The sequence below is a fragment of the Salinicola sp. RZ23 genome (genome assembly GCF_003206675.1).
GTDB classification, from domain to species: domain Bacteria; phylum Pseudomonadota; class Gammaproteobacteria; order Pseudomonadales; family Halomonadaceae; genus Salinicola; species Salinicola endophyticus.
Window position 1 is genome coordinate 56,727 of record NZ_PZJK01000010.1, and the last position, 56,369, is coordinate 113,095.

Consider the following 56,369-nt stretch of genomic DNA (forward strand, 5'->3'; position numbering starts at 1 on the left):
TCCTGGTGCGGCCCCTGCCAGTTGCCCCAGCAGACGTGCAGGCGCACCTTGTCCGCCGGAATGTTCTCCAGCGCCAGATTGATCGCCTCCACGTGCAGCTCGACACGCTCGAGGAAGGTGCCCAGATCGGCATCGCCGAACAGGATCACGCGCTCCATGGCCAGGTCCGGGGCGTCCAGCTGCAGCACGTGGCCAGCCGCCACGATCGCCTCGTACTCCTGCTTCAGCTCGCGGGCAACGGCAAGCACGTAGTCGCGGTCGGTCGGGTAATCAGGATTGTCCTGAGCGCGCAGCATGGTGGTGGTGACCACGCCGGGGGAGGCCGCGGTCATGAAAGTCTCCCGCGGCGCCGCACGTCCCGCCAGCGCAGCCTCGAACGAGGCCAGCTCCGCCTTGACCCCGGCCAGCGTCGGGTCGTAGCGCACCGCACGCTGGGCCAGCGGCGTGTTCCACACCTTGGCCAGATCCTCGGAGACGCCGATCTGACGCGCCATGTACTCGGCATAGCCGGGAAATTTCTGGATATCCAGCGTCGGCTTGCGTCGCCCCTCGCCGCCGAAACCGCTCATGCGTTCGGTGACATAGGTCGAGAAGCCCACCCGCGGCGCCTCGCCGTTGTTGATGCTGTCGAGCCCCGCCTCGAGCTGGGCGCCGATCACGCCATCCAGACAGCGCGCGACCTCGGCGTCGAACGCCGAACTCTCGACCGGCTTGCCCTGCTCGCGCAGGACCAGCATGCGCGACAGCGCCGGCGTGCGCGGCAGGCTGCCGGTGTGGGTGGTGATGATGCGGTCTCGGCTGGTCTGCATGGGGGCTCCTCGGCGGACATCGGGGCAATGGATCAGCCGCCAAGGATACGCAAGGCGTGGCGCGTAAACCGGCGTACACGCATGAAATTTACGCACCTTAGCCATGAGCCGGGCTCATGACTAAGGTGCGAAACAGCGTAGTCGTAGTGATACTGCCTCAGAAGGCGTAGATCACGCTGCCCTGGACACGGTTCACGCTGCCGCTGCGATGATCCACCGTCTCGCGCGTGGCGTGGGCCAGCTCGATGCCGTAGGTCACGTGCTCGATCGGGTGCCACTGATAATTGAGGTGGATCACCTGATGGACCTCATCGTAGGCATCGACAAAGCCGCCCGCGGTATCGGTCCTGATCAGCGTGACGCCATCGCGCTCGGCGGCGTCCCAGTCCGCTTCGACCCGGGAGTAGGAGAGATTGAGGGTGCCCGGCCCCACCGCCTGGCTCACGCCCAGGGTGCCGCCCCAGGCGGTGATCGTCTCCAAGCGGTCACCGACCCGATAGGCGGCCGGCGCCGGATTGACCTTCATGTAGGCGCCGATACCGTCACCGCCGGTCACCTGGGCCCGCAGCGTGGTCGAAGGCGTCAGCGCATAGCTGCCGGCGGCCAGCAGGCCCCAGCCGACGGCCGAATCGTGCTGCGCGCCATCGTCGAACGCGACCTCCCGCACCAGCGCAGCCAGTGCCCACTTGGCCGGCCCACGCCCCGACTCGTAGCGCAGGGTGAGATCCGGCAGGCTATCCTTGCGGTCCACATCGGTGCCGGCGATCGACTTGCCACCGGTGGCGGCGTCGTAGCCGCCATCGAACGAGCGCCCCGACATGGCCCCGCTGGGGTCCTCAAGCGCAATATGGACATCGCCGTACGAGTAGCGCAACTGGGCCTGGCGCAGAAAGGCGTCACGCCCCGCCGGACCAGTGAAATCCAGCGTCGGCGTGGTGCCGATGAAGGTGTGGAAGTTGCTCCAGGTCTGGCCAGCGAGCACCCCGTTCCAGGCGCCGTACGCCTGGCGCAGACGCAGGTCGCCAGTGAAGAAGTCGCCCTCGATGACGGTGACCAGATCGCCCTGAGAGGTTGGCGTCGCGGTCTTGAAACCGAGCCGCGACTCGCCCGCGGTGAGGTTGCTGTGGCCGCTGGTGTGGCGCTGGCCATCTACCGCGATCTTGCTGAAGTTGACACTGTCGCCCAGTCCGCGGCTGTCGGACTTGACGTCACCGGTGTCGTACATGATGTCGAGCTTGGCGTAGCCGTAGACCGATACCAGGGTCTTCTCGACCGTGAAGTCGACGGCCTGGGCCGAGAGTGGCAGCAGCGCTGCCGCGGCCAGCATCAGGGGCGAGCGCAAGCGTGAGAAACGCGCATGCATGGCGGGATCTCCATTGACTGTTATTGGAATTGGTGTCGAAACGTCGAGGTGACCGGCGTCGGCGAGAGGCGGTCAGCCGAACAGCTTGAACAGCAGGCGGCCGGAGATGGCCAGGATCGCTACCAGACCCAGCAGCGCGAACAGGGTCTGCCAGGGCCCATTCTTGAGATCGCCCATCACATCCTCGCGACGCGTGAGCAGGAACAGGATGATGCCGAGGAATGGCGCCACCAGTACGGTGAGGGCTTGGGCCACGATGATCAGTTCGATCGGCGAGCCCTTGGCCAGCAGCGTCATCAGAGCCCCCCACACCAGCACGCCATAGACCAGCACCTTGACCCGCGGCGACGACAGGCTGCCGCTCCAACCCAGGGCGTCGGCAAGCAGAGTGCCACCGGCCGAGGCGTTGGCGGCCATGGACGAGAACGCCGCAGCGAAGAAACCGAGTCCGAACAGCACCGCCCCCAGACGCCCCGCCAGCGGCTCGAGCACGCCGGCCAGCTGCGGGAAGGTGTTGGCCACGGTACCGGTCGCGTGGAGCACCGCCGCGGAGACGATGATGATGAGCATCGCCATGAGCGCGGTGGCGATATTGCCCGGCAGCGTGTCCATCAGGGTGATGGCACGATACTGCTCGCGCTTGAGCTGGCGCTCGTGGATCGCATAACCGGTATAGAACGCCGAGTTGATCGAGAAATTGGTGCCGATCATGGCGATCAGCAGCACGCCCGCCTCGGCGGGAAAGTGCGGCACCAGCCCCTTGGCGGCCGCGGCCCAGTCAGGATCGCTGAGCAGCGTGGAGGCGAGAAACCCCACCGACATCAGCCCCACCAGTGCCACCAGGAGCCGCTCCATCGCTTTATAGGCGTTGCGCATCGCCACCAGTGCGCCCACCGCCACGGTGCAGGCGAGCGTCCAACCCACCACCGAACCGCCCAGCAGCAGGCTCAAGGCCAGGCCCGAACCGACGGCGTTACCCACCGCAAACATCAGCGTGATCGCAAATACCCCACACCCCGCCAGCACGCCGACCGGCCGCCCGAGCTTGCGCTTGGTGGTGGCGACGATGGAGTCGGTACTGGCGAGGCCGAGCCTGACCGCCATGTCGTTGAACACGAACATCAGTACAGCGGAGATCAGAATCACCCACAGCAGCGTGTAGCCATAGCGGCTGCCCGCCTGCACCGCGGAGGTCAGCGCGCCGGGGCCGAAACGCCAGGCGCCCGCGACGAACGCCGGCCCCATCAGTGTCAGCATCTGCGGCAGCGTGGGTGACAGCCCGCGCGCAGCGGGCGGTGACATGGCGGAGGAAGATCGCTTCGTGCGAATAGTCATCACGTGCTCCAGTTCGTTTTTCTTGTAGGCGTGAACGTTCGCCGACAGTCATCCCGGGCGGCGGCTCACCGCCCGGTGCCGCCCGGCCGAACCCCGGGCGACGCCACACGCTCAGGCCAAGCCGGCCTGCTGCATGGCATTGGCGATCTCGCGATCGGCCCCCTCCACCAGCGGCCGCAGCGGCGCCCGAACGGTCGCGTGCTCGAGCACCCCGCGGGCCACCAGCGCCCACTTCAGCGCCACCGTTCCCTCCATGTGCGAGCCGCGGTGATAGACGCTCTTGGTGACCGGCAGCAGGCGATCGTGGAGCTCACGCGCCTTGGCATAATCCTTTGCCTTACCGGCCTGGATCAGTTCGATCAGCGGCTCGGGGGCGATACCGCCGTAGCCGACCAGCGCTCCATCGACATCGAACATGGTGTGCAGCAGGTACTCATCGTGGCAGGTCAGAATCTGCAGATCGGGGCGCTGCTCGCGGATCACCGGGATCTCGGTGTCCCAGCGCTTCATGTTGCGCACGCCGTTCTTCATCGCGAAGACCCCCGGCTGGGCGGCGATATCGAGCTGGGTCTGCAGGTTGTAGGTCGCCTTGGTGTTGTCCGGGTACTGGAACAGGATCAGCGGCAGGCCGCTCTCTGCGTGGATGCGCCGGTAGCGCTCCTGCGGTGCGCCCTCCTGGTAACCGAAGCGCAGCCAGCCGTGGGAGGGGTAGACCAGCCCGGCGGAGGCCCCCGCTGCCATCGCTCGCTTGGCCTCTTCGGCCGCCACGTAATCCCCCTCGCGGGTGATCCCGGCGATGATCGGAATCTCGCCCTTGACCGCTTCGACGAACGCCTCGATGACCTTGCACTGCTCGTCGGAGGTGAGGAAGGTGCCCTCGCCGGCATGCCCCAGCACCACCAGCCCGGTGATGCCGTCGATGCCGCCCAGCCAGGCGCCGAGACGGTGGATGGCGGCATAGTCGACCTCGCCATCACGGGTGAAGGGGGTGACCGGCGCCGGGGTGAGACCGCGGAGATTGAGCGTCATGGGAAAAGCCTCTTGGTAGTGATTGGTAACGTTAGCGGGAACGTTTGCACATGATGTCGACGAGACCCGCGTCTGCCTATGCCACCATGGTCTACCCCCACAGGCGGTCACCGCTGAGGCACCATGCCGAGGCGAGACGGCACCCCGCCACCCGCTGGCAGATATGCGATAGTGGGTAGGGCGACGGCCACGGCGGCCAGGGCCGTCAGTCGTGGACTCGCTTTTTCGAACCAGTCACAAGGGCGTTGATGAACGATAAACCGATCACCATGCATGACGTCGCCAGGGCGGCCGGCGTCAGTACATCGACCGTTTCCCGCGTGCTCGACGAGCGCCTGCCGCCCTCGCGCAGCCCCGCCGCACAGCGGGTTCGCGACGCCGCCAAGGCGCTCGGCTACAAGCGCGACATCATGGCGTCGAGCCTGCGCCGCGGGGGTAGCGGCACCATCGGTGTACTGGTACCCCGCCTGAGCGACACGGTGATGGCCCTGACCTACGAGGCCATCTCACGGGCCGCGCAGGAGCGCCACTATTTCGCCATCGTGGCCACCAGCGGCGATGACCCGGTCGACGAACAGCAGGCGGTGGAGTCGCTGCTCGATCGTCGCGTCGACGGCTTGATCCTGGCCACCAGCCGACTGGACGACGAGCTGCCCTCCCGCCTGCGCGAACGCGGCGTGCCCCACACCCTGATACTACGCACCGACGGCACCAGCCCCGCCTCGCTCGGCGATGACATCCAGGGCGGTTATCTGGCCACACGACATCTACTCGACCTCGGCCATCGCGACATCGGTCTGGTCGCGGGGCCGAGCTTCACCTCCAGTGCCCGCGATCGCCAGAGCGGCTTTCGCCAGGCGATGCAGGAGGCCGGGGTCGCGGTCAACGAGGCATGGGTGATCGAATCCGGCTTCGGTATCGAGTCGGGCGAGACGGCGGGCCTGGCGCTGCTCTCCGGCGCCGCCCGCCCATCGGCGCTGTTTGCGGTCAACGACAATCTGGCCATCGGTGTCATGGCCGCCGCACACCGCCTGGAGATCGAGATCGGGCGCGCGCTGTCGCTGGTCGGTTACAACGACATTCCACTGGCGAGCCGGCTGCCGGTGCCGCTCACCTCGGTGCATACGCCCTTCGACTATGTCGCCCGACAGGCCGTCGACCTGCTGCTGAGCGAAGAGGCGCTGACCACGCGCCCCACTCGACGCGCCATGCCGAGCCTGATCCCGCGCGCCTCCACACGGCAGTTCACGCCGCGCTGAGGCGCGCTGCTGGCCGCCTCAGTCGTCCAACACGTCGGGCAGGTCGGTCACCGCGCCGCGCGAGGCCGAGCTGACGGTCTTGGCGTACTTGGCCAGGGCGCCACGGGCGTAGCGCGGTGTCGGCCGACGCCACGCCTCGCGCCGGCGCTGCAGCTCGGCATCGTCGACGTGCAGGGTCATCACGTCGTTCTCGGCGTCGATGGTGATCTCATCGCCATCCTCGATCAGGCCAATCGGTCCGCCGACGAACGCCTCCGGGGTGATGTGGCCAACCACGAAGCCGTGGCTGCCGCCGGAGAAGCGGCCATCGGTGATCAGCGCCACCTGGTCGCCCAGGCCGCGACCCATGATCGCCGAGGTGGGCGTGAGCATCTCGCGCATGCCCGGCCCGCCCTTGGGCCCTTCGTAGCGGATGACGACGACGTCGCCGGCGACCACCGTCAAATCGTTGATGCGCGCCTGCGCCTCCTCTTCCGAATCGAACACCCGGGCGCGGCCGGTGAAGCGGGTACCCTCCTTGCCACTGATCTTGGCCACCGCCCCCTCCGGCGCCAGGTTGCCGTAGAGAATGCGCAGATGGCTGGTCGCCTTCACCGGCGCCTCCAGCGGCTTGATGATCTGCTGATCGAGCGGATAGGGCGCGACCTCGGCGAGGTTCTCCGCCAGCGTCTTGCCGGTGACAGTGACGCAGTCGCCATGGAGCAGTCCGGCGTCGAGCAGAATCTTCATCAGCGGCTGGATGCCGCCGATCGCCACCAGCTCGCTCATCATGTAGTGGCCGCTGGGACGCAGGTCGGCCAGCACCGGCACGCGCTTGCCGATGGCGGTGAAGTCATCCAGCGTGAGTTCGACCCCGACGGTATTGGCGATCGCCAGCAGGTGCAGCACCGCGTTGGTGGAGCCGCCGAGGGCGATGACCACGGTGATGGCGTTCTCGAATGCCTGGCGGGTCATGATGTCAGACGGTTTCAGATCCAGCGCCAGCAGATTGAGCACCGCGGCACCGGCGGCGTGGCTGTCGTCGCGCTTGGTCTGCGACACGGCTTCCTGGGCCGAGGAGTTGGGCAGGCTCATGCCCAGCGCCTCGATCGCCGAGGCCATGGTATTGGCGGTGTACATGCCGCCGCAGGAGCCCGGGCCGGGGATCGCCGTCTCCTCGATCTGCTTGACCTCGATCAGCGACTTGTTGCCCTGGGAGTAGGCGCCCATCGCCTCGAACACCGAGACGATATCGGTGTGCCCGGCGCCGGGCTGGATGGTCCCGCCGTAGACGAAGATACCCGGACGATCGAGACGCGCCAGGCCGATCATGCAGCCCGGCATGTTCTTGTCGCAGCCGCCGATGGCGACCACGCCGTCGAAGCCCTCGCAGCCCGCCACCGCTTCGATGGAGTCGGCGATGATCTCGCGCGAGACCATCGAGTACTTCATGCCCTCGGTGCCGTTGGCGATGCCGTCGGAGATGGTGATGGTGTTGAACACCACGCCCTTGCCGCCGGCGGCATCGGCGCCGTCGCTGGCCGCGTCGGCGAGCACGTCGATATGGCTGTTGCACGGCGTGACCCGGCTCCAGGTCGAGGCGACCCCGATCTGCGGCTTCTTGAAGTCGTCGTCGTTGAAACCGACGGCGCGCAGCATGGCGCGGCTGGCCGCCTTGCCAGGGCCATCGACCACCTTGGCCGAATGGCGCCGCCGCGGGTCGTTCTCGTGGGGGGTATCGTACTCGCTCATCGGGCGCTCCTCTTCTCGCTTGTGATGCTGGGTCTTGTGGTTTTGGCGTGTGATGCCGGCGTATGGTCTCGGCATCGTGTCCGACTGCCGCGCCGGGCTTTCGCCTGCGACCGATGGAACCGGCGGAGGTCGGGCGCCCCCCTGTCCATGTCATACTGGCGCGGCGCTACTGCCCTCATCCTCTCTCACTTCGCGGCGGCTCGTCATGTTCGACTTCAAGGAAATCGAAGCCTTCGTCTGGATTGTGCGCCTCGGCTCCTTCCGGCTGGCGGCCCAGCACCTGCATCTGACCCAGCCCTCGATCTCGGACCGTGTTGCGCGGCTGGAGGAGATCGTCGGTGGCGCGCTGCTGGATCGCGCCCAGCGTCCGATTCAGCCGACCCTCAAGGGGCGGCAGTTCTATCGCCATGCCGAGCTGCTGCTGGAGACGCGCCAGGAGGCGATGGCGATGCTCGAGGCCAGTAACCCGTTCCAGGGGGTGCTGCGTCTCGGCGTGGTCGAGACCATCGCCCACAGCTGGCTGCCGGCGTTCATTGCCGAACTCGCCAACCGCTTTCCCGACATGACGCTGCAGCTCGAGGTGGATGGTACGCCGGGGCTCGCCAACCGGCTGCTCAATCGCCAGGTCGACATGGCCTTCACGCTGGGGCCGGTGGACGCCAAGGACATCCTCAGCCGGCCGCTCTGCCACTATGCCACGGGTCTGATCGCCACCCCGCAGCTGGGCTTCTCGGCCCAGACGTTCACCCTGGAAGCGCTGGCGCGTACCGGGACGCCCCTGATCACCTTCGCCAGTGACAGCCGCCCCTATCGCGCGCTGCAGTCACTGCTCCATCAGGAGCGCCTCGAGCGGATCAAGCTGCACTGCTCCGGCTCGGTGTGGACCATCGTGCGCCTGGCGCTGGATGGTATCGGCGTCGGCGCCATCCCACCGCGCATCGTCGAGCAGGAGATCGCCCGCGGCGAGCTCATCACGCTGCCCTGCGACCTGCCCCGGCTCGACTTCGCGGCCTCCTGGCCGCAGCACATCGACAAGGCGCTGGCTGATGGCGTCATCGACCTGGCGATCGAACTCGGTCAACGGGACCAGCGCGAACATGCCTGACGCCGAACAAGGCGTTACCGACGGGGGGCTATGGCGCAAGGCGTTGCCGATGTGTCTGACATCGAAAGGTTTTGCCGAAAGCGCTGGGATTGAAAGGTTTTGTCGATGAAAGGGAATCATAAAAATCGATTGGATTGATGCGCTGTGAACCCATAGCGTTGGATTGCATAAGGTGGCGTCCGGCCCTGGCGGTCGCAACTGCCACGACAATGACAATCAGGATCGACGACATGACCTCTCTCGACGCCACCGTCTCTCCGGCCGAGGCGCGCACCGCCATCCGTCGCGGCGACTGGCCCACCACGACCACCGGTATCGCCAACGGCTACGCCCAGGCCAACCTGGTCATCATCCCCGAAAACCATGCCGCCGATTTCCTGCGCTTCTGCCTGGCCAATCGCGCCGCCTGCCCGGTGCTCGACGTCAGCGAGCCGGGCAGCTTTCATCCTCAGGTACTGGGAGAGGCGATCGACCTGCGCACCGACGTCCCGCGCTACCGCGTCTACGAGGATGGAGAACTGGTCGACGAGCCGGCCGACCTAGTCTCCCGCTGGCGCCAGGATCTGGTCACCTTCTCGCTCGGCTGCTCGTTCTCGTTCGAGGAGTCGCTGCTCGCCGAGGGCGTGCCGGTTCGCCACATGGCCGCACGCACCATCGTGCCGATGTACCGGACCACTATTCCGCTGATACCCGCCGGTCCGTTCCATGGCAGCTATGTCGTGTCGATGCGCGCCATGTCTCCGGCCGATGCCATCCGCGCCATCCAGATCACCACCGACATGCCCAGCGTTCACGGTGCGCCCCTGCACCTGGCGCGACCGGAACTGATCGGTATCGACGATATCCACCAGCCGGACTTCGGCGATGCCCCCGTGATGGAAGCCGGCGACATTCCCGTGTTCTGGGCCTGCGGGGTGACGCCGCAGATCGCGCTGATGAATGCGAGGCTGCCCTTCGCCATGGCCCACGCCCCGGGCCATATGCTGATCACCGACATTCCCAACCATCGTTTGAAGTATCGCTGACGACGTCGCGCGAAACGCGCTGGCATCAGGCGATGAGCCACCCTCGTACAACAACCTCAATACGCGAGAGAGCCCCATGAAAAAGATGCTGTTTGGTCTCACCCTGACCGCCCTGGCCGCCGGCCTCGCTCAACAGGCAAGTGCGGAAACCAGCCTCAACGTCGTCGGCACCTGGAGTGCCGTATCGCTCCACAAGAACTTCGAGAAGCCGTTCTGGACCGAGACGCTGCCCAAGGCGAGCGACGGTCGGATTCAGGTCCAGATGACCACCTTCGATCAGATGGGTATCTCCGGTGGCGATGTCTTCACCTATCTGAAGAACGGCCTGTTCAATGTCGGCATGACCTTCTCCGACTACGTCGGCGGCCAGGCGCCGGCACTCGAAGGGCTCGACCTGCCGATGATGACCACCGACCCCGCGAAGGCCCGCGAGGTCAGCGAGGCGTTCATGCCGATCGCCGAAAGGGCAATGCAGTCTCACTACGATGCGCACGTGCTGGCGATCGCGCCCAACACGCCGCAGGTGGTGTTCTGCAACACCCCGATCAAGGGCCTCGGCGATCTGCAGGGCAAGAAGATACGCGCCAGCGGCCGCACCACGGCGGAGTTCCTCTCGGCGCTCGGCGCCCAGAGCACGGTCATGGCATTCAACGAGGTGCCGGGGGCGCTGGAGCGCGGGGTGATCGACTGCGCGGTCACCGGCTCGCTCTCAGGCTACAACTCCGGCTGGCAGGATGTGGCGGACTATCTGCTGCCCCTCCCGGTGGGTGGCTGGGATACCGTCATCACCGCCATCAGCGATACCACCTGGCAGTTACTGGACGACGCCACCCGCCAGTTGATCGAGCGTGAGATCGTCACCGGCTTCATCGATCCGGTGTGGAACAATCTGCCCAAGGACGAGCAGCAGGGTATTGCCTGCCTGACTGGCCATGGCGAGTGCGAACACGGCAAGCCGGGGGACATGACGCTGGTCGCAGTGACCGATGCCGACCGCGAACGCGCCCATCAGGCGCTGGTCAGCGCGGTCCTGCCGAGCTGGGCCTCGCGGATCGATGACGAGACGATCTCGCTGTGGAACGAGGACGTCGCACCGCTCGTCGCCCTCCCCATCGTCAAGTAAACCGGTCGAAGGGCCGGGCACGCCACTGCTCGGTCCTTGCCCGTCGGCAGGTACTCAACATGCTCGCTCTCGTTTCTCTGATCGACGCCCTCGTGGGCGCCGTCCGTCTCGTCTCGCGCTGGGCCGCTCGACTCATCGGCCTGCTGCTGCTGGCCGTCGTGGTCATGGTCATCCTGGAAGTGATCGGCCGCAAGCTGCTGGACTACTCCTTCGAAGGCGTCCAGGAGTACGCCGGCTATGTCCTCGCCATTCTCTCGGCCTGGGGGCTCTCGCACACGCAGGTCGAACGTGCCCATATCCGTATCGATGTCGGCTACTCGAAGCTGCCGAGCGCCGCCCGTGCAGCGCTCGATCTGCTCTCGATACTCGCCGTCAATCTGGTCGGCTGGATGATCGTCATCCACTCCTGGCCGGTGTTCTCGGGGTCACTCTCCAACCACACCACCGCCAATACGCCGCTGTCGACGCCACTGTGGATACCGCAGCTGGTCTGGGTCGCGGGCTACACCTGGTTTGCCCTGGCGGCGGCGGTGCTCGCGCTTCGCGCTCTGCTGGCAGCGGTCGGCGGCGATAGCGCCACGATTCGCACACTGATCGGCATGGGCCACGACGCCGACCCGCTCGAGGCCCGCGCGCGCGACACCGCGACAGGAGGAACGTCCTGATGCTTGCCTATCTCGCTATCGGGATTCTGGCACTGCTGCTGACCGGTATCCCGGTCGCCATCGTGCTGTTCCTGCTCGCCTTCGGTGTCGATCAATTCTTCTCGTTCTTTCCGCTGATGCGGGCGCTCGGCCAGAACCTGTGGTCAGCGGCGGACTCCTTTCTGCTGATCGCGATTCCGCTGTTCGTGCTGATGGGCGAGATCATCGTGCGCGCGGGGATCGCCGAGCGCGCCTACCGCGCCATGGATCACTGGCTCTCCTGGCTGCCCGGCGGCCTGCTGCACGCTAACGTGATGACCTCGATGCTGTTCTCCGCGACCTCGGGGTCCTCCGTGGCCACCGCAGCCACGATCTCCACCGTGGCGCTGCCGCAGGGCGACAAACTCGGCTATCATCCGCGGCTCTTCTGCGGCAGCATCGCCGCTGGCGGTACCCTGGGCATCCTGATTCCGCCGTCGATCAACCTGATCGTCTACGGTTTCCTCACCGAGACCTCGATCCCCAAGCTGTTCGTGGCCGGACTTCTCCCGGGGCTGCTGCTGACCGGGCTGTTCATGCTGACGGCGATCCTGTTCTGTACTGTCAAGCCGTCGCTGGGAGGGCCACGCCGTCGCTCGAGCTGGCCGGAGCGGTTGCGTCATCTGAAGTTCCTGCTGCCGCTGCTGGTCCTGTTCATCGCCATCGTCGGTTCGATCTACACCGGCTGGGCGACGCCCACCGAAGCCGCCGCCATCGGCGTGCTGGTCGCGCTGATACTCGCCGCGTTCAACCGGCGTCTGGACTGGCGCATGTTGACCCAAGCGCTCGACAACACCGTGCGCACCACCTCGATGATCCTGTTCATCATGCTGGCGGCCTCGTTTCTCAACTTCGCGCTCGCCTCGGCGGGCCTCTCCGGCCAGCTGACGCAGCTGCTGACACAGCTGGAGCTGTCGCCGATGGCGCTGCTGCTCTGCGTACTGGCCCTGCTGGTGATCCTCGGCTTCTTCATCGAGACGCTGTCGATGATGGTGATCACGCTGCCGATCATCGCGCCCCTGCTGTTCGCCGCGGGCTTCGACAAGGTGTGGTTCGGCGTGGTGATGATCCTGTTCGTCGAGATGGCGCTGATCACCCCACCGGTCGGGCTCAATCTCTACATCGTGCAGGCAGCCCGGCGCGGCAAGCCGTTCTCCGACGTGGTGATCGGCACGCTGCCGTTCATCGCCGCCATGGTGGTGATGGCCGTACTGCTGATCCTGTTCCCCGGCATCGCCCTGTGGCTGCCGAACTCGCTCTGATCCGCCGCGTCATCGACAACGACAACTCAGGAACCGCCAATGCTGACTTTCGATACCCCCGGAGGCACGCTCACCGTCACACCGCAACGGCTGGCGATCGCCGGCTGGGCCGGCCGCGATCAGGCGGGCGTGCAACGCCATATCGACGAGCTGGCCGCCATCGGGGTCAAGCCGCCCTCCCGCGTGCCGCTGTTCTATCGCGCCAGTGCGCAGCTGCTGACCCAGGCGGAGCACGTCGAGATGCTCGGTGGCGAAGGCTCCGGCGAAGCCGAGGTCTGCCTTGTCAGCGACGAAAATGGCCGACTGTGGGTGACGCTCGCCTCCGACCATACCGACCGCAAGCTGGAAGCCGTGGGGGTTGCCGAGTCCAAGCAGATCTGCGCCAAGCCGGTCGCCCGACATGCCTGGCCACTAGAAGCCGTACGCGAGCATTGGGATGCGCTGGCACTGGCCAGTGAGATCGCAGAGAACGGCCAGGTCGTCTCCTATCAGCAGGGCACGCTGGCCGAGCTGCTGGATATCGAGACGCTGCTGGCCAAGCTGCCGGACGCACTCAAGCAGGGCGAATCGCTGGCCCCCAACACGCTGCTGCTGTGCGGCACGGTGCCGGCCATCGGCGGTATCCGGCCCAGCCCGCGCTTCTCGATGACGCTCACCGACCCCGTGCTGAACCGTCGCCTGAGCCACCGCTACACCATCATCGAGCTCGAGGTCGCGCAATGAGTTCGCCAGAGACGCCACAGGATGCCGCACGCGCATTCTGGGCGCGCCCTGCCGGGGGAGCTGCTGACAGGGCACATCAACATGAGCGAGTTCGCATTCTCGGGACTCGGCCTCAATCACGTCATCAACGTCCGGACCTACGACGAGCGAGACGGCCGATCTTGTCGATCAACCCGAGCGGCGGCATGGCGGGCAGATAGAAGCGTTGCAGCGGCGTGGCCGACTGGCTCGATACCGTCGTTTTCGACCCGACATCGGCCTGCTCGCCGCGGGCGGGCATGTAACCGATCAGCATCGTCACCAACGCGATCGAAGCAAAGGCGATGAAACAGAAGGCGTAGCCGTGGTGGCCGATCAGATAGCCCGCCAGTGGCGAACCGACGATCTGGCCTGCCGCGATCATCAAGAACGGTAAACCGAGCCCGATGGCGGGACGGTCACTGTAGAGGCGCACGCCCCAGACCAGATAGATACCCGTGAGCATGATATAGCTCGCCCCGAACAGAGCGCCTGAACCCAGGGCGGCTGACAGGCTCGAGGGCATCAGCGCGAGCAGCAGCAGTGCAAGTGCCAGCGCGGCCAGCGTTGCCCGATGCACCCCGTTGATGCCGAAGCGGTTGACGAGATCCCCGGCAAGGCCGCCGACCAGGCCGGCGATGCCAATCAGAATCCAGACGCTGTTGGCCAACGCCTGGGATAACTGCCCTTGCGTGAGTAGCGCCTCGCTCGAAAACGTCCAGTAGGCGGCGCTGGCAATGCCCATGCCCACCGAGGCCACCATCACTCGCCAGGCCGAAGCCCGCCACAGTCCTCCCAGGTTCCGCCGGCCGGCTGTCTCCGAGGCAGTGTCGCCACACGCTTCGCTCGTCCCGGCACGCGGTACGCTGACGAACAGCAGCACAGCGTTGAGCAGAGCGATCACCGCAAAAGCGGCATAGGCGATTCGCCACTGCCCCGTGGCGATGAACGCCACCGGACCGGAGATGGCGACGCCGAGACTGGTGCCGGCATTGACGACGGTATTGGCACGGCCCTGGCGCTCGGTTGCGATCGCCCTCGAGACGGCCTCGGCCATGGGGGGCGAGGCCAGCCCGGTGCTGGCCCCCGCCAGCAGGATGGCGCCGGCAAGCCACAGCGCGCTGGTGCTGGCGGAGATGATCGCCATACCCGTCGCGGCGACCAGGGCCGCGGCAACGGCCATGGATCGAGCACCGAGTCGCTCCACCAGTAGCGCACTGATCACGATAGCGAAGCAGTAGCCCACGTAGGCACCGCTGCCGATGGCCCCCGCCATCGTCGAACTCAACCCGACATCCTCGCGCATGCTGGGCAGGAACAGGCCGTAGGCAAAGCGTGCCAAGCCGTAGCTCACGCCGATCAATAGCGTTCCCGCGACGATGAGTCGACGTTCCTGGTGAGTCATGCTGCAATCCTCCCTGGCTACCGAATCGGGCTAGAGTGACGACCTCGAGACGACGCCCCTGATGTAAAGTGATCGTTTTCCTTACGTGCGTGACACATCCGCCGACATAGCGCCGGAGAGGGCAATCTCCTGCCGTCAGAGGAAAGCGTCCTCGACCACCCGCTAGGCAGTGATCGTTGGAGCCCTGGTCACTCTCTAGTTCAGCCCTGTTCACTCTCCAGGGAGTAATGCCTGGCTACAAAGCCCTGAACGAAAAGCCCTGAATGAAAAGTGCTGCCTGAGAATTCCCGCCCGAGAGGCACCTTCTGAAAAGTACTGGGCTCGGCAATACAGCGTGGCCAATCGGCTCATTGAACGGCGTTCGGAACAGCCCGATGTGCGAGCGGAACGAGTCACAGGCGCGTCGATACCGCGTCAATCCGTGCGCCAGTCCGGTCCGCTTCTGAATCGCGAGACCCTTGTCGCTCGCACTCCGTGCAGCATCGCTGTTCACATCGTCAATCCTGACGATCTGTCGCCGTTTTTTGGCCTAGCGACATGTCCCGATCCGGCCATCGCTCGTCGACGTGTCAGGCAACACCTAGCCGCGCGCGCCGTCGATCAACCGCCGCGCCGCGCGGAGGGCCACGTCGACGGTCGCGCTACCCCGGTAGGTCGCGGCGTGCGTCGCGCCTTCGACCAGCAGCAGAATCGAGTCGGCCAGCTCATCGTCGCGACGCCCGGTCTCCGCTTCGACGATCTCTTCGATGCGCTGCCGCAGTCGTGCCTTGTGACGCTCCATGGCCTCGACGACTTCCGGTACGTCGCCGCCGGTCTCGGCCCAGCTGCGCAGAAACAGACAGCCCCGCGCGCCCTGATCGGCGAACCACACGCCCAGCGCCCCGAACAGCTCATCCACGCTGACAGCGCTCGCCAGCGAGCGCATGAAACGGCGGTCGCGCTCGTCGAGGACGATCGCCAGCAGGCGGTTCTTGCTGCCGACATGCTTGTAGAGCGTGCGGCTGGAAATACCGGCACTGTGGGTCAGCCGATCCATTCCCGTGGCGGTGAAGCCATGGCGATCGAAAAGCTGCTCGGCGGTGTCGATCAGTCGTGTGCGAATATCCATGACCTCAATGTAAAACGATCACTTTACTTGTGCAAGCTCCTATTCCGCGGATGTCGTCCATCTCCGCTCTCCCTCATCGCGCCGTTGAGCTGCGCGTCGCGACTGGTAAAGGTGGCGGCAGAGCCAATGGCCCGTCCCCCGTCGAACAGAGCCCCAGACGCAAGACGGCGGGGCTCATCGAGCCCCGCCGTCGTGTCGCGCTTGCCTAAGGTGCCAGCCGACAACCGCCGTCGCTACCTCATCGCCGGCCGGTTTCGAAGTGCCAGGCGTGTGCCACCATCTCGTCCAAGGAGTAGTGTGGCCGCCACCCAAGCGCGCGCTCGACCTTCGCCACGTCGGCGACGAGATACCCCGGGTCGCCAGCACGGCGGTCAGCGGTCTTGACGGAAACCTCACACCCGGTCACGCGCCTGACCGATTCAATGACCTGCAGAACGCTGTAGCCGACACCGCTACCCAGATTGAAGACGTCGCCCTGCTCTCCCCGCAACAGCGCCTCCAGCCCCAGACGGTGCGCGCGACACAGATCGTCGACATGGATGAAGTCCCTGACGCAGGAGCCATCCGGCGTCAGGTAGTCTCGGCCGAACAGCGTAAAGTCCGCTCGACGGCCGGAAGCGGCCTGGAGCAGCAGGGGAATGAGGTGTGTCTCGGGATCGTGACGTTCGCCCAACCGCCCCCCGGGATCGGCACCGGCTGCATTGAAATAGCGAAAGATCATGGAGCGAAAAGCGTAGCTGTGAGCGTAGTCACGTAGAACCTGCTCGACGAAGCGCTTCGTCCATCCATACGGATTGATCGGCGAGGTATCGCTCGACTCCCCGATGGCGCTCTCTTGAGCATCACCGTAGACCGCAGCCGTCGACGAGAAAACGAACTTATCCACGCCCTGAGAACGCATCTCCGCCAGCAGCGACATGGTCTTGGCCACATTGTTCTGATAATAGGCCTCGGGCTGCGTCATGGAAGCACCGACTTCACTCAGAGCAGCGAAATGCATGACGGCATCGAAGGCACGCGACCGAAAGAGGCGCCCCAGCACCTCTCTATCGCCCAGGTCACCGACGACCAGCTCAGCGTTGACGACGGCATCGGCATGTCCCGTGGAGAGATTGTCCAGGACAGTCACCCGATATCCCGAGCGATGCAGATGCTCGACCATATGCGAGCCGATATAACCGGCGCCACCAACGACCAGAATCTCACCCTTCGACATTTACACCTCGCGCCTCGATCTGGGCTGACTTCTTCGATATTTCAGACCCAGCCTAGGAGGAGGCTCCGGTCAACGACCATTTTTCCAGCTTGCGGTAGATCGTGGAGGGACTGACGGCGAGATCACGTGCGGCACCGGGAACACTGCCGCCATTGTTGGCGATGGCCTTTTCGATGGCCATTTTTTCGATCTGCTCGAGCGTCAGCCCCTGGAAAGAGAGCCCCGGCAGAGCCTCGTCAGTGTCTAGCGAAAGATCTGTCCGGCTGGACTCTCTTTCCGTCGGCTCCGCGCTGGCTGTCGGGACCGTGGCGACAGCTCCCAGATGCGCCAGAGAGAGCGTGTTGCCGGCGCTCATCACCACGGCCCTGCGAATCTCGTTTTGCAGCTCTCGGACATTACCCGGCCAATTATAGCGATGCAGCGTTTGCTGCGTCTCATCATCGAGACCCTCGAACGCCTTGCCCTCCTCGGCAGAGAAACGCGCCATGAACGCCTGAGCCAGCAGCACCACATCGTCACCGCGCTGGCGTAGCGGTGGCAGATCGATGGGCAGCACCGAGAGCCGATAGAAGAGATCCTCGCGGAAACGCCCCTCGCTCATCTCTGTCAAGGGATCACGGTTGGTGGCACAGACCACGCGTACATCCACCGGCACGGCACGATTGCTCCCCACCGGCTGCACCATGCCGGTCTGCAGAAAGCGCAATAATTTGACCTGCAGCTTCAGCTCCATCTCGCAGATTTCATCCAGAAACAGCGTACCGCCACTGGCCTCTCTGGCAGCGCCCGTGCGGTTCTCCAAGGCACCGGTAAAGGCGCCTTTGACATGACCGAAGAGTTCGGACTCGAGCAGATTTTCCGGTATGGCACCGCAGTTGATCGCGACGAAACGTCCCGATCGCCGTTGACTGAGTTCATGAATGGCCTCGGCCGCCACTTCCTTGCCCGTCCCGCTCTCGCCAGTGATGAACACGGTGGCTTTGGAGTTGGCGACGTTCTCGATGGCGCGATACACGACCTGCATGACATCGGAGCCGCCAATGAACCCCTGGAACTGCTCACGTCGCTGCAGACTTCTCGCCACCTGCACTTCCTGCTCCAGGCGCAGTCGCTCGCCGGCGCGTTTCACGGTCGTGGTCAACCGTTCGACCGAGACCGGTTTGACCAGAAAGTCGTATGCGCCCAGACGCATGGCCTGAATGGCGCGGTTGATGGAGCCATCCGCGGTGATGACGACGACGCTGGCGCTCTTGGTCAGCTCCGGGGCAGCCTCCAGAAAGTCCAGACCGTCGACATCCGGCAATTTCAGGTCGAGCAGAATGACATCGAATGCCTGCTGCTCGCGCTGGCCAGCCTCGATGTAGTATCGGGCTTTCTCTCCATTGTCGGCGATTTCGACCTGGCACCCGGCGGCCTCCAGCTGACTGGCATAGGTAAGCGCAAGAGACACGATGTCTTCGACGATCAAGACCCGAGTGCTTTCCGTCATAGGGGATAGATACCTTTTCTGGGCCGGATGATGAAACACGCGTCATGCGCAGTGCTATCGGACTTCCAATAAACGTCGCTCTCTTCACTATAGAATGAGATGCACTGCGCGACCAGACCATAGGCAATATGGGCAAAGCCGCGATGTGAACGATAAGTCACGGTATAGCCCTCTATATCACTATGCGTTTCCACCTGCGGTGGCGAAGCATCAGGGTAAATGACCTTGACCTCCTCGTGGATATGCCCCTGCACGTGTTCGAGAAGCTCGCGCGCGCTGCGGTAACGCTCCAGCAGATGCGGAAATCGCTTCTCGAAACGTAGAAAGATAAAACGGCCGAAATCTTCGCACATCGTCGCGGCGTCGGAACCGGTCAGCCTGGCCGCTGCAGCGACGAGGGCCGAGGCATAGTGACTGGGGTAATTACCGACCGCCGTGAATGCAGCCTCGTTGGGTAGCGATGCCGCTGCCACTACCCTCTCGGTGATGTCCTCTCCCAACTGTTCGTCGAGAAAGTTCATCAGCTCGACAAAGATCAATCCCTTCATGATGGGCCCTCTTGCACGCTAAGTAGACTTTGAGCCGACGCTGTTATCAGAAGCATTGCAATATCGATGCCAACGTTCAGGCGCGAGAATAGCGACAAAAAACACCTTCTCTTTTGCAATTTGGGAGAGGGCCAGTGGCAAATGGCAGTGATGACTTTGCAACTTGCGAATATTCCGTTGGGTTATCGTCCCACACATAACAAAACATCGATTCCCTTACGCACCGACTTCTCTACAATGATTGATCATGTAGAGAGGTGCGCATGCAGAAAGCCCCTTACCGTACACGCACCACGGCGTGGATCATCACCGCCGCAATGGCACTGGGAGGCTGCGCCTCCGCCCCCACGCCCGAAAATCGGGATGGAGCCTTGTGGATGCCACAACAGTGGGACGCCGAGTCCTACCAGCGCCAATGTACGCCTGACATGACGCCGCCGCCTCCCGAGGGCAAAACGTATGTGCCGATGGCGCAAATGCGCGCCGAACCCGCCAGTCTCGCGCCCGGGGACCGCCTCAGTGTCGACGTGCTGGGTGACCCGGGCGACCTCTCCAGGATGTACGTCATCGATGAACTCGGTCGCCTGGCACTGCCAGGCCTCCCGGTGATCGACACGACGGGACGCTCCATCGCCGAGGTCGAGGCACGCTTGAGCGATGTGCTCGTCGCGGAGCAGCTGGTCAGGCCGCTACCGCGTGTCGCCGCCGTCTCGTTGGTGGAGCGCGCCGGTATCTCGATTTCGGTCAGGGGGGCGATTTTCAACGAGGGCACCGTTCGCATCGGGGAGCGCCCGGTCGAGAGTCGAATCGGCCAGCGCGACGGCCCGACAGCGGGGGATGCCAATCTGGGACGCAACCTGTCGTCGGCGATCATGGCTGCCGCCGGCGCGCGACCGGATGCCAACCTGGGCGACGTCCGAGTCATTCGTGGCGACCAATGGACGAGCGTCGATCTCTCCGGGCTGATCCAGGGCACGAGCGCCACTAACATGCGACTGGCGCCCGGAGATCGCGTCGAGGTGCCCAGCACACACTGCTTCGATGCAGCGCTCGTGCGCCCGACGCCGGTCACGCCCCCCGGGATACGCGTATTCATGTCCAACCTGTCGCGGCCCGCCCCCAGCAATGCCACCTCGGCGATCGGCAAGGAGTCGACCAGCCTGCCCTATGGCACTCGTCTGCTGCAGGGCTTGGTCACCGCGAACTGCGTCGGTGGCTCGGCGATGAATGCGCATCGCCAGGCCATTCTGATCTCCACCAATCCGTTCGATGACACCACCGTGGTCATCGACCGCGATATCGAGAACATGCTGGAGCGCCAGGACCGGGATCGTATCAATCCCTACCTGATGCCCGGTGACGCCCTCGCCTGTTACGACAGCCGCTGGATGAACGTCAGGGACGCCGTGTCGATGGTAGGCGAGGCCCTGGGGCCAGCAGCCACCGTTATCCTCATTCATGATGCCGCACCATGACCGATAACAACTCAACCCCACCACGCCGGTTACTGCGTCTCTGGTGGCTCGTCCGAGATGGGCTACCGTCGGCGGGTCGCTATCGCCGCTATATCTTTGCCATCGCCCCCTTCATGCTGATGATATGGGGATTGCTGGCAGCCTATCTGCTGCTGGCACCGGTCAGCTACAAGAGTTCGATGACCCTGATTCTGCCCGGCTCGGGTGTCGGCGGTTCGATCAACCTGGAGTCCATCGGCCAGGCGTCATCACAGACCAGCTCCGCCTTTGCCACGCCCTCGCTGAGCCCAACGGAGAATTACAAGCGTCTGCTGGGTTCGGACCTCGTGCTCCAACGCGGCGCCAAGCGCCTCGACGATGGCGGGGACAGGCTCCCCAACCCGAGTGTGAAACTGGTCGATCAGACCAACCTGATCATGGTCGCCATGGCCGGTCCGACGCCCGAGCAGGCACAGGCACGTCTCGAAGCACTGCGCCAGAGCTTCCTGGCCAGCCTGGAGCGCCTGCGACAGGACGAAGCGGAGAAGCGCGAGAACGCCGACCTCGGCAGGCTTCAGGAGCTGGAGCAGAAGTTGCAGCAAGCCCAGCGGCGGGTGCTCGAGTTCCAGGGGGAGGCGAGACTGGCCACGCTGGATCAGTTCAATCAGCGCCTGGGGGTCGTCGACGATCTGGAAGGACAGCAGCGCAGCGTTCAGCTCGACCTGGAGCGATACAAGGCAACGGCCAAGCGCCTGAGTCAATTATTGCAGGTGTCCCTGGCAGAGGCTCGCAGCGCACTGCTGTTGAAAGCCGATCCGATCTTTCAATCGCTGCTGTCGCGCTACGCCATTGCGCTGACCGACTGGAATCAGGATCGTGCCACCCTGGGCGACCGCCATCTGCGCTTGACCGAGCTCAAGGCCCAGAAAGACACCCTGCAACAGGCGATGCTGGCACGCGGCGCGACGCTCACGGGATTACCGCCCCGGACCCTGCAGCGCTTCATCGACCTCTCGGTGAGCGAAGGTCGCGCCCGACTGTTCGACGAGTTGTTGGGCGCGGAAGGCACGGTGGCCGGGCTAGACGCGGAACTGGCCGAGATTCGCCACCAGATTCGGCGCCAGAACCAGGAGCATGGTGAACTGGTGCAGATGGCCGCCGAACTGTCGGATCGACTCAGGGAGCAGCGTATCTCCGAAGCGGTGTTCTCCTCGGCTCTGGCGCGGCTGGATACCAACAAGTCGGACCCCTTCGCCTCCTACCCACTCGTCCAGACCTTCGAGTCGCCCTCGCTGCCCAACGCCCCGTCATCACCCTCGACGGTCCTCGCGGTGGCTGGCGGCGTGGTCGCCAGCATCTTCGTCATCATGGGCTTCCTGCTGCTATGGCTACGCCAGCCGATCATCAAACTACTACTGCCGAAAGGCTGATATCGGTCGCCATTCAGAGCACCTGGCTGCTCTGGCTGCTCGGCGGTTTATACATCGCCGGGCCAGCCATGGCCTGGATTCTGACGGCGATGGCGGCAGTCACGCTGTACCTGACGCCGGCAGACTCCGCGTCATGGCGCCCACCACCGCCCCATCCGGTGATCCTCATCTGGATGCTGGGGATGCTGGCGATGCTGGTGATTTTGATCGTCGGGCATCTGCTCAATGAACTGGGCATGGGCAAGACCATCAAGTCCTCGATCGGCTGGGCCAAGGGCTGGGCACTGCTGGCGCTGTTCCCACTGGCCGGCGCCTTGCTGCCCGTGCGCCCTGAAGTGATCTATCGAGCCGTCTGTCGCCTGGGGCTGCAGACGCTGATCTTGATCCCTCTCTTTCTGGTCGCGCCGTTCGTGGGGCTACCGAGCCAGCTGTATGTCTCGCCACTCAAGATCGTCGGCGGGTCGGGGCCGGAGTACTTTGCGGTGATTCTATATACGCTGGAACCGGGGACCGGCGTGCCGCGCTGGCAGTTCTTCGCACCCTGGTCGCCGGCGGCCGGGATGATCGCGGTCGTGCACATCCTCTGCGCGCTGGAGGAGAAGCAGCTTGGCTGGAAAGTCATCGGGGTGTCGGCGGGCCTGCTGATCGCGCTACTTTGCCAGTCGCGACTGGCGCTGGTGGCACTGGCGATCGTCTGGCCGGTGTCGTTCGGTGTCAGCCGCCTGCGCCAACCCTGGACCTGGTTCACCGCGGCCCCCGCCATCTTGCTCCTGGGACTGCTGTCGCCCCAGATACAGGGCTTGCTGGATCAAGCCGTGCAGCGCTTCACCAGCGCTCGCGCCGACTCCAGCCGGGTACGCGCCGCCCTGGGCCGCATCGCCGTCGAACGCTGGCACAACGAGGCGCCCTGGTTCGGCCATGGCATCGTGGAAAACGGCCCCCACCTGGTCGAGTACATGCCGATCGGGAGCCACCATAGCTGGTATGGTCTGCTGTTCGTCAAAGGCTTACTGGGGGCGATCGCCCTGGCCATTCCGCTGGCGGCGAGCTTCTGGATGGCGGGCCGGCTGGCACTCTACCAACCCATCGGTCGCGTCGCCCTGGCCATGTTGCTGCTGCTCACCCTCTACAGCTTCGGTGAAAACCTGGAGATCCTGAGCTATCTCTACTGGCCGGCCCTGGTCATCGTCGGTATCGCGGCCAGACAGGCTGCCTGGCGGAGCCAGCAAGGCACCGGTGTGGCGACGACTGGGGAGGAGCCGCCAGAAAAACGACGGCAACGCGATGTGCCCACGCCGGAGGGGGACTCAGTCGAGAGGCAGTAACTCACGCCAGCGCAGCAGTCGATCATCGACGAGACTCTGCGTGGAGGCCCGCGCAGACAACCCCATGGCCACCAGCCCCGGCGGCGTCAGATCGTGAAGACAGGTGCTCAGCCCCTGTTCGCTATCGAAATCCACTTCCCACCCGGCCTTGGCCGCCTGCTCGGGCAGGCCATCCACGCCCGCGACCAGGACCGGCCTGGCCGCCTGTCGAGCCTCGGTCGCCACCAGGCCGAAGGACTCCCAGCGCGACGGCACGGCGATGAGATCACACGCGGCCAGAAAATCGGCGCGGTCATCGACCTGACCAACGAAATGGATATGCGGGGCATCTCCCGCCAACGCGCGCAGCGCCTGCTCCTCCGGCCCGCTACCGCCCAGCCGCAGCTGATAGCGCTCGGGGTCCAGGGCCAGGAACCGGGCGATCAACCGATCGAATCCTTTCAGCCAGACGAATCGGCCATAGGCTCCCACCACCAGCGGGCGCTGCCCCTGCCAGTCCGAGGGCGGTATCTCCTGTAGCGCGGGCACATCGCTCCAGGGCGATACCACCTGCACTCGCTGCGGCGCGATCCCAACAGCTTCGGTCAACCACTGCGACTGCCCCTGCGACACCGAGACGATCTTGTCGAACAGGCGAGAGGCGATGTTCAACATCATCCGAAACCGGCCGGCGTGCGCGACGTGATGCGCCGCCCAGGCACGTGTATAGCTGTGTTCGATATGGATCAGACGGGCGTGACGATGGCGCAGTCGCAGTGACGCCAGGAAGGGCAGCGCCCGCCAGCGCGGCGGAAAATGCGTCATGATCACATCCGCATCCAGCCTCGGCGCCAGCTCATGATCCGGTTTCACCGTCACCACCCGGCAGCGCAGACGACCGACCCAGGCAGGATGCTCGAAGATGGCCAGAGCCTGCATGACGCCACCGGGTGACACATCGTCCACCAGATGAACGATCTTGAGCGTTTTCATGCGGCGACCTCGGTACCCAGACGACGACTCAACAGCATGGCAAAGCGTTCACGTGACAGCCAGCGTGCTGCCATCGCGCCGAGGCTGGTCTCGAGCGTCTTGAAGGGCTCCTGCAGCGCGATCCACGGGCTGGCCGCCAGCGCCTGACGCATCAGCGCCACGGCGAAGGAGCCATCCCCCAGTTGCACCGCCCGTCTGGCCAGATAGCGAAGTTGATAGGCCCGGGCACGCGCCCCGTGACGGGCCAGCAGCGCAGGCGCGTAATCCTGTGCCTTGGAGATCGCCCGCTCCCAGCTCTCGTACTGGCGGATCACATTGGAGGAGAGCCCGCCGATGACGATGCGATAGTCGGTGAGCAGGCCTTCGATGCCCTCGAAACGGCAGCCGTACCCCGCGATCATGCGCAACCACAGTTCGATGTCCTCTGACTGGCGGAAGCTCTCGTCGAACCAGCACAGGCGTCCGGGCTCCTGCGGATGTACGAAGGCGACGCGATCCAGGGCACGGCGCCGAATCACTGGCGCTGACCCATTGCCCACCGGGTTACGCGTGAGGACGTGACGGGCCTCGACACCGGTCAACCGGGGCTGCTGGCTGACGCCGAGCGGACGCCCCTGGGCGTCGATCAGGCGGGAGCCGGAATAACTGACGTCGACCGACTCATCGGCATTGAGATGGATGAAGTGCAGCGCGAGCTTGGTCGGGTCCCAACGATCATCGGAGTCCAGCAGCGCGATATAGCGCCCGCGTGCCACCGCGATGCCACTGTTACGGGCTCCCGCGAGCCCCCGATTGCGCTGGGTCACGATGCGAATGCGCTCATCCGAAAACGCTCGGCATACCTGCATGCTGTGATCGAGGGAGCCATCGTCGACGATGATGAGCTCGAAATCCTGGAACGTCTGATCGAGCACGGACTGGATCGCCTCACCGACGAAAGCTTCCACATTGTAGACGGGCATGATGACGGAGAAGATGGGCAGGGTCATGGCGGTTACTCCAAGCGTGGTCAGAAGATGGTGTCCTGCCCTTTGAGTATCAAAAACCATGCCAACTTTTATTTACAATACAAATCAAAGACTTGTAAAAAATCCGCTGTCATCATGTCGATGTTTTATGCCAATGACCGCAAATTGCAACGCGCGCCTTTTGCGGTTTCGCAATTTGCTCGGGAGCGACGGCGGCGAGAAGAACCAGCGACATACGGAACAGCGAGATAAAGAACAGCGGAACAAGAGCGTGCGGAGCGGCCAGACGACGACATGCTGTCGTGGAAACCGTCTCGAGAAAGGGATCGTGACAAGCACTTGACGAAGGAGTGTCTTGAAGGGGCTGTATTGCAGAGACTAGGCGAATAGCCGCATACGCAGGGTGCGAGGCAGCAGCGGGCTGACCATCGCTCCCGCCAGGGTCATCAGGCCCCGGCGTCGATCGCGGAAGAACGCCCGTGGCGAACTGGCCACCCCGACCAGCGCGAAGCGCGGTGCCAGCCATGGCGAACTGCCCGCGCGAAGCGCCCGGCGCGCCAGGTAACGGCAATACAGCGCCCGCGCGGAGGAGGCATCGAAATCCGCCGCGTAGTCCTGTGTCAGCGTCTGCCAGCCGTCATACATGGCGCGCAGATTGGCCGACAGCCCGTCGGCCGACAGTCGATATCCGACCAGCAGCACATCCATGCCGCGAATACGCCGCCCCTGGTTGACGGCGCGCGCCAGCCACTCCTGATCCTCGGCGTACTGCATGCCTCGACGAAATCCGCCACTGGCCTGCCAGCATTCGCGACTGACGACCAGATTGGAGCTGGTGCAGACCGGATTCTCCCCCAGCACATCCCCGAGCGTCAGCGCGTCCGGCGGAACGGTGGAGATTGTCTGCGCGCGTGCCAGGTCGTCCCCCTCGCCGAGCAGAAAGGCGATCTTGGCGAAACTCATGTCGAGCAGTGGATCCTGGCCATGATGCTGCCAATGTCGCTCGAGCTTGGTGGGATGCCATACGTCATCGGCGTCGAGAAACGCGATCCACTCTCCTTCGGCACGGTCCGCCCCAGCGTTGCGCGCTGCGGCGACACCGCCATTGGCCATGGAGACCACGCGAATACGTGCATCGCGCGCCTCCAGGGCGTGTAGACGCGCCAGAGAGTCATCGGTGGAGCCATCGTCGATGAGCCAGAGTTCGAAGTGAGGCTCCGTCTGTCGCAGCACGCTCGCGACCGTCTCCTCGATACTGTCCGCGGCGTTGTATACCGGAATCACGACGGAAAACCTCGGTCGAGTCATGCACAGGCCCTCTTGAACGGCATCCGTTGGACGATGCCAGCATCTTGCCTCAGGCACCAGATCGAGCCGGGAATCAGGATCAGCGCGAGCCCCGCCACGTAGGCCCCCGCAGCCACCAGCAGCCCCCAGCCGGCAAAGGCCGCCAGGCCACCCAGGGCCGCCGCCGTCGCCATGCTGCTCATCATGGCTTCGACGCCCGGCTGGTCGAGTGCTCGCAACCAGGCGCTGGCCACCGCGGCGAAGATCATCGGCATCGCCCCGAGCCCCAGAATCGAGACCAGCGGGGCCGACGGCGTCCACTGGGCACCGAAGATGAACGGTACGTACCAGGGCGCCAGGCAGACCTGCAGCAGCAACACCGGCATGAACACCACCAGCGCCAGCATCAGCCCCTTGCGACACCGGCGTCGGCGATCGGCCAAGCCGTCCGCGCGGCAGATGTAGGGGAACAGTATCTGACCCAGCGCCATCACGAAGGAGGTGGTGATACCAAGGCCTGCGTTGAACGCAAAATAGTAGATACCCAGCGCCTTGACACCAAAGACGGCCCCGACGATCAGCTTATCGAGTTGCGTGCGCGCGACATTGACCATTTCGGTGATCAGGACACCGACGGCGAAGCCCATGAAGGTACGCCAGGGCACATACCCCGCCTCGTGCTGCGGCACCCACCGCTTGGCCCGACGCACCAGTACCAGCCACACCGGCGCAGTGACCAGCTTGGGCAGCACGATGGCCCAGGCACTCGGCCACAGCAGCACGAAGAGCAGGGTCAGCAGATGATCGCTGACGTTCTGCACGGTCGCGATCCGCGCGATCGTACCGAAGCGCTCCTCGCGCATGAGCAGAAACACCTGCACCAGCCCCGCCGGCATGAACAGATAGACACCGGAGAGCAGGGCCAGCATCAGCGGAATCTCTTGCATGCCGAAGAGATGCAGCCCAGCGGCCAGGACGAGTTGAATCGCAGCCACGCCGAGGCACCAGCACCAGAACAGCCTGAGGGCTGTGTTGCAGGTCGCCGCCAATGCATCCACGTCGGCAGCGATGATCCGCTGGCCGATCCCGGCGTTGGCCAAGGCTCTGACCACTTCGAACAGGCTCAGGGCCAGCGCCGCCACGCCCATGATGTTGGGGGACACCTGCCGGGCGATCACCACGATCGCCACGATACGCACGACACGATTGATCATCTCGGCACTGCCGAAGGCGACCAGGCCACGCATCAGTGGGCTGACGTCCTGGCGGGCATGGCGAAAGCGAAAAGCGAATGGGTTCATGTCCGGCACCGGTCAATAGTATTTGCCCATATCATTCAATAATCGGGCCAACTCCAAAAACCTTTTACATGACAATCAATTAGCTAGATATCTCCACCGCCACAGGGCGCTTTCCAGCGACTCAGTCGCAAATTGACATGCCATTTGCATTCGACGATGCAGGCTGCAACCCGAGCGCCTTCCAAGCCTTGTCCCAACGCCATTCTCCTCCGCAAAAATAAACATAGATAATTGTTTATTAACAAAAAATAAAAGTTGGCACGATTTATGAAACACCTTCTCCAGACAGCTCATTCGATCGCCACTGGAGAGTCACCATGAACACTGCCCATCTCGACACCCACACCTCGACTGCCTTCGTCTCACCGGCACCTGAACAGGCGCTGGCCACGGCCCCCCTGTTCGGCCTTTCTCTGGTGTCGGCCACGCTTGAGGCGGCCGTTGACGCCATCACCGAACGCGCCGCTCAGCGCACGCCGACGACGATCAACTTCATCAACGCACACTGTGTGAATGTGACCCGCCGCGATGCGCAATATCGCCAGAGCCTGGCGCAAACCGACCTGCTGCTCCCGGATGGGTCGGGCATTCGCATCGCCTCCAAGCTGGCCGGCTCGCCGCTGGGCGACAATCTCAACGGCACCGATCTGTTCCCGGCTCTGTGCGACCGCGCCGCCACCCGAGGACTCTCGATCTACCTGCTGGGCGGCAGCCCGGGCACCGCGGCCAAAGCCGCCGACGCCATGCAGCAGCGCTATCCGACCCTGGACATCGCCGGTACCCAACACGGTTTCTTCGCCGCGGAGGAGACGGAGCTGCTGATCTCGCGCATCAACCGGGCAAAACCGGATCTGCTGTTCGTGGGCTTCGGCGTGCCGATTCAGGAGAACTGGATCGCCGAGAACCGTCATCGCCTGCAGGTGCCTGTGGTGCTGGGTGTCGGGGGCCTGTTCGACTACTACGCCGACAATGTCAGCCGCGCCCCGGCCTGGGTGCGACGCTGCGGCTGCGAGTGGATGTGGCGTCTGGCCCAGGAACCCCGGCGTCTGGCCCAGCGCTATCTCATCGGCAACGTGACCTTCCTGGCACACGCCACGCTGGCGGGACTGAAGGCACGCCTGGACCGAACCCCTTATCACGCGGCGCTCAAGCGCCTGGTGGATGTGACAATCGCCGGTTCCGCGCTGCTGGTCCTCGCCCCGCTGTTCGCGCTCATCTCACTGGCCATCCGCACCGAGGACCGGGGCCCGGCACTGTTTCGCCAACGCCGCATCGGCGCCAACGGCAAACCCTTCATGATGCTGAAGTTCCGCTCCATGGTGCGGGATGCCGAAGCCCGTCGCGCCGAGCTGCTCGCCAGCAGCGAGCGGGATGGCGTCTGTTTCAAGATGAAGCGTGACCCGCGCATCACCCGTGTGGGGGCCTGGCTGCGCAAGACGTCACTCGACGAGCTGCCCCAGCTGATCAACGTGCTGCGCGGTGACATGTCGATCGTCGGACCGCGCCCCGCCCTGCCGGACGAAGTCATCACCTACCGCGATGCCAGCTGGCAGCGTCTGGGTGGCAAACCCGGCATCACCTGCACCTGGCAGGTCTCGGGCCGCGCCGACATCCCCTTCGAACAGCAGGTCGTCATGGACATCGATTACCTGAACAGCCGCAGTATCCTCCGCGACTTCGCGCTGATGCTGCGCACGGTCCCCGCCGTCCTCAGCCGTCGCGGCGCCTACTGACGCGCCGACCGGAGTCGCAGGGGCTCACTTCGAATCCAGATCGGCAAACAGGTCGCGGGCGTGCTCGATCACGCCCGCGACCTGTTTACGCAGGGCCGGCAGGCGTGCCGCGGCCTCGTCTGTCGGCAGTGCCCGATAGGCCTCGACTGCCGCCATCAACGAGAAGGCGCCGAAGTTGCCCGATACCCCCTTGAGACTATGCGCAGCGCGCTCGATATCCTCGGCGCTATTGCGCGCGTGACCTGCCTCCAATTCCTGGATCAGCCTGTCGAGATCATCGATTGCCACTTTCAGCAGCAACTCCCGCCGCGACGCGGCCAACGGTTTGAAGAGCGTGCGGAAATAGTCAGGCTCGATGGGCATCGACGGTGAAAGGTCCGGCGCCAGTGTCGTCTCGTAGCTCAGCGCATCGTCGTCGGGTACGTCGAGAGTGGCATCGTCGAGGGCGCCTGCATCGAGTACCCGCCGCAGCACCGCCGAGAGCCGCTGATGATCGACCGGTTTGGTCATCGCCTCGGTGAAACCCTGTGCACTCAAGGCCGCCAACTCTTCCCGGCCGGCATGCGCCGTCACCGCGACAATGGGCAGGCGCTTCCATCTCGGATCCGCCGCTGCCCGAATGCACGCCACCGCCTCCTCCCCGGACATGCGCGGCATACGCAGATCCATCAGCACGACAGCGTACGCCTCGCCCCCGTGTAGCAGCTTCTCCACGGCTTCATCACCATCACAGGCGACATCGCTGGCGTAGCCCATGACCTGCAGCAGTTGCGTCAACACGACACGATTGGTCTCGATGTCGTCGACGACGAGTACGCGAAGCGTGTCGCCTTCGGGCCAGGGGTGTGGCGTCTCTTCCGGCGCAGAGAACTCGGGCTGGACCCCTGGGGACGCCTCGGCGGCCGCCAGCGAGAGCACGATGCCTACCCGCGCCTTCGCGTTCAGCGGCCGTATCTGCGCGCCGATCGTCGCCGCCAAGCGCTTCAGCAGTGCACGCTGACGCGGATCCGCCACCAGGCGGGCCTGTTCCTCACCGCGGCAGGAGAGGAGGATGTCGATCCCCTCCGGTTGCCGCTCGACGCGGAGCCGGATCGGCACGCCCCGTTCCGCCAACCGCTCGATACAGACATTGAGGATCTGTCGCAAGCGCACCGGATCGGTGACCAGCGTGCCCCCCAGTGACGGGTCGATGTCCAGATCGAGCGATGGCGTCGGCTCCTGGCGCCCGCCCCCCTGCCAGAAGCGGATGACCGCTTCGAGTTGCACACGGATGTCCACCGCCTGCGGCCAGTACTCCAGGGCACCTTCGTCGGTCTGCGCCATGTCGATGACATCTTCGATATAGCGATGCAACTGGTTGGCGGCATCCTGCGCAATCCCGAGCCGTTCGTGCTGATCGACACGCAAGGTATCCAGAGAGAGCAGGTGCAGCATGCCCATGATGCCGTTCAACGGCGTACGGATGTCATGACTGACGGCGGCGAGGAAATCGGCCTTGACCCGCAGCGCCGCTTCGGCGGCATGGCGGCTCTCGCGCAGCGCCTCGCTGAGCCGGGTCAACTGCTTCACCCGCCGCTCGGCGACCAGCGCCAGGGCCCGTGCCCTGCGCTCGGAGGCGCGCTGCTCTGTGATGTCCTGTATGGCACCGATGAACGAGACGAAACGGCCCTGCTCGTCAACCTCCTTGCGAATGATCCAGCGGATCCAGCGGATCTCGCCGTCACGCAGAATCCGGCAGTCGTACTCGTGGTCTATCCCCGCTTCCGCGGATTGATAGAACGCCGTTTCCGCGCGCTGTATCTTGTCGCGATCGAACGGATGGATGGACTCCCATAGCGCCTGCTCGCTGGCCTTGGCCTGCGTATCGATCCCCAGGAGACTGTTGAAGGCGGGCGACGCCGCCATCCGGCTGCCGCGATAGCGATGAAAGGTCGCCATTCTTGCCGTGCGCTGCGCGCGGATCAGATGCTGAGTCTCGCGCTCAAGCCTTGCGCGCAGCTCGGACTCGCGCTCCATCAGCTGTTCGTTGGCCTGCAGCAGCTCCCGGCTGCGTCGCTCGAGAATCGCCTCCGCCTCTTCTCGCGCCTTTTCGGAACGCTTCAGCCGGCGTGTCAGACGCGCGACCTGCTCCTTGGCGGATACTTCATCTGGGGGTGTCGCCAACGGGGACTCCTCGTATCGTTCGCACCTCGACTCTCAGCGTAGCGCAGGCCAGCGGATCGTTAAGCGATGTCTAAATCGTACCGTGCTTGCCCAGACATTGTGACCCTGGCCAGCGCTCCTCCTGGCCGCGCTTCCTCCTCGTTGGCTCGGCGGCGTGCGCCAACCCGGCCCCGCACCGGGATGCGATCGACACCAGCCGACGTCGAGGCGACATCTCGGCGCCAATCGTCCGTTGCCGCGCCAGGTCATCGCTCATCGATGTTAAGCTAGCGCCTCGATTTTCCCGGACTTTTGCCATGTCGACATCGCTCAACCGCGCTCCGCTGCCTGCCTGGCTGTGGCTCGTGGCCTTCGGCCTCGCCGCAATCAATCTGCGCGCGCCGATCGTGGTGGTGGGGCCGGTGCTCGAACCGATCATGTCGACGCTCTCCATCGGCGCCGGCACCGCAAGCCTGTTCACCACCGGCATGATCCTCTGCTTCGGGCTGCTGTCGCCGCTGGCACCGGGCTTCGCCGCACGCGTCGGGCTCGACCGTGCGATCGCCTGGGCGCTCAGCCTGATCGCCCTCGGTGGGCTGCTGCGGGGCATGGAGAGCGTGACCCTGATGCTGGCGGGCACGCTCTGCGCGGGCCTGGGCATCGCCTTCGGCAACGTCTTCATGCCGAGCCTGGTCAAGCGCGACCGCGGCGACCGTCTGGGCCGCACCATGGGTCTCTACACGGTGATGATGGGCGTGGGGGCGACGATCAGCGCCGGCAGCGCGGTCCCGCTGATGCGCGCCTCGGGCAGCTGGTCGACCCCGATCTGGCTGTGGGCGGGTGTCGGCGTGCTCTCGGCGCTACTGTGGTGGCGTCTGGCGCTGCGTCTGCCCGCGGGCGACGGCACCGCTGCCAAACGCCCGCCGATGTCGCGCCTGTTCCGCAGCCCGGTGGCCTGGACCCTGACCCTGTTCATGGGCGCCCAGTCGCTGGGCTTCTATACCCTGCAGACCTGGGTACCGGCGGTGGCGATCCAAGCCGGCGTATCCGAGGCCACCGCCGGGCTGATGCTGTCGATGATCAACCTCACCAGCATCCCCGCCAGCTACTTCATTGCCCGCCTCGCCTCGCGCCTGACCCACCACAGCCTGCTGGTACTCGGCCTGTGTGCGCTGATCGCCGTCGCCCTGCTGGGGCTGATACTGGCCCCCACCGCGGCGCCGATCGGCTGGGCGCTGCTGCTCGGCGCCGGCCAGGGCGGCTGCTTCAGCTTCGCCCTGACCATGATCGTGCTGCGCACGCGCCAACCGCAGCACGCCGCCATGCTCTCCGGCATGTCGCAGAGCCTGGGCTATCTGCTGGCCGCCTGTGGCCCGCTGCTGTTCGGCGCCCTGCACGGCCTGAGCGGCAGCTGGCAGCTCTCGCTGGGCTTCCTGCTGGTGCTGCTGGCCGGCCAGTGCGTGGCCGGGATGCTGTTGGGGCGGCCGAAGATGGTCAGACTCGGTGATGACTAGCCTGACCTGCGCGACCTCGATCATGGTCGAAGGCTTACACGAGGTGACGGCAATCGCTGATATCCAGCCGTCGTACCAACGGGCACACTAGGCACTTTCCGAAAAGTACTGCGCGCGTCGACTTTTCAGACAGCGCCCCCGGCGCCCCTCTTTCTTGTGACCCGATCGGTGGAGACACGATGGACTGGAACATGGCCTATGTCTGGCTGGTGGCGGCCCTGCTGCTGGGGCTGGCCGAGCTGCTCTCCGGCGCGCTGGTGCTACTGGGGCTGGCGGTGGCGACCCTGGCCGCGGTGCTGCTGGCCGCGCTCGGCGCCTCGTTCAGCTGGCAGCTGCTGGGGCTGGGCCTGGCCGCCGGGGTGATGCTGCCGCTGGTGATCAAGGTGATCCGCCCACGCTTCTCGCCACGCGGTGTCGCCTATGGCACCACCGGCACCGGCACCGAACGTGGCAAGCACTACCGCACGCTGAAGCGCGACTTCGATGGCGCCAGCGGCCTCAAGATCAACGGCGACTTCTATCGGCTACGCGTCGCCGACAGCGACACGACCGAGCTGCCCGCCAACAGCGAGGTCATCTTCCAGCGCTTCGATGGCACCGTCGCCATCGTCACGCTTCCCCACCACACGGAGTCATCATCATGAATTTCATCGGGCCCGGGCTGCTGATCAGCCTGATCATCGTCGCGCTGGGCGTGATCCTCATCATCAAGGGACTGGTCATCGTGCGCCAGTCGGAGGTGATGGTGGTCGAGCGTCTCGGCTCCTTCAATCGGCTGCTGGAAAGCGGCATCAACGTGATCATTCCGTTCATCGAGCAGCCGCGGGCGATCAGCATGATCCGCTACCGCAAGCAGGGCGAGGAGTACTATCCGATCGCCACCGAGGAGGTGCGCATCGACCGCCGCGAGACGGTGATGGACTTTCCGGGCCAGCCGGTGGTGACCACCGACAACGTCACCGTCACCATCAACGGCGCGCTCTACTACCAGATCATCGATCCCAAGCGGGCGGTGTATGAAGTCGCCAACATGAGCCAGGCGGTCGAGGTACTGGCCAAGACCACGCTGCGTTCGGTGGTGGGCAAGATGGAGCTGGACAAGCTGTTCGAATCCCGCGCCGAGGTCAACAACGCCATTCAGTCCGCCATGGAGGAGCCGGCCTCGAAGTGGGGGGTCAAGATCTCGCGCGTGGAGGTGCAGGACATCGCCATGCCGGAAGAGGTGGAGAGCGCCATGCGCCTGCAGATGGCCGCCGAGCGTAAACGCCGCGCCACGGTGACCGAAGCCGAGGGCGAGAAGTCCGCCGCCATCGCCATGGCCCAGGGTCAGCGAGAATCATCGATCCTCAATGCCGAAGGCGACAAACAGTCCGCCATTCTGCGTGCCCAGGGTGAGCAGGAGTCGATCAAACTGGTGCTCAACGCCATCGGCGAGACGGAAGAGAACAAGCGCACCGTGGTGGGTTATCTGCTCGGCCAGAGCTACATCAAGATCCTGCCGACCATGGCCAAGGATGGCGAGCGCGTGTTCGTGCCCTACGAGTCCTCCGCCCTGCTGGGCTCGATGGGCATGTTCCGCGAGATGGCCGGCTCTCCGGAAGATACCGTCGCCAAGCACCTGCGCGACAACGACCTGCAGCGCGGCATGGTCGGTGGCGCCGCCAGTCAGAGTTGAGAGACGGGCCCGGGCGGGCGCCCGGGCCGCTAATCAGACAGATGGAACCGGCCCATCTCAGCCGAGCTGGAACGGATAGACATTGCCGATGCCGAGCAGCCGCGTGAGCTCGTCGAGCGCACCGAGCGTCTCCTCCGCCAGCTGGGGATCGGCCAGATCGTCGGGCGTCAGCCGGTCACGGTAGTGACGCTCGACCCACCCCACCAGGTCGGCGTGCAGACGCTCATCGAGCAGCACACGCCCACCCAGCGCGCCGCGCTCCTGCGCGGAGAGCGCCACCCGCAGGCGCAGACACGCCGGCCCGCCGCCGTTGCGCATGCTCTGCTTGACGTCCTTGACCAGAATCTCGCCGATCGGGTTGTGCCCCGCCAGCAGCAGATCCTGGATCGCCCGCCACACGGTCTCGTTCTCCTGGCACTCGCCCGGTACCACCAGGGTCATGTCGCCGCCGGGATTGGTGAGCAGCTGGGAGTTGAACAGATAGGTCGAGACGGCCTCCGCCAGACTGATCGCCTCGCCGGGGACGCGTACCGGGATCAGCGGCGTGGCCATCCGGCTGCGCAGCGCATCCAGGGTCTGCTCTTCGTCGAGGAATGCCATCTCGTGATAGAGCAGCACCGGGCCGTTGCCCACCGCGATCACGTCGTTGTGGAACACCCCGGCATCGATCGCCTCGGGGTGCTGCTGGGCGAACACGGTCTGCGCCTCACCCAGGCCGTGCTGACGCGCCACCGCCTGACTGGCCTCGAGGGTCTGACGGGCGGGGTAACGCTGTGGGCCGCGCTCGCCGCCGAACGCCTGGCGCCCGTAGACGTAGAGATGCACCCCCGACTCGCCGTGCTCGCCGCAAAGTCGGGTGTGGTTGGCCGCGCCCTCGTCGGAGAACGCCGGGGTCGCCGGCAGCGCCGGATGGTGGGCGAAATGCGCCGGCTCGCGGAAGATCGCCGCCAGCACGCGGGCGGTGGTCTCCGGCTCCAGATAGCGGTGAAAGCTCGACTGCAGATTGGCCGGGGTGAAGTGCACCCGACCATCCGGCGCATCACGGCTGGGTGTCACCGTGGCGGCGTTGGCGGTCCACATGCTCGAGGCCGAACAGACCGCGCGCAGCAGCTGCGGTGCCTCACCGGCGGCCCGGGCCAGCACCTCGGCATTGCTGCCGGTGAAGCCCAGCGCACGCAGCGCACCGAGATCGGGGCGCTGCTGCGGCGGCAGTACGCCCTGGGCGTAGCCGGCGTCCATCAACGACTTCATCTTGGCCAGCCCCTGCAGCGCCGCCTCGCGCGGATTGGAGGCGAGACCGCCGTGGCGCATCGAGGCCACGTTGCCGTGGGCCAGACCGGCGTAGTTGTGGGTCGGCCCGACCAGGCCATCGAAATTGACCTCGCGCACGTCGCTCATAACGTGACCCCGGGCGGCAGTTCGCCGGGCAGCGTCAGAGTCTCGGACTCCATCGAGGCCACCGGGTAGGCGCAGTAGTCGGCGGCGTAGTAGGCACTGGGGCGATGATTGCCGCTATCGCCGATCCCCCCGAAGGGCGCATCACCGGAGGCACCGGTGGTCTGGCGGTTCCAGTTGACGATGCCAGCGCGAATGCGCAGCAGGAAGTCGTCCCACTCCGGCTGATCGCCGCCGATCAGCCCGGCGGCGAGGCCGTAGCGGGTATCGTTGGCCAGTTCGATAGCGTGGTCCCAGTCGCGGTAGCGGTAGACCTTGAGCAGCGGGCCGAAGTGCTCCTCGTCGGGTACCTCGCAGCCGGTGACGTCCACCAGCCCCGGCGAGAGCAGGCTGGTGCCGGCTTCGAGCGAGGCCATGCGCACGATCACCCGGCCGCCGCGCGCCTCGAGATCGGCCTGGGCGGCGAGCAGCCCCTCCGCCGCCGCAGGGCTGACGAGCCCTGAGTAGAACGGCGCCGGTTCGCTGAACGGCGCCGCCACGCGCAGCTGCTGCATCGCCTCGGCCAGCTGCTCGAGCAACTGATCGCCACGCTCGCCCTCGGGCACGATCAGGCGGCGGGCGCAGGTGCAGCGCTGGCCGCCGGAGAGGAACGCCGACTGCAGGATGGTCAGCACCACCGCCGCCGGGTCGCGCACGTCACGCACCACCAGCGGGTTGTTGCCGCCCAGTTCGAGCGCCAGGATCTTGCCGACCTGGCCACCGAACTGGCGGTGCAGCAGGCCGCCGATCTTGGCGCTGCCGGTGAACAGCAGGCCGTCGATATCGGCGTGGCCGGCCAGCGCCTGGCCCACTTCGGCGGCGCCCTGGACGAGATTGATCACCCCGGGGGGCAAGCCGGCCGCGACCCAGCACTGAAGGGTCAGATCGGCGCTCATCGGGGTCTGCTCGCTGGGCTTGAACACCACGCAGTTGCCCGCCAGCAGCGCCGGCACCATATGCCCGTTGGGCAGATGGCCGGGGAAGTTGTAGGGGCCGAACACCGCCAGCACGCCGTGGGGGCGATGGCGCAGCACCGCGCGGGTGCCGTTGGCATCGCGGGCGCGCTCGCCGGTGCGCTCATGGTAGGCGTTCACCGAGATGGCGATCTTGCCGATCATCGCCCCGACCTCGGTGCGGGCTTCCCACAGCGGCTTGCCGGTCTCACGGGCGATGCTCTCGGCCAGCGGCTCGCGCTGCGCCTCGAGCTGGTCGCGGAAGCGCTCGACCACCGCCTGACGCTCGGCCAGCGGCAGCCGCGCCCAGCCAGCAAAAGCGTGTCGCGCCGCGCTCACCGCCGCACCGACCTGGTCCGCGGAGGCGGCGTTGGCCTGCCATAGACGAGCGCCAGAGACCGGGTCGTGCTTGGTGAAGGCCGCCGCCTCGCCCGCTTGCCACTGGCCGTCGATCAGCAGTTGTTGTGTGGCGTCCATGCTTCCCTCCGATTGGGTTCTGAAAAGTCGGCCCGGCTCGCTGCAGCGCGGGCGCCTGAGGTGGCCGCCGCGCCGGCGCTCTGATTCGGGCCCGGCATCGAGCTCGGAGCCCCGAACTCGATGCCCTGGGCTCGGTGTTCAGGGCCCGGTGCTCAGAGCAGCTCAGGTCTGCAGCAGGCGCAGGGTGTCGCCGCTGGTCACGTTCAGGCGCCGCGCCTCCACCTCACTCAGGTGGACCACGCCGTCGGCGTCGGGACCGCGACCGATGAAGCAGCAGCGGAAATCCGCCATGCCGGTGGTCGCCGCCAGCCAGCTGGGGCGTTCGGCCTGGGCGAGCGCGTCGCCGCTCACCTCGACCTGTACCCGCTGGGAGTGGCGAATGGCGCCCACGTCATCGATATAGGCCTCCACGGTGGGGCCGCCATCGAAGATGTCGATATAGCCTTCCCAGCGCAGCCCCTCTTTCTTGAGCATCTCCAGCGCCGGACGAGTCTGCTCATGGACCTGGCCGATGCACGCCCGCGCCGCCTCGGGCAGAAACGGGGTGTAGATCGGATACTTGGGCATCAGTTCGCCGATGAAGCTCTTCTGGCCCAGCCCGGTGAGCTGATCCGCCTGCTTGAACTCCATGGGAAAGAAGTGGCTACCCAGACACTGCCAGAACGGGCTGATGCCGTCGGCATCGATCACCCCGCGCATCTCCGCCAGCACCTTGTCCGGGAAACCGTCGCGGAACTCCGCCATGAACAGCCAGCGCGCCTTGGAGAGCAGCGTACCGTTGCGGTCGCGACGATAGGCCGGGCGCAGGAACAGCGAGGCGACCTCGGCATCGCCGGTATGGTCGGAGCTCAAGAACAGCGTATCGATGGTGCGATGCAGATCGAGCTGGACCGAGGAGTGGGCGAGCTTGCCCACCCGGTAGTGATAGAAGGGCGTCTCGCGCCCGACCTCCGCTTCGATGGCGCAGCAGCCGGCCAACTCGCCGCTCTGCTCGTCTTCGAGCACGAAGAAGTAGAGCCGCTCGCAGGCGGGTACACGGCCCTCGAAGGCCGCTACCGCCTTGTCGATCTTGGCGACGAGGAAGTCGTGATCGTTGGGCAGCGAGGTGAACCCGACCCCGGTCTCCTGGGCCAGCGACTTGAGTTCGTCGATATCGTGATGGCTGATGGGTCTCAGACGCATTACAGGTCTCCCTCGTCCAATGCATCCTCGACGTCCGGCAGCGCCAGCGGCGCGACCAGAACCGCCCGCCCCTCCTCCACGCCGAGCAGCTCGGCCTGAGCCTCGGAGAGCAGTAGCTGACCGGTCGGGGTCAGCGCGTAGCGGGCCACGGTGCAGCGAAAATCGGCCAGACGCTGGTTGGCCACCATCGCCGGCTCGGCGTCCGGCAGCGAGGCCGCCGGGCGAATACGCACCGGATGCCAGCCGCAGTGGTTGAGCGTACGCAGGCGTGCGCGTTCACCACGTAGAACCGGCCCGGCATCGAAGATATCCACGTGACGCGAGCGCACGAAGCCCTCTGCCAGCATCTCGCCCAGCGCCGGCTCATGGGCGGGATGCTCACGCCCGATCGCCGAACGCGCCTGGGGCGTCAGCAGCGGCAGGTATAGCGGGAACTGCGGCATCACCTCGGCGATGAAGCTCTTCGAGCGCACCCCGGCGAGCTGATTGATCTCGTGGTAGCCGCGGTTGAAGAAGTGGCGCCCGACGCTATCCCAGAACGGCGACGCCCCGTTCTCGTCGAGATAGCCGGGGAAGGCCACCCCCAGGGTGTCGGCGAAGCGCTCCGGGTACTGGGCGATGAACATCAGCCGTGCGCGACGCAGCAGCGAGGCGGCGCTGGTGCCGCGATAGCGCGCGTCCAGCGATAGCGCACACAGCAGCGACACTTCGGACATCTCGTGGGAGAGCGACAGCGTCTGCACCTCGTGACGCAGGTTGAGCTGCTGCGAAGCGTGGATCAGGGTTTCCTGGCGATAGGTGTAGTAGACGTCCTGGGCCCCGGCCTGGGCACGAATGCTCGCGGTCCCCACGATCTCGCCGATCTCGCGGTCCTCGAGCACGAAGGTGTAGACCTCGTCACCGGGGAAGTCGACGTTGTGGGAGAGCGCCCGGCAGGAGCGCGCAATGCGCTCCTCGAGACGATCACGGTGGGCCGGCAGGTTGGTCAGCCGCGGCGTGGCACTGCTGGCCAGGCGCTCGATGGCGCCAATATCGGCAGCCTGGGCCGGACGCACCAGCAGCTGACCAGCTTCCCGCACACTCTCGGCCACGCGGGAAGAGGGGTCGATGCCACGCATGCCGGTCGACTCACTCACTGGCTGAGACGAGACGTTCGATGGCCAGTTCCAGGCGCGCCATGCCCTCCTGGATATCCGCCTCGGGAATCACCAGCGAGGGTGCCATGCGCAGCACGCCGGGCCCGGCGACCAGCGCCATCAGCCCCTGTTCGAGCGCCAGCGGCAGGATGTCCCGCGCCTTGCCCTCGTAGGCATCGCTCATCTCGGCGCCGATCAGCAGCCCCATGCCGCGGATCTCCTTGAACACGCCGTACTTGCGGTTGATCACTTCGAGATGCTCGCGGAACAGCGCATGCCGGCGCTCGACGCCTTCGAGCACCTCGGGGGTATCGATGGTGGTCAGTGCCGCCAGCCCCACCGCGCAGGCCAGCGCGTTGCCGCCATAGGTGGAACCGTGGGTGCCCACCGCCAGCGACGGTGCGACGCGGTCGGTGGTGAGCATGGCGCCGATGGGGAAGCCACCGCCCAGGGCCTTGGCCGAGGTCAGGATGTCCGGGGTCACACCGTAGTGCATGTAGGCGTAGAGCTTGCCGCTACGGCCGACGCCCGACTGCACCTCGTCGACCACCAGCAGCGCCTGGTGACGATCGCACAGCTCGCGCAGCCCCTGCAGGAACTCAGGCGTGGCCGGCGTCACGCCGCCCTCGCCCTGGATCGGCTCGACCACCACCGCGCAGGTGTCGTCGTCGATCAGCTCGCGCACGCTGTCGAGATCGTTGAAGCGGGCGTGCTGAATGCCACCGGGCACCGGGCCGAAGCCTTCGGAGTACTTGGGCTGACCGCCAACGCTGACGGTGAACAGAGTGCGCCCATGGAACGCCTGCTTGAACGAGATGATCTTGTGCTTGCGCTCGCCGAAGTTGTCGAACGCCCAGCGCCGCGCCAGCTTAAACGCCGCCTCATTGGCCTCGCCGCCGGAGGAGCAGAAGTAGACCTTGTCGGCGAAGGTCCGCGTGACCAGCTCGCGCGCCAGTGCCAGCGCCGGCTCGTTGGTATAGACGTTGGAGAGGTGCCACAGCTTGTTGCCCTGGGTGGTCAGGGCATCGACCAGCTTGGGGTGGCAGTGGCCCAGCGCGTTGACCGCAATGCCCCCGGCGAAGTCGATGTACTCCTTGCCCGCCTGATCCCACAGGCGGCTGCCCTCGCCACGCACCGGAATCGCCTGCTGCGGCGAGTAGTTGGGCGTCATGTAGCTGTCGAAATCGTCTCTCGTCGGGCTTGCGGCCATCGTGGTCTCCTCAAGGTTGGACACGGCATCCCTGGCGGCGGGCGGGCGTACATGCCGGGCCAGGCCGGACTCGGGCGCTTGGCGCCCGGCATCCGATAGGGTCTGGAATCGAGTATAAGCAGGCGCTTCGCCCGCGGCTTTCAGCGATGGGACGGCAAATTGCGAAAAGCGTCCTACGCTTGAGAGTCACGTGAAGCCACCGCGGCACGCGCCCCAAGGCGATGATCGGCGGCACCAGGGCGCGCCCCTGCCAGCCTTCAGTCTACCTGCGCGGCGCCCCCCAGGGCCATGTCAGAGCCGCCTCAGGCGCCTGTCTCAGGGCCACGCGTGCCGCCGGCTTCGATACCCGGACTCAAGGAGATTTGCATGCAGATCGATCTCACTGCCAAGCACGCCATCGTCACCGGCTCCACCGCCGGTATCGGCCTGGCCATCGCCAAGGGGCTGGCCCAGGCCGGCGCCAGCGTCACCGTGACCGGGCGTACCCAAGCGCGCGTCGACCAGGCGATCGCCACCCTCACCCGCGAGGTGCCCGGCGCCAGCATCGACGGCGTGGCCGCCGATCTGGGCAGCGCCGACGGCTGCCAGACGCTGATCACGGCGCGCCCCGAGTGCGACATCCTGATCAACAACGTCGGCATCTTCGGGCCCAAGGACTTTTTCGAGATCGAGGACGCCGAGTGGCAGCAGTTCTTCGACGTCAACGTGATGAGCGCGGTGCGCCTGTCGCGCCACTATGCCCAGGGCATGAAGCAGCGCGACTGGGGCCGCATCCAGTTCCTCTCCAGCGAATCGGCGCTCAATATTCCCGCCGAGATGGTCCACTACGGCATGACCAAGAGCGCGGTGCAGTCGATCTCGCGGGGGCTGGCCAAGGTGCTGGCAGGTACCCGGGTCACCGTCAACGCGGTGCTGCCGGGGCCGACCAAATCGGAAGGCGTGGGCAAGATGATCGCCAAGATGGCCGCTGAGCAGGGCGTGAGCGAGGCCGAAGCGGAAGCCAACTTCGTCAAGGACAACCGTCCCTCCTCGATCATCCAGCGGGTGGCCGAAGTCGAGGAGGTCGCCAACCTGAGTGTCTATCTGGCCTCCGAGCAGGCCAGCGCCACCACCGGTGCAGCGATGCGGGTCGAAGGCGGTATCGTCGATACCATGGCCTGACGCTCGGCGCCGGCTCTGGCGTTGCAGGCTTGGCGTCTTGAGCTGAGCACCTCGAACGACGCGTGCCAGCGGTATCACCGCTGGCACGCGTCTTTCGTCGAGCCCGCTGCCACACTGGCGAGCTCCGCCCGTTTCAGCCCTCGAAGCGCTTGAAGATCACGCTCGCATTCACCCCGCCGAAGCCGAAGGCGTTACAGATCGCGTGCTCCATCGCCATCGGGCGCGACTCGCCGTGGACCACGTCCATCTCCGCTGCCAGCGGATCGGGATCGAGATAGTTGCGCGTCACCGGCGCGACCTGATCGCGCAGTGCCAGCAGGGTGAAGATCGCCTCGACCCCGCCGGCGGCGCCGAGCAGGTGCCCGGTGGCGGCCTTGGTCGCGCTGATCGCCGGGCGGTGTTCGCCGAAGACGCGCTTGACCGCCGCCAGCTCGCCGCGATCACCCACCGGGGTCGAGGTCGCGTGGGCGTTGAGGTGAGCGATATCGCTGGGCGCCAGGCCGGCCTGACGCAGTGCGATCGCCATCGCCCGCGCGGCACCCTCGCCATCCTCCGGCCCGGCGGTCAGATGGTAGGCATCCGAGGTGGTGCCGTAGCCGACCAGCTCGGCGATCGGCGTGGCGCCGCGGGCCTGGGCATGCTCCAGGGTCTCGATCACGATCACCCCGGCGCCCTCACCCATGACGAAGCCATCACGCCCCTGGTCGAACGGCCGCGAGGCCGCTTCGGGGGTCTCGTTGTAGTGGCTGGAGAGCGCCTTGGCCGCGGCGAAGCCACCCAGGCTGACGCGGTCGATGCACGCTTCACTGCCGCCACACACGGCGATCTCTGCCTCACCGGCATGGATCATGCGCGCGGCGTCGCCGATCGCCTGCAGGCCGGCCGCACAGGCGGTCACCGGGGCGCCCAGCGGCCCCTTGAAGCCGTGGCGGATCGAGATATGGCCGCACGCCAGGTTGGCCAGGAACGACGGAATGGTGAACGGCGACAGCCGCCGCGGACCGCGGCTGTCGGTGGTGCGTACCGCATCGGCGATCGCCGGGAAGCCACCGATCCCGGAGCCGATCAAGGTCGCAGTGCGGGTCTTCTCGTCTTCGCTCTGGGGGTACCAGTTGGCCTGCCGGAGGGCATCGTCGGCCGCGACCACCGCCATCTGGATGAAGCGGTCCATCTTGCGCCGCTCCTTGGGGTCGATGGCACGGTCGAGATCGAACCCGGCGCTATCCTCTTCGATGCTGGGCACCGGCCCGCCGACGCCGACGGCGAGACCTTCGACGGTCTCCGCGGGCAAACGACGCAGCCCGGAAGCCCCGGACAGCAGGCGCTGCCAGACGGTCTCCAGCTGGCAGCCCAGCGGCGAAAGAATGCCCATACCTGTCACTACGATACGTCGCATGACGTTGTCCTTACTGTTCGTTGATCGAATGTCGCTAGCGCCGCCGCTGGCCGGTGATCTCGGCGGATGGGGCGGCGGCGGCCTCGGCGAGTGGATCCGCCGCGGCGGTGTCCTCCATGACAGAGGTCAACAGGATCTCCCCCTGGGCCCGGGCCCGTTCGGCGCGCTGACGCATCGCCGGCGTGGCGTCGGGACCGGCGACCATCACCACATCGCGCGGTACCAGCGGCGTACCCTGGTGGCGGTCGTAGATGACCGGCACGATCGGCTCGCCACTATCGCGATGCACCAGTTCGACACCACGGGCGGCAATCGGCAGGTGGTGTTCGCCCCAGGCGTAGAGCGTCAACAGCACCGGCGCCAGGCCCCGCCCCTTGTCGGTCAGGCGGTACTCGAAGCGCGGCGGGCGAGTCTGATAGCGGTGCTTTTCGAGCAGGCCATTGTCGACCATGCGCTCGAGACGCCGGGTGAGCATGTTGGAAGCAATGCCGAGACCGCGCTGGAACTGATCGAAGCGCGTCGCCCCCTGGAAGGCGTCGCGCAGGATCAGCAGCGTCCAGCTATCGCCCACGCAGGCCAGCGCGCGGGCAATGGGACAGAGGTCGGGCTCTTCGCTCACTTTCATAATGCAAGCGACTGTACCGGATTCCCTGCGACAGGGAAAGACGGGGCCGCGGCCCAGGATCGTCGCCGTGCAAGCCTTGGAGAGTGCGCGCGCCGCACCTGGCGACCACCGATACGGGGGTCAGAGCGCCTGTGAGCGGCTAAAGGCCAACCGCACACGGGGCAACGCTTCGCCAAAGCGCTCCACCGTCTCCTCGGCCAGACGGGTCCAGCCGCGCGCCTCCAGCGCCGGTGCCAGCATCAGGCTGGCGTCGATCAGCACACGGCTGTGCCCGGCGGCGAGCAGCGCCTCCAGCGACAGTTCGAGCAGACGCGAGCCGACACCCTGACGGGTGATCGCGGGCCACACATAGAGCGTCTCGATGCGCCCGTCGCTGGCGTCGCGCTCACAGAAACCGACACAGTGGCCGTCGCACTCGGCAACCAGGGTGGGATAGAGCGTCTGGCGGGCCATCCACGCTTCGGCGGTACGCGGCAGCGCCGCCGACCACGCCTCGCGCTGCGACAGGGTGTAACGGCTCGAAGCGCCCTCCATGACCGCATGATGGAAGACCTCGGCCTGGTCCGCCGCATCCCGCGGCAGCGCTTCTCGAAAGCGGGTACGTTCCAGCATCACGGTCTCTCCAGGGTCGGGATGGGTTGCGAGCCGCGCCATGGTCGGGTCGACGTCGGGCCTAGGCGACTTCGGCGTAGAGCGCCTCGAAGCGCGGAAAACGCAGCGCAATGTCGCTGGTGGTTTCCAGCAGATGATGCGCCGTCTCATCGCTCCAACTCAAGGCCACGAAGTCGGGGCTGGGCCCCATGTCGAACCAGTGCGGCACACCGGCCGGGATCATCAGCAGATCGCCACGCTCGCAGCCGATGACATAGACCCGGCCGTTGAGATGAAGATAGAACACCGCCTGCCCGTGGAGCAGCAGGTGCCAGTTATCGCTGTCGCTGCGCGACTCGCTGGAGAGACGCTCGCGCTCGAGCGCGCCGGCGCCGCCGTCATCCAGATAGCGCGGGCTCATCCCCCGCAGCTCTACCCGACGGCAGCCGCTGAGCTGACCGACCTCGTCGATGATCGGCGTGTAGCGCATCAGCAGCGCCTCGCTCGGCGCGCACTCCGGCATCGCCGGCAGTGGGTGATGGCGATAGAGGATCGCGTTGGCTTCCAGCTCGAGGCGCAGACGCTCGGGCTCGTGGGTCGTCAGCAGCGGCTGCTCGCCGTCGGCCTCATGATAGACGCGTAGGAAACTCATCGAACCTCTCCCTGGTATGGCACCGCTCTCGGCGCCGTCGATACGCGTGTGGCCCGTTCCGTCAGGCCAACTCGCGGAAGTACCCCACCACTCGGGGCCGGGCACGATGATGATCGCAGGCCCGGCCTATTCCGCTGACAGTATGGCACCGCCTGCGCATCCGGCCAGCTCGGCACGCGGCGCCAGCGCTGAGTGGCGGGCAAGCCACGCATTGCGCGCGCCCGCCTCAGCCGCCACCATGACGCTTTCTTGCCCCACGCTGCCGTTGCCGCGCAGGGTGGCGCTACCATCGGCTTCGGACATGCCCGCCTTGACCACCCCAGACACCAGACTCGACGATCGCCCAGGGCCGCTCTCGCTGACCCCGATCGGCACCCTCGCCAGCGACTACCCCGACAAGTTCGGCATTCCGCGCCAGCCGGGGCTGGCCCCCAGCGCTCGCGCCATCCTCTATCTGGAGGCAGCGTTCGACGACCCGCTGGCGGTGGAGGGACTCGAGGCCTTCAGCCACCTGTGGCTGAGTTTCGTGTTCGACCGCAGCCCGACCACCTGGTCGCCGCGGGTGCGTCCGCCGCGCCTGGGCGGCAACCAGCGCGTAGGGGTCTTCGCCAGCCGCAGCACCCACCGCCCCAACCGCCTGGGGCTCTCGCTGGTGGAGCTGGTGGAGGTCGAACTCAGCACTCGCCCCACGCCGGCCGCGCATCCCATCGCCGGCTCGCCGCTGGCCGCCCGGCGCAGCCGGGTGAAACTGCATCTGCGCGGCCACGACCTGTGCGACGCCACCCCGATCGTCGATATCCGGCCCTATCTGCCGTGGGCGGAATCGCAACCGCAGGCCCGGGCCGGCTTCGCCCCGGCTGCCCCCGCGCCCATGGCGGTCCGCTTCAGTGACAGCGCCCGGCACACCCTCGCCGCGCATGCCGACGGCGCCGGACTGACCGCGCTGATCGAAGAGGTGCTGGCCCAGGACCCGCGACCGGCCTATCACGCCAAACCGGGCGCGGGGGCCGGGCGCGAGTACGGCGTCTGCCTGCGTGACGTCAATGTGCGCTTCCGGGCGGCATCCGACGATGGCGCCGACAGCCTGCAGGTGGTCGCTATCGAACCGCGCGCCGACGGAGCGGTCTGAGGAGGATGTTTACAAAATGCCTGCGCTCGACAATACGGCGTTAAAATCGGCCTCAAAATGCTCATTTACCCCCGTGTAAGCTCCGCTTTCTCGACCGATTTTGCCTTGTCTTGCCTTCGCTCGCCGAATTTGTAAACACCCTCTGAGACACCAGCGTTTTGGGCTGGCCTAGTGGGGCCGCCCCCGCTAGGGTGCTTACTTCACCGTGATACCGGAGTCTCTTCTACATGTTGAAATCGATTCTGGCGGCCGGGCTCGTCGCCCTGCCGCTGCTCTCGACCTCGGCGCTGGCCGATGCCGATCATCCCCACGTGCGCCTGGAGACCAGCCAGGGCAATATCGAGCTCGAACTCGACGCCAAGGCGGCGCCGCGCACGGTGGCCAACTTCCTGCGCTATGTCGACGAGGGTCACTACCAGGGTACGGTGTTCCACCGGGTCATACCGGACTTCATGATCCAGGGCGGCGGGCTGGATGCGGATCTCGAACCCAAGCCGACCCATGATCCGATCCCGCTGGAGAAGAGCGGCCTGAAGAACACCCGTGGCACCATCGCCATGGCGCGCACCGCCGATCCGGATTCTGCCACCAGCCAGTTCTTCATCAATCTGGTCGACAACGACGCGCTGAACTATCGCGATCTCTACAACCCCGGCTACACCGTGTTCGGGCATGTGGTCTCGGGCATGAACGTCGTCGACAAGATCGCCGAGACGCCCACCGGCCGCCGCGGGCCGCACGCCGATGTACCGACCCAGCCGATCACCATCGTCGGCGCCGAGCGGCTCGACTGACGCGCGGCTCTCACACCGCATCCGCGCGAACCTTCCGAACCAGCGGACGACGTGGGCTTATCCAGCGGCAGGGCGTCGCGAGGGCGCTATGACCCCCTCCCTGGGCGCTACCTTTGCCATCCATGGCAAAGGACCCTCGCTTTGCCCTGCCCCCGGCGCCCATCGTTAGCGGGTTTGACAATGAGTGCTCATAACGACGAGAGCCCCGGCACTTGGGTGCCGGGGCTCTGTTCATTCAGGCCATCTGGGCTATCGCGCCGCAGGGCTATGCTGGCGGCGGGCAGCCGCGCTCAGTCGAAGCTCATGCCCAGACGACGGCCGACCTCTTCGTAGGCCTCGATCACCCCGCCCAGACCCTGGCGGAAGCGATCCTTGTCCATCTTCTCACGGGTCTCGGCGTCCCACAGGCGGCAGCCATCGGGCGAGAACTCGTCACCGAGCATGATCTCGCCGTCGAACACGCCGAACTCGAGCTTGTAGTCGACCAGCAGCATGCCGCCATCCAGGAACAGCTGCTTGAGCACGTCGTTGACGCGGAAGGTGAGCGACTTCATGGTCGCCAGCTGCTCCGGCGTCGCCCAGCCGAAGGTCTCGGCCAGCGACTCGTTGATCATCGGGTCGCCCTTCTCGTCGTTCTTGAGGAACAGTTCGAAGGTGGGCGGCGCCAGGGCGATTCCCTCCTCGACGCCGAGACGCCGCACCAGGCCACCCGCGGCCAGATTGCGCACCACGCACTCCACCGGGATCATCTCGAGCTTCTTGACCACGCACTCGGTATCGGAGAGCAACTGATCGAAGTGGGTGGGAATGCCCGCCTCGGCCAGCTTGCCCATGATGAAGGCGTTGAAGCGGTTGTTGACCATGCCCTTGCGCGCCAGCGCTTCCTTCTTCTTGCCGTCGAAGGCGCTGGTGTCGTCGCGGAAGTGCAGCACCAGCCGCTGGGGGTCGTCGCTCAGATAGACCGACTTGGCCTTGCCGGCATAGAGAAGATCGCGTTTTTGCATGGAGCTGTCTCCGCGTCGCCGCCGTCCGGCGGCTGTCTTGGGGTTGGGGGTCGCGCAACGCCGCAACGGACGGCCTGTTCAGGCCACCCGCTGCCAGTCGGTGCCGTGGTCCTGGGTCGAGATCATCAGCCGCGACTCGTCGCCGTCGAGCAGCGGCGTCAGCGCTTCCAGGACGCGTTCGGGGTGATTATTTTGCGCCGAGAGGTGCGAGCACACAATCCGCTCCAGCCGATCCAGGCCCAGCCGCTGCAGCAGAGTCGCCGCCTGGGCGTTGGCCAGATGCCCCCAGCGCCCGGCGACACGGCGCTTCAGGTGGGGCGGATAGGGCCCCTCGGCGAGCATGCGCGGGTCATGGTTGCATTCGAGAAAGAGCGCGTCGCAGTGGCGAAACGCCTCGACCACATGGGCCGTGGGGTGGCCGAGATCGGTCAGCAGCCCCAGGCTGCGCGCCTGGGCGCGGATCCGGAACTGGATCGGTTCGCGGGCGTCGTGGGGCACGGTCACCGGATCGATCTCCAGCCCGCCGATGGCGAAGCGCGCCTGGGGCGTGAGCAGATCGAGCTGGGGCACCTCACCGAGCTTGCCCGAGAGCCAGCTGCCGGCGCTGAGGTGCACCGGCAGGCGATAGCGCCGCGCCAGGGCCCCGACACCGGTGATATGGTCGCTGTGCTCATGGGTCACCAGCAACGCCGAGAGCTGGCGCGGATGCACGCCGAGCCGCGCCATGCGCCGCTCGGCCTCGCGCATGCCGAAGCCGCAGTCGACCAGGATCAGCGTCTCGCCGTCGCTGACCAGGGTGGCGTTGCCCTTGCTGCCACTGCCCAGCGAGGCGAAGTAGAGCCCGGGCGCAGCCCCCGGCGCCAGCGGCGACTCGCCCGCCATCAGCGCAGGGTCGCGGCGATGGCGTCGAGCAGGTCGCGCGCCTGGACAGGCGGCACCGGCTTGCCTTTGGGATCGGTCACGGTCACCGAGGTGAGCGCCGCCTGGGAGACCAGTTTCAAGCGATACGAGCGATAGTCGTCGCCACCGCCGCCGAACCAGTCGAACCAGCCGCCGCCCTGATCCGCAGGGCGATAGTCGACGAAGAATTCGCCGGCGCTGCGGTTCTGGTCGACCAGCTTGAGCCGCTGCGAGTCGAAGCCGTTCTGGAGCTGATAGTAGAGCTCGGACCAGGCGCGGTTGGTGTCCAGGGCGAGATTGAGCTGCCAGGTGCCGTCACGGTTGACCAGCTTGACCCGCTCGCTCTGGTCGAGCGGTTGGGCCGCCAGGGAAACGCCGCTGTCGCTGGCGCCGCTGGCTTCCAGATAGGCCTTGATCCCGCTCAGGCAGCGGCCGGCATCACCGATGTCACAGCGCACCTCACTGGTACCGCTACGCAAGCCCTGACGCAGACTGATCGCACCCTGCTCGGTCTGGATGCGGCCCTTGGCGGCGTCGATGTTGGTGGCACGCACGCCGTGGTCGACGGCGAAGCCCTGCAGACGCGGCCACACGCTGGCCGGCGCGGCGTTGACCAGCAGCCAACGCTCGTTGCCCGCCTGGCGCGCCTCGACGAACGGCTGATCCTCGCTCGGCCCCGCGGCCAGCGGCTGCGGCCGCGGCGCATCGCTATCCTCGGACGCCATGAAGTCGCTGTCCGCCTGGGGCACCGGCATCGAGTCCTGGTAGCGGATCGGGTTGCTCGACGACGGCAGCTGCAGCGGCTGGCTCATCTTGGCATCGCGATACTCGTCGTCGCGATTGTAGTAGTAACCATCCTGGAACAGGCCACAGCCCGACAGCGTCAGCGTCGCGCACAGCACCAGGGGCATCCCTTTGAGGATGGGCTTCATGCATCCACCTTTGTTCGAAGCAAGTCTATTCGGCATCCGGCATGCGGCTCGGGCCGGCTCACGCGGTCTCGATCCCGGCCAGCTGCAGCGCCTCGCCGACGCTGCCGTGGTAGCGCTCGGAGAGCCAGGTCAGCGGCAGGCGAATGCCCTTGTCGGCGTAGCCCATGCGGTTGAGCGCCCACTTCACCGGGATCGGGTTGGACTCGATCCCCAGCGCGGTGTGCAGCGGCGCCAGGCGCGCGTTGATCTGGTGGGCTCGCTCGTGGTTGCCGCCGGCGGCGGCCACGCACAGCTCGTGCATCGCCTTGGGCGCGACGTTGGCGGTCACCGAGATGTCGCCATGGCCGCCCATCAGCATGAAGTCACAGGCGGTGGGATCATCGCCGGAGTAGAGCGCGAAGTCGCTGCCCTTGAGACGCTCGATCAGCTCCTCGGCTCGCTCCAGGTTGCCGGTGGCATCCTTGAGCCCGACGATGCGCTCCAGCTCGGCGAGACGGAAGACGGTCTCGTTGTAGATATCCGAGCAGGTGCGCCCCGGCACGTTGTAGAGAATGATCGGCAGCTCGCTGGCTTCGGCGACCGCCTTGAAGTGCTGGTACAAACCTTCCTGAGTCGGCTTGTTGTAGTAGGGCGCCACGGACAGGCAGCAGTCGGCACCGACCTCGCTGGCGTAGCGCGCCAGCTCCACCGCCTCGGCGGTGTTGTTGGCCCCGGTCCCGGCGATCACCGGAATGCGCCCACCGACCTCTTCCACCACGGTGCGGATCACGTCGAAGTGCTCGGCGAACGACATGGTGGTCGGCTCACCGGTGGTGCCGGCGGCGACGATGGCGTCGGTCCCCTGATCGAGATGGAAATTCACCAGACGACGCAGCGCCTCCCAGTCGATCTCGCCTCCGGCCTTCATCGGTGTCGCCAAGGCGACGATGCTGCCTGTGATCATGTTGCGGTTCTCTCCCTTATGACCTGACGGGCGCATGGGCCTGACACAGGATTCCAAGACGCGGGCCGAGAATGGAGACCATCGCCAGGCCCGATAGGCCGCTACGGACGCCCGCGGCACTGCCCGCGCTACGCAAATTTCGCAAACACCGAATGGTACTCAGGCTACCGCGGCCTGTACAGCCGCGCCGCCGCCCCTGCTGCCCATCGCGGAGCCAGCGCCGATGCCACGGCAGCGCCACCGAGCATTGACCGCCGAGATCGGCTATCGTTCGATGCCAGTGGCACGCCGACTCGCATGACCCGTCGACGCCTGCCCCTGTTTCCACGTCGTCACAGCTCATGGGAGGCCAGCATGACACTCAGCATCGGACAACCGGTCGAGGACTTCACCGCCGACGCCACCAGCGACACCACCTTCCGCCTCAGCGACTATCGCGGCCAACAGGTGGTGATCTACTTCTATCCCAAGGACAGCACCCCCGGCTGTACCACCGAAGGGGGCGACTTCCGCGACAACATCGACGCCTTCCGCGCCGCCAATACCGTAGTGGTCGGGGTCTCCCGGGACGGTCTCAAGGCGCACGAGAACTTCAAGGCCAAGCAGGGCTTTCCGTTCGAGCTGATCTCGGATCGCGACGAAGCGCTGTGCCGTCAGTTCGACGTGATCAAGCTCAAGAAGATGTATGGCAAGGAGCACCTGGGCGTGGAACGCAGCACCTTCCTGATCGACGCCGAGGGCAAGCTCGCCCGCGAGTGGCGCGGGGTCAAGGTACCGGGCCACGTCGACGAGGTGCTCGCCGCGGCCCAGGAACTCAACGGCTGAACACCCTCATTGGGAATTGATCTCGGCCTGGCTGGCGATACCGCGCGGCCAGGCCTGGACCAGCGCCTTGATCAAGGTCGCCAGGGGGATGGCGAAGAAGATGCCCCAGAAGCCCCACAGCCCGCCGAAGAAGAGCACCGCCAGGATGATCGAGACCGGGTGCAGATCGACCGCTTCCGAGAACAGGATCGGCACCAGCACGTTGCCGTCCAGCGCCTGCAGAATGGCGTAGGCCAGCAGCACGTAGAAGAACTGCTCGCCCATGCCGAAGTGAAAGCCCGCTACCGCGGCGACCGGTAGCGTGGCCACCGCGGCGCCGATATAGGGCACCAGTACCGATAGCCCCACCATCAGCCCGAGCAGCGCCGCGTAGGGCAGCCCGAAGGCCCAGAAGGTGATGAAGGCAACGCTGCCGACGATGATGATCTCGATGGTCTTGCCACGCACGTAGTTGGCGATCTGGTCGTCCATCTCCTGCCACACCCGGGTCATCAGGGTGCGCTGGCGCGGCAGCAGCGAAAGCAGGAAGGCGACCAGGCGTTCGCGATCCTTGAGCATGAAGAAGACCAGGATCGGCACCAGCACCAGATAGATGATCAGCGCCATCAGACTGCCCAGCGAGGCGAGCGACAGGGTCAGCGCACGCTGGCCCAGGGTGGAAGCCTGGCGCCCGGCGGAGGCGATCCAGCCCTGGATCTGATCCGGCGTCACCACCGTGGGATAGCGCGCCTGCAGCTCGTCGAGCCAGAGCTGGCTGCTGGCGAACATGCGCGGCGCCTCCTGCACCAGCTCCATCAGCTGATTCCACACCAGCGGCAGCACGACCAGCGCCAGCGCCAGCAGCGCACCGAGGAAGAGCAGGAACACCAGCCCCACCGCCAGCAGGCGCGGCAGCCCGCGACGTTCGAGCCAGCCCACCACCCCCTGCAGCAGAAAGGCCACGACCAGCGCGGTGAAAAAGGGCGCCAGCGCCTGCCCCATCCAGATCACCACGGCGAAACCGCCGATCAGCAGCGCCAGCAGGACGATCGCCTGTTCGTCGGAGAGGTAGCGCTCGAACCACTGCCGCAATACGCCTTTCAAACTCATGCCTCGCTATCCTTACCCATCTTGCGCAGCCAGTAACGGTAGCTGCCCGCCTCGGCCGTGCGGTCGACCAGCGTATGTCGGCTGTGTGCGGCGAAACTGGCAAAATCCTGCCACGAGCCGGCGTCGGTCGCGACCACTTCGAGCAGCTCCCCCGGCTGCATGCCGGCAAGCGCCTGCTTGGCCTTGAGCAGTGGTAACGGACAGCTCAGACCCGAGGCGTCGAGCCAATGATCGGGGGCGTGAGACATGACACTTCCTGCATCGGTTGAGTGGGCACCGTGGCGACAGTTGCATACCCTGGGGTTTGCAGGCAACGTCTGCCACAGGCTGCGGTCGAAGGCATCATAGCGCAGAACCGACAACGACTTCCGTCGCTTTCGTCGGCGTCCATACGAGAAGGTCGATGATCAAGAGATTGCATGCGCGCGCATCGCGCAGACTGCTGCTGGGCTCGCTGGCCGCCGCCGCTCTCGGGCTCACCGGGGCGCCAGTCCAAGCACAGCAGAACCCTCAGCTGCCTGGCATGGGCAGCTATCAGCTGCCGGACATGGGCAGTACCAGCGCCACCGTCACCACCAGCGACGAGCATCGCCTCGGCCGCGCCTGGCTACGCCAGTTCCGCGCCCATACCGACCCCTGGCAGGACCCCATCGCCCAGACCTACATCCAGTCGCTACTCGCTCGGCTGGTGCCCTACAGCGGCGTCGACGACCAACTGGTTGTCACGCTGATCGATAGCCGCCTGCTCAACGCCTTCGCCGTGCCCGGCGGTATCGTCGGGGTCAACGCCGGCCTGTTCGCCTCGGCCCCGGACGAGGACGAGTTCGCCGCGGTACTGGCCCACGAGCTGGGCCACCTGGCCCAGCGCCACTATGCCCGGCGCATGGCACGCATCGAGCAGACCCAGCTACCGACCATGGCCGCCATGCTCGCGGGGATGATCATCGCCGCTGGCGGCGGCGGTGGCGCCGGCCTGGCGACCATGGTCGGCTCCACCGCCGCCTTCGCCCAGGACCAGCTGGCCTACTCGCGGCGCTTCGAGCAGGAGGCCGACCGCGTAGGGCTCAACGCCATGGCCAAGGCCGGCTTCGACCCGCAGGCGATGCCGAAGATGTTCCGCTCGCTGCAGAAGCTGGCCACGCTGCAGGGCGGCAACCCACCGGAGTTTCTGCTCACCCACCCGGTCACCGAATCGCGCATCAGCGACACCCAGGCGCGTGCCGACCAGCTGCCCTCGCCGCCCGCCCACGACGACACGGCCTACGCCATGGTGCGCGCCCGCGCGCTGGTGCTGCTCAACCAGAACACGCCCTCCCAGGCGCTCACCGAACTCGAGCAGGATCACCCGCCCGAGGCGGCGGTGCGCTACCTGAAGGCGCTGCTGGCGGCCCGGCAAGCCCACTACAGCGAAGCGCTGGCGACACTCGATGCACTGGCCAAGACCCACCCGGATCTATCGATGATTCCCGCCACCGCGGCACAGATCGCCTTCGAGGCCAACGACCGCCCCGGCGCCCTGGCGCGCGCGCGGCGCATCCTGCGGCTCTCCCCAGGCTACTTCCCGGCGCAGTGGGTCGAGGCGGAAGCGCTTTTGCAGATGCAGCCGGACCAGGCCTTCGACGTGCTACGCAGCATGAGCGAACAGTACCCCGAAGACCCCAACGTGTTCGGCCTGCTGGCCGAAGCCGCCGGTCGCAGCGGGCGCGAGGTCTGGGGCCAGCTGGCACGGGCCGAACAGCTGCAGCTGGAGGGGCAGATCGACACCGCGATCCGCCAGCTCGACTCGGCCAGCAGGAGTGCCAAACGCAGCGGCGACTACGCCATGGCGAGCCGGATCGAGCAGCGGCGTAAGGATTTTCTCGACTATCGCGACGCGATGCAGAACTTCTGACAACGCCTCGACGCAGTGCCATCGGCAGCCGCTGCTCGACCTACCCATCCGTCAGCGCGGCAGCGACCGCATCGAACAGCCGCATCGGTTCGATCACCATCCGCCCCATCGGCTTGGGGGCCGCGGCGTGCTGCACGATCACCAGCTCGCGGCGCGGATTGACGTAGAGATACTGACCATGGATGCCGCGCGCGGCGAAGGCGCGGTCGCGGCGCGAAGGCTCGGTCCAGCCGCTCCACCACATGTAGCCGTAGTCGACCGACTCGCCGCCGACGAGAACGCTCGGTTGCGTGGCTTCGGCGATCCAGCCCGCCGGCAGCAGAGACGTCCCCGCCACGCAGCCGCCTTCGAGCAGGAACTGGCCGAAGCGGGCGTAGTCGCGCAGGGTCGCGGCGATACCGCTGCCGCCGATCTCGATACCCTGGGGCGACGCCAGCCACCAGGTGGCATCCGCCTCCATGCCGAAGGGTTGCCACAGTTTCTGGGCCAGGTAGTCGGCCAGCGGGCACCCCACGGCGCGGCTGACCATCTCCGCCAGGATCTGGGTCTCGCCGGTACTGTAGTTGTGCCGCGTGCCCGGCGGTGCCACCCGCGGCAGCTTCGCCATTACCGCCATCGCCGCTCCAGGGCGCTGTTCGAGCTGGGCCGCCAGCAGCGCTCGACGGTCTGAGCCGGGGTCGGTGTAGGTCTCGTTCCAGCCCACCCCGGAAGCCATCATCAGCAGCTCGCGCAGGGTCACCTCGGTATAGGCACTGCCGGCCAGCGCCGGAACGTAGTCGCCCACCCGCGCAGCCAGCCCCTCGGCGATGGCACCGTCGTGGATCGCCATACCGGCGAGCGTCGACGTCACCGACTTGGCCACCGACATCGACATCCAGCGGGTATCGGGGCCGTTGCCACGCTGATAGGTCTCGTAGCGGATCTGCCCACGGTGCAGCACCAGCAGGCCGGTGACGCTGTTCAGCGCCAGATAGTCGTAGAGGTCGTAGCGCTCATCGGCCACCGCCACGCTG

The 56,369-nt window shown here is 66.0% G+C and carries 50 protein-coding genes (2 of these 50 cut by a window edge); 19 read left to right on the top strand and 31 right to left on the bottom strand.

Annotated features, from left to right (window positions below; genetic code table 11):
- The 4 genes from DOM67_RS10800 to DOM67_RS10815 form a co-directional block, all read right to left on the bottom strand.
- A protein-coding gene (locus tag DOM67_RS10800) for a methionine synthase (RefSeq protein ID WP_110675713.1) crosses the window boundary here: on the bottom strand, nucleotides 1-809 show its 5' portion. Its footprint begins 373 nt before the window's first position; only the first 809 of its 1,182 coding nucleotides appear in the window; it begins with the start codon at nucleotides 807-809; its stop codon lies beyond the left edge, outside the window.
- A 157-nt stretch (nucleotides 810-966) separates the two neighbouring features.
- Nucleotides 967-2,172, bottom strand: coding sequence for a DcaP family trimeric outer membrane transporter (locus tag DOM67_RS10805; protein WP_110675715.1), 1,206 nt, complete (start codon nucleotides 2,170-2,172; stop codon nucleotides 967-969).
- A gap of 72 nt (nucleotides 2,173-2,244) precedes the next feature.
- Complete coding sequence (locus DOM67_RS10810) at nucleotides 2,245-3,507, bottom strand: Nramp family divalent metal transporter (RefSeq protein WP_110675717.1); 1,263 nt, start codon at nucleotides 3,505-3,507, stop codon at nucleotides 2,245-2,247.
- Between the two features lie 111 nt (nucleotides 3,508-3,618).
- On the bottom strand, nucleotides 3,619-4,536 hold the full coding sequence (locus tag DOM67_RS10815; RefSeq protein ID WP_110675719.1) for a dihydrodipicolinate synthase family protein: 918 nt from the start codon (nucleotides 4,534-4,536) through the stop codon (nucleotides 3,619-3,621).
- Between the two features lie 248 nt (nucleotides 4,537-4,784).
- On the opposite strand from DOM67_RS10815, the gene DOM67_RS10820 reads away from it, so the two are divergent.
- A complete protein-coding gene (locus DOM67_RS10820; RefSeq protein WP_110675721.1) occupies nucleotides 4,785-5,795 on the top strand; it encodes a substrate-binding domain-containing protein in 1,011 nt (336 codons plus the stop codon).
- 18 nt (nucleotides 5,796-5,813) lie between these two features.
- On the opposite strand, the gene ilvD is transcribed toward DOM67_RS10820, so the two are convergent.
- The gene (gene ilvD, locus DOM67_RS10825; RefSeq protein WP_110675723.1) at nucleotides 5,814-7,526 is read right to left on the bottom strand and encodes a dihydroxy-acid dehydratase; all 1,713 of its coding nucleotides are present in this window, start codon (nucleotides 7,524-7,526) and stop codon (nucleotides 5,814-5,816) included.
- 205 nt (nucleotides 7,527-7,731) lie between these two features.
- Between ilvD and DOM67_RS10830 the strand changes: the two genes are divergently transcribed.
- The 6 genes from DOM67_RS10830 to DOM67_RS10855 all read left to right on the top strand — a co-directional run bounded on the left by DOM67_RS10830 (nucleotide 7,732) and on the right by DOM67_RS10855 (nucleotide 13,447).
- On the top strand, nucleotides 7,732-8,631 hold the full coding sequence (locus tag DOM67_RS10830; RefSeq protein ID WP_188115120.1) for a LysR family transcriptional regulator: 900 nt from the start codon (nucleotides 7,732-7,734) through the stop codon (nucleotides 8,629-8,631).
- Nucleotides 8,632-8,861: 230 nt separating this feature from the next.
- Complete coding sequence (locus DOM67_RS10835; RefSeq protein WP_110675727.1) at nucleotides 8,862-9,656, top strand: putative hydro-lyase; 795 nt, start codon at nucleotides 8,862-8,864, stop codon at nucleotides 9,654-9,656.
- A 76-nt stretch (nucleotides 9,657-9,732) separates the two neighbouring features.
- Nucleotides 9,733-10,779, top strand: coding sequence for a TRAP transporter substrate-binding protein (locus DOM67_RS10840; protein ID WP_110675729.1), 1,047 nt, complete (start codon nucleotides 9,733-9,735; stop codon nucleotides 10,777-10,779).
- A gap of 59 nt (nucleotides 10,780-10,838) precedes the next feature.
- Nucleotides 10,839-11,444 carry a TRAP transporter small permease gene (locus DOM67_RS10845; protein WP_110675731.1) on the top strand — a complete coding sequence of 202 codons (606 nt, stop codon included), beginning with the start codon at nucleotides 10,839-10,841 and terminating at the stop codon, nucleotides 11,442-11,444.
- Complete coding sequence (locus tag DOM67_RS10850) at nucleotides 11,444-12,724, top strand: TRAP transporter large permease (RefSeq protein ID WP_110675732.1); 1,281 nt, start codon at nucleotides 11,444-11,446, stop codon at nucleotides 12,722-12,724. The genes DOM67_RS10845 and DOM67_RS10850 overlap by 1 nt, the downstream gene beginning before the upstream one ends.
- A 39-nt stretch (nucleotides 12,725-12,763) precedes the next feature.
- Complete coding sequence (locus tag DOM67_RS10855; protein ID WP_110675734.1) at nucleotides 12,764-13,447, top strand: DUF2848 domain-containing protein; 684 nt, start codon at nucleotides 12,764-12,766, stop codon at nucleotides 13,445-13,447.
- Nucleotides 13,448-13,571: 124 nt separating this feature from the next.
- Here DOM67_RS10855 and DOM67_RS10860 read toward each other — a convergent pair whose 3' ends face one another.
- The 5 genes from DOM67_RS10860 to DOM67_RS10880 all read right to left on the bottom strand — a co-directional run bounded on the left by DOM67_RS10860 (nucleotide 13,572) and on the right by DOM67_RS10880 (nucleotide 19,231).
- The gene (locus DOM67_RS10860; RefSeq protein ID WP_110675736.1) at nucleotides 13,572-14,870 is read right to left on the bottom strand and encodes an MFS transporter; all 1,299 of its coding nucleotides are present in this window, start codon (nucleotides 14,868-14,870) and stop codon (nucleotides 13,572-13,574) included.
- A gap of 580 nt (nucleotides 14,871-15,450) precedes the next feature.
- Nucleotides 15,451-15,978, bottom strand: coding sequence for a TetR/AcrR family transcriptional regulator (locus DOM67_RS10865; RefSeq protein ID WP_110675738.1), 528 nt, complete (start codon nucleotides 15,976-15,978; stop codon nucleotides 15,451-15,453).
- 238 nt (nucleotides 15,979-16,216) lie between these two features.
- Nucleotides 16,217-17,194 (bottom strand): UDP-glucose 4-epimerase GalE, encoded by a 978-nt coding sequence (gene galE, locus DOM67_RS10870; RefSeq protein WP_110675740.1) that lies wholly within the window; start codon nucleotides 17,192-17,194, stop codon nucleotides 16,217-16,219.
- A 52-nt stretch (nucleotides 17,195-17,246) separates the two neighbouring features.
- On the bottom strand, nucleotides 17,247-18,662 hold the full coding sequence (locus DOM67_RS10875) for a sigma-54 dependent transcriptional regulator (RefSeq protein ID WP_110675742.1): 1,416 nt from the start codon (nucleotides 18,660-18,662) through the stop codon (nucleotides 17,247-17,249).
- A 17-nt stretch (nucleotides 18,663-18,679) separates the two neighbouring features.
- Nucleotides 18,680-19,231, bottom strand: coding sequence for a heme NO-binding domain-containing protein (locus DOM67_RS10880; RefSeq protein WP_110675744.1), 552 nt, complete (start codon nucleotides 19,229-19,231; stop codon nucleotides 18,680-18,682).
- Nucleotides 19,232-19,548: 317 nt separating this feature from the next.
- Here DOM67_RS10880 and DOM67_RS10885 point away from each other — a divergent pair, with 317 nt between their 5' ends.
- The 3 genes from DOM67_RS10885 to DOM67_RS10895 all read left to right on the top strand — a co-directional run bounded on the left by DOM67_RS10885 (nucleotide 19,549) and on the right by DOM67_RS10895 (nucleotide 23,440).
- Nucleotides 19,549-20,706 carry a polysaccharide biosynthesis/export family protein gene (locus DOM67_RS10885; protein WP_157958846.1) on the top strand — a complete coding sequence of 386 codons (1,158 nt, stop codon included), beginning with the start codon at nucleotides 19,549-19,551 and terminating at the stop codon, nucleotides 20,704-20,706.
- Nucleotides 20,703-22,115: a hypothetical protein gene (locus DOM67_RS10890; RefSeq protein ID WP_110675748.1), complete on the top strand. Its 1,413-nt coding sequence runs from the start codon at nucleotides 20,703-20,705 to the stop codon at nucleotides 22,113-22,115. Before DOM67_RS10885 ends, DOM67_RS10890 begins: the two co-directional genes overlap by 4 nt.
- Before the next feature lie 68 nt (nucleotides 22,116-22,183).
- Nucleotides 22,184-23,440, top strand: coding sequence for an O-antigen ligase domain-containing protein (locus DOM67_RS10895; protein WP_198651789.1), 1,257 nt, complete (start codon nucleotides 22,184-22,186; stop codon nucleotides 23,438-23,440).
- Here the strand turns inward: DOM67_RS10895 and DOM67_RS10900 are convergent.
- From DOM67_RS10900 to DOM67_RS10915, 4 genes are all read right to left on the bottom strand, one after another.
- Entirely contained in the window at nucleotides 23,423-24,412 is a 990-nt protein-coding gene (locus tag DOM67_RS10900) for a glycosyltransferase family 4 protein (RefSeq protein ID WP_110675750.1), read from the bottom strand. The two genes, DOM67_RS10895 and DOM67_RS10900, sit on opposite strands and share 18 nt — an antisense overlap.
- Nucleotides 24,409-25,401, bottom strand: coding sequence for a glycosyltransferase (locus DOM67_RS10905; protein WP_188115122.1), 993 nt, complete (start codon nucleotides 25,399-25,401; stop codon nucleotides 24,409-24,411). The genes DOM67_RS10900 and DOM67_RS10905 overlap by 4 nt, the downstream gene beginning before the upstream one ends.
- A 357-nt stretch (nucleotides 25,402-25,758) precedes the next feature.
- Nucleotides 25,759-26,688: a glycosyltransferase family A protein gene (locus tag DOM67_RS10910; protein WP_110675752.1), complete on the bottom strand. Its 930-nt coding sequence runs from the start codon at nucleotides 26,686-26,688 to the stop codon at nucleotides 25,759-25,761.
- Complete coding sequence (locus DOM67_RS10915; RefSeq protein ID WP_110675754.1) at nucleotides 26,685-27,968, bottom strand: oligosaccharide flippase family protein; 1,284 nt, start codon at nucleotides 27,966-27,968, stop codon at nucleotides 26,685-26,687. Before DOM67_RS10915 ends, DOM67_RS10910 begins: the two co-directional genes overlap by 4 nt.
- Before the next feature lie 317 nt (nucleotides 27,969-28,285).
- Here DOM67_RS10915 and DOM67_RS10920 point away from each other — a divergent pair, with 317 nt between their 5' ends.
- Complete coding sequence (locus DOM67_RS10920) at nucleotides 28,286-29,701, top strand: WecB/TagA/CpsF family glycosyltransferase (RefSeq protein WP_110675756.1); 1,416 nt, start codon at nucleotides 28,286-28,288, stop codon at nucleotides 29,699-29,701.
- Between the two features lie 24 nt (nucleotides 29,702-29,725).
- Here the strand turns inward: DOM67_RS10920 and DOM67_RS10925 are convergent, their stop codons facing one another.
- Nucleotides 29,726-31,717 (bottom strand): PAS domain-containing hybrid sensor histidine kinase/response regulator, encoded by a 1,992-nt coding sequence (locus DOM67_RS10925; RefSeq protein WP_157958847.1) that lies wholly within the window; start codon nucleotides 31,715-31,717, stop codon nucleotides 29,726-29,728.
- 443 nt (nucleotides 31,718-32,160) lie between these two features.
- Here DOM67_RS10925 and DOM67_RS10930 point away from each other — a divergent pair, with 443 nt between their 5' ends.
- The 3 genes from DOM67_RS10930 (at nucleotide 32,161) to DOM67_RS10940 (ending at nucleotide 35,032) form a co-directional block, all read left to right on the top strand.
- The gene (locus tag DOM67_RS10930; protein ID WP_110675760.1) at nucleotides 32,161-33,357 is read left to right on the top strand and encodes an MFS transporter; all 1,197 of its coding nucleotides are present in this window, start codon (nucleotides 32,161-32,163) and stop codon (nucleotides 33,355-33,357) included.
- A gap of 179 nt (nucleotides 33,358-33,536) precedes the next feature.
- Nucleotides 33,537-34,001 (top strand): nodulation efficiency, NfeD-like protein, encoded by a 465-nt coding sequence (locus DOM67_RS10935; RefSeq protein WP_110675761.1) that lies wholly within the window; start codon nucleotides 33,537-33,539, stop codon nucleotides 33,999-34,001.
- Complete coding sequence (locus DOM67_RS10940) at nucleotides 33,998-35,032, top strand: SPFH domain-containing protein (RefSeq protein ID WP_188115123.1); 1,035 nt, start codon at nucleotides 33,998-34,000, stop codon at nucleotides 35,030-35,032. The genes DOM67_RS10935 and DOM67_RS10940 overlap by 4 nt, the downstream gene beginning before the upstream one ends.
- A 57-nt stretch (nucleotides 35,033-35,089) precedes the next feature.
- On the opposite strand, the gene astB is transcribed toward DOM67_RS10940, so the two are convergent.
- The 5 genes from astB to DOM67_RS10965 form a co-directional block, all read right to left on the bottom strand.
- On the bottom strand, nucleotides 35,090-36,430 hold the full coding sequence (gene astB / locus DOM67_RS10945) for an N-succinylarginine dihydrolase (protein ID WP_110675765.1): 1,341 nt from the start codon (nucleotides 36,428-36,430) through the stop codon (nucleotides 35,090-35,092).
- Nucleotides 36,427-37,896: a succinylglutamate-semialdehyde dehydrogenase gene (gene astD, locus DOM67_RS10950; protein ID WP_110675768.1), complete on the bottom strand. Its 1,470-nt coding sequence runs from the start codon at nucleotides 37,894-37,896 to the stop codon at nucleotides 36,427-36,429. Before astD ends, astB begins: the two co-directional genes overlap by 4 nt.
- 162 nt (nucleotides 37,897-38,058) lie before the next feature.
- On the bottom strand, nucleotides 38,059-39,078 hold the full coding sequence (gene astA / locus DOM67_RS10955) for an arginine N-succinyltransferase (RefSeq protein ID WP_110675770.1): 1,020 nt from the start codon (nucleotides 39,076-39,078) through the stop codon (nucleotides 38,059-38,061).
- Nucleotides 39,078-40,196, bottom strand: coding sequence for an arginine N-succinyltransferase (locus tag DOM67_RS10960; RefSeq protein ID WP_110675772.1), 1,119 nt, complete (start codon nucleotides 40,194-40,196; stop codon nucleotides 39,078-39,080). The genes astA and DOM67_RS10960 overlap by 1 nt, the downstream gene beginning before the upstream one ends.
- A 10-nt stretch (nucleotides 40,197-40,206) precedes the next feature.
- Nucleotides 40,207-41,424 (bottom strand): aspartate aminotransferase family protein, encoded by a 1,218-nt coding sequence (locus tag DOM67_RS10965; protein ID WP_110675774.1) that lies wholly within the window; start codon nucleotides 41,422-41,424, stop codon nucleotides 40,207-40,209.
- Nucleotides 41,425-41,790: 366 nt separating this feature from the next.
- On the opposite strand from DOM67_RS10965, the gene DOM67_RS10970 reads away from it, so the two are divergent.
- On the top strand, nucleotides 41,791-42,585 hold the full coding sequence (locus DOM67_RS10970; RefSeq protein WP_110675776.1) for an SDR family oxidoreductase: 795 nt from the start codon (nucleotides 41,791-41,793) through the stop codon (nucleotides 42,583-42,585).
- Nucleotides 42,586-42,718: 133 nt separating this feature from the next.
- Here DOM67_RS10970 and fabF read toward each other — a convergent pair whose 3' ends face one another.
- The 4 genes from fabF to DOM67_RS10990 all read right to left on the bottom strand — a co-directional run bounded on the left by fabF (nucleotide 42,719) and on the right by DOM67_RS10990 (nucleotide 45,849).
- On the bottom strand, nucleotides 42,719-43,981 hold the full coding sequence (fabF, locus tag DOM67_RS10975) for a beta-ketoacyl-ACP synthase II (RefSeq protein ID WP_110675778.1): 1,263 nt from the start codon (nucleotides 43,979-43,981) through the stop codon (nucleotides 42,719-42,721).
- Nucleotides 43,982-44,015: 34 nt separating this feature from the next.
- The gene (locus tag DOM67_RS10980; protein ID WP_110675780.1) at nucleotides 44,016-44,606 is read right to left on the bottom strand and encodes a helix-turn-helix domain-containing protein; all 591 of its coding nucleotides are present in this window, start codon (nucleotides 44,604-44,606) and stop codon (nucleotides 44,016-44,018) included.
- A 120-nt stretch (nucleotides 44,607-44,726) separates the two neighbouring features.
- On the bottom strand, nucleotides 44,727-45,218 hold the full coding sequence (locus tag DOM67_RS10985; RefSeq protein WP_110675782.1) for a GNAT family N-acetyltransferase: 492 nt from the start codon (nucleotides 45,216-45,218) through the stop codon (nucleotides 44,727-44,729).
- 61 nt (nucleotides 45,219-45,279) lie between these two features.
- Complete coding sequence (locus DOM67_RS10990) at nucleotides 45,280-45,849, bottom strand: cupin (protein ID WP_110675784.1); 570 nt, start codon at nucleotides 45,847-45,849, stop codon at nucleotides 45,280-45,282.
- Between the two features lie 310 nt (nucleotides 45,850-46,159).
- Here DOM67_RS10990 and tsaA point away from each other — a divergent pair, with 310 nt between their 5' ends.
- Together tsaA and DOM67_RS11000 are read left to right on the top strand one after the other, a co-directional pair.
- Complete coding sequence (gene tsaA / locus DOM67_RS10995; RefSeq protein ID WP_232825222.1) at nucleotides 46,160-46,978, top strand: tRNA (N6-threonylcarbamoyladenosine(37)-N6)-methyltransferase TrmO; 819 nt, start codon at nucleotides 46,160-46,162, stop codon at nucleotides 46,976-46,978.
- A 227-nt stretch (nucleotides 46,979-47,205) separates the two neighbouring features.
- On the top strand, nucleotides 47,206-47,772 hold the full coding sequence (locus DOM67_RS11000; RefSeq protein WP_110675788.1) for a peptidylprolyl isomerase: 567 nt from the start codon (nucleotides 47,206-47,208) through the stop codon (nucleotides 47,770-47,772).
- A gap of 290 nt (nucleotides 47,773-48,062) precedes the next feature.
- Here the strand turns inward: DOM67_RS11000 and purC are convergent, their stop codons facing one another.
- The 4 genes from purC to dapA all read right to left on the bottom strand — a co-directional run bounded on the left by purC (nucleotide 48,063) and on the right by dapA (nucleotide 51,551).
- Nucleotides 48,063-48,776: a phosphoribosylaminoimidazolesuccinocarboxamide synthase gene (gene purC, locus DOM67_RS11005; RefSeq protein WP_110675790.1), complete on the bottom strand. Its 714-nt coding sequence runs from the start codon at nucleotides 48,774-48,776 to the stop codon at nucleotides 48,063-48,065.
- A gap of 78 nt (nucleotides 48,777-48,854) precedes the next feature.
- Nucleotides 48,855-49,658, bottom strand: coding sequence for an MBL fold metallo-hydrolase (locus DOM67_RS11010; RefSeq protein WP_110675792.1), 804 nt, complete (start codon nucleotides 49,656-49,658; stop codon nucleotides 48,855-48,857).
- The gene (gene bamC / locus DOM67_RS11015; RefSeq protein WP_110675794.1) at nucleotides 49,658-50,608 is read right to left on the bottom strand and encodes an outer membrane protein assembly factor BamC; all 951 of its coding nucleotides are present in this window, start codon (nucleotides 50,606-50,608) and stop codon (nucleotides 49,658-49,660) included. Before bamC ends, DOM67_RS11010 begins: the two co-directional genes overlap by 1 nt.
- A gap of 58 nt (nucleotides 50,609-50,666) precedes the next feature.
- On the bottom strand, nucleotides 50,667-51,551 hold the full coding sequence (gene dapA, locus DOM67_RS11020) for a 4-hydroxy-tetrahydrodipicolinate synthase (RefSeq protein ID WP_110675796.1): 885 nt from the start codon (nucleotides 51,549-51,551) through the stop codon (nucleotides 50,667-50,669).
- Nucleotides 51,552-51,905: 354 nt separating this feature from the next.
- Here dapA and DOM67_RS11025 point away from each other — a divergent pair, with 354 nt between their 5' ends.
- Nucleotides 51,906-52,376 (top strand): peroxiredoxin, encoded by a 471-nt coding sequence (locus tag DOM67_RS11025; RefSeq protein WP_110675798.1) that lies wholly within the window; start codon nucleotides 51,906-51,908, stop codon nucleotides 52,374-52,376.
- A 6-nt stretch (nucleotides 52,377-52,382) separates the two neighbouring features.
- On the opposite strand, the gene DOM67_RS11030 is transcribed toward DOM67_RS11025, so the two are convergent.
- Entirely contained in the window at nucleotides 52,383-53,465 is a 1,083-nt protein-coding gene (locus tag DOM67_RS11030) for an AI-2E family transporter (RefSeq protein WP_110675800.1), read from the bottom strand.
- Nucleotides 53,462-53,713, bottom strand: a complete 252-nt coding sequence (locus DOM67_RS11035; RefSeq protein WP_110675802.1) for a sulfurtransferase TusA family protein — start codon at nucleotides 53,711-53,713, stop codon at nucleotides 53,462-53,464. Before DOM67_RS11035 ends, DOM67_RS11030 begins: the two co-directional genes overlap by 4 nt.
- Nucleotides 53,714-53,868: 155 nt before the next feature.
- Between DOM67_RS11035 and DOM67_RS11040 the strand changes: the two genes are divergently transcribed.
- A complete protein-coding gene (locus tag DOM67_RS11040) occupies nucleotides 53,869-55,356 on the top strand; it encodes a M48 family metalloprotease (protein WP_232825223.1) in 1,488 nt (495 codons plus the stop codon).
- Between the two features lie 40 nt (nucleotides 55,357-55,396).
- On the opposite strand, the gene DOM67_RS11045 is transcribed toward DOM67_RS11040, so the two are convergent.
- Nucleotides 55,397-56,369, bottom strand: partial view of a serine hydrolase gene (locus tag DOM67_RS11045; protein WP_110675804.1) — the 3' portion only. It continues 221 nt past the right edge of the window; 973 of the gene's 1,194 nt are visible here — the last part of the coding sequence; its start codon lies off the right edge, out of view; its stop codon occupies nucleotides 55,397-55,399.

Bases quoted from the DNA above. Each gene is read 5' to 3' on its own strand.
- DOM67_RS10805 (WP_110675715.1), bottom strand. From the start codon at position 2,172: ATGCATGCGCGTTTCTCACGCTTGCGCTCGCCCCTGATGCTGGCCGCG.
- DOM67_RS10810 (WP_110675717.1), bottom strand. From the start codon at position 3,507: ATGACTATTCGCACGAAGCGATCTTCCTCCGCCATGTCACCGCCCGCT.
- DOM67_RS10815 (WP_110675719.1), bottom strand. From the start codon at position 4,536: ATGACGCTCAATCTCCGCGGTCTCACCCCGGCGCCGGTCACCCCCTTC.
- DOM67_RS10820 (WP_110675721.1), top strand. From the start codon at position 4,785: ATGAACGATAAACCGATCACCATGCATGACGTCGCCAGGGCGGCCGGC.
- ilvD (WP_110675723.1), bottom strand. From the start codon at position 7,526: ATGAGCGAGTACGATACCCCCCACGAGAACGACCCGCGGCGGCGCCAT.
- DOM67_RS10830 (WP_188115120.1), top strand. From the start codon at position 7,732: ATGTTCGACTTCAAGGAAATCGAAGCCTTCGTCTGGATTGTGCGCCTC.
- DOM67_RS10835 (WP_110675727.1), top strand. From the start codon at position 8,862: ATGACCTCTCTCGACGCCACCGTCTCTCCGGCCGAGGCGCGCACCGCC.
- DOM67_RS10840 (WP_110675729.1), top strand. From the start codon at position 9,733: ATGAAAAAGATGCTGTTTGGTCTCACCCTGACCGCCCTGGCCGCCGGC.
- DOM67_RS10845 (WP_110675731.1), top strand. From the start codon at position 10,839: ATGCTCGCTCTCGTTTCTCTGATCGACGCCCTCGTGGGCGCCGTCCGT.
- DOM67_RS10850 (WP_110675732.1), top strand. From the start codon at position 11,444: ATGCTTGCCTATCTCGCTATCGGGATTCTGGCACTGCTGCTGACCGGT.
- DOM67_RS10855 (WP_110675734.1), top strand. From the start codon at position 12,764: ATGCTGACTTTCGATACCCCCGGAGGCACGCTCACCGTCACACCGCAA.
- DOM67_RS10860 (WP_110675736.1), bottom strand. From the start codon at position 14,870: ATGACTCACCAGGAACGTCGACTCATCGTCGCGGGAACGCTATTGATC.
- DOM67_RS10865 (WP_110675738.1), bottom strand. From the start codon at position 15,978: ATGGATATTCGCACACGACTGATCGACACCGCCGAGCAGCTTTTCGAT.
- galE (WP_110675740.1), bottom strand. From the start codon at position 17,194: ATGTCGAAGGGTGAGATTCTGGTCGTTGGTGGCGCCGGTTATATCGGC.
- DOM67_RS10880 (WP_110675744.1), bottom strand. From the start codon at position 19,231: ATGAAGGGATTGATCTTTGTCGAGCTGATGAACTTTCTCGACGAACAG.
- DOM67_RS10885 (WP_157958846.1), top strand. From the start codon at position 19,549: ATGGCACTGGGAGGCTGCGCCTCCGCCCCCACGCCCGAAAATCGGGAT.
- DOM67_RS10890 (WP_110675748.1), top strand. From the start codon at position 20,703: ATGACCGATAACAACTCAACCCCACCACGCCGGTTACTGCGTCTCTGG.
- DOM67_RS10895 (WP_198651789.1), top strand. From the start codon at position 22,184: ATGGCCTGGATTCTGACGGCGATGGCGGCAGTCACGCTGTACCTGACG.
- DOM67_RS10900 (WP_110675750.1), bottom strand. From the start codon at position 24,412: ATGAAAACGCTCAAGATCGTTCATCTGGTGGACGATGTGTCACCCGGT.
- DOM67_RS10905 (WP_188115122.1), bottom strand. From the start codon at position 25,401: ATGACCCTGCCCATCTTCTCCGTCATCATGCCCGTCTACAATGTGGAA.
- DOM67_RS10910 (WP_110675752.1), bottom strand. From the start codon at position 26,688: ATGACTCGACCGAGGTTTTCCGTCGTGATTCCGGTATACAACGCCGCG.
- DOM67_RS10915 (WP_110675754.1), bottom strand. From the start codon at position 27,968: ATGAACCCATTCGCTTTTCGCTTTCGCCATGCCCGCCAGGACGTCAGC.
- DOM67_RS10920 (WP_110675756.1), top strand. From the start codon at position 28,286: ATGAACACTGCCCATCTCGACACCCACACCTCGACTGCCTTCGTCTCA.
- DOM67_RS10925 (WP_157958847.1), bottom strand. From the start codon at position 31,717: ATGGAGCGCGAGTCCGAGCTGCGCGCAAGGCTTGAGCGCGAGACTCAG.
- DOM67_RS10930 (WP_110675760.1), top strand. From the start codon at position 32,161: ATGTCGACATCGCTCAACCGCGCTCCGCTGCCTGCCTGGCTGTGGCTC.
- DOM67_RS10935 (WP_110675761.1), top strand. From the start codon at position 33,537: ATGGACTGGAACATGGCCTATGTCTGGCTGGTGGCGGCCCTGCTGCTG.
- DOM67_RS10940 (WP_188115123.1), top strand. From the start codon at position 33,998: ATGAATTTCATCGGGCCCGGGCTGCTGATCAGCCTGATCATCGTCGCG.
- astB (WP_110675765.1), bottom strand. From the start codon at position 36,430: ATGAGCGACGTGCGCGAGGTCAATTTCGATGGCCTGGTCGGGCCGACC.
- astD (WP_110675768.1), bottom strand. From the start codon at position 37,896: ATGGACGCCACACAACAACTGCTGATCGACGGCCAGTGGCAAGCGGGC.
- astA (WP_110675770.1), bottom strand. From the start codon at position 39,078: ATGCGTCTGAGACCCATCAGCCATCACGATATCGACGAACTCAAGTCG.
- DOM67_RS10960 (WP_110675772.1), bottom strand. From the start codon at position 40,196: ATGCGTGGCATCGACCCCTCTTCCCGCGTGGCCGAGAGTGTGCGGGAA.
- DOM67_RS10965 (WP_110675774.1), bottom strand. From the start codon at position 41,424: ATGGCCGCAAGCCCGACGAGAGACGATTTCGACAGCTACATGACGCCC.
- DOM67_RS10970 (WP_110675776.1), top strand. From the start codon at position 41,791: ATGCAGATCGATCTCACTGCCAAGCACGCCATCGTCACCGGCTCCACC.
- fabF (WP_110675778.1), bottom strand. From the start codon at position 43,981: ATGCGACGTATCGTAGTGACAGGTATGGGCATTCTTTCGCCGCTGGGC.
- DOM67_RS10980 (WP_110675780.1), bottom strand. From the start codon at position 44,606: ATGAAAGTGAGCGAAGAGCCCGACCTCTGTCCCATTGCCCGCGCGCTG.
- DOM67_RS10985 (WP_110675782.1), bottom strand. From the start codon at position 45,218: ATGCTGGAACGTACCCGCTTTCGAGAAGCGCTGCCGCGGGATGCGGCG.
- DOM67_RS10990 (WP_110675784.1), bottom strand. From the start codon at position 45,849: ATGAGTTTCCTACGCGTCTATCATGAGGCCGACGGCGAGCAGCCGCTG.
- DOM67_RS11000 (WP_110675788.1), top strand. From the start codon at position 47,206: ATGTTGAAATCGATTCTGGCGGCCGGGCTCGTCGCCCTGCCGCTGCTC.
- purC (WP_110675790.1), bottom strand. From the start codon at position 48,776: ATGCAAAAACGCGATCTTCTCTATGCCGGCAAGGCCAAGTCGGTCTAT.
- DOM67_RS11010 (WP_110675792.1), bottom strand. From the start codon at position 49,658: ATGGCGGGCGAGTCGCCGCTGGCGCCGGGGGCTGCGCCCGGGCTCTAC.
- bamC (WP_110675794.1), bottom strand. From the start codon at position 50,608: ATGAAGCCCATCCTCAAAGGGATGCCCCTGGTGCTGTGCGCGACGCTG.
- dapA (WP_110675796.1), bottom strand. From the start codon at position 51,551: ATGATCACAGGCAGCATCGTCGCCTTGGCGACACCGATGAAGGCCGGA.
- DOM67_RS11025 (WP_110675798.1), top strand. From the start codon at position 51,906: ATGACACTCAGCATCGGACAACCGGTCGAGGACTTCACCGCCGACGCC.
- DOM67_RS11030 (WP_110675800.1), bottom strand. From the start codon at position 53,465: ATGAGTTTGAAAGGCGTATTGCGGCAGTGGTTCGAGCGCTACCTCTCC.
- DOM67_RS11035 (WP_110675802.1), bottom strand. From the start codon at position 53,713: ATGTCTCACGCCCCCGATCATTGGCTCGACGCCTCGGGTCTGAGCTGT.
- DOM67_RS11040 (WP_232825223.1), top strand. From the start codon at position 53,869: ATGATCAAGAGATTGCATGCGCGCGCATCGCGCAGACTGCTGCTGGGC.